The following is a 47,406-nucleotide window of genomic DNA, read 5'->3' as shown; positions in this document are numbered from 1 at the left end:
GTGTCTCCTTTTCTCTAAAGAATTTTGGCTACATTCTTATCCATAACTGACGTTAGTGATTATTCCTCGTCCCGCTGAAGCTCTTCTGGGAGATCGATAAAGACTTTTTCGTTGGGTTGCACGCCACTAATAATCTGGGTGCGATCGCCGACTGTTGCACCAAGAACGACAGGCTTAAATTCGGGTTTGCCTTCGTCATCCGGTACAAGAACTCCTGTATCACCGGATTCGGTGGCGATCGCCACGGTGGGAACCGTCATTACACTCGTTAAATCCTCACCGATAAACGTCACATCAGTATTCATCTTTGAGCGTAGAAAATCTCGCCCTGACAACAACGCAATTCTTACCTCGAAAGACGTGACATTATTTTCAATAATCGCTTCCGGTGCAACTAATAAAACCCGCCCTTGGAAGACCTTATCGGGAAAAGCATCAGCCACAATTTCAACATCTTGACCCGGCACAATCTGATCAATATCAACCTCTGGAACCCTCGCCACCACCTCTAATCCCTTGGCGATCGCCAAAATAGACGAAGAGGTCGCCGAAGCTGTCGCTGAAGCCGAAGTTGTGGGTGTAACGAAAGCACCTTCCGACGCAAATTTTTGAGTGATCACCCCATCAAACGGTGCACGAATAATCGTGTCATCATATTGCACCGCCACAATTTCCTTTTGAGCTTGAGCCTGTTCGATCAAAGCGTTTAGGCGAGTCAGTTCCGGTTCAGCAGTACGCTGTTGCCGATCAAAATTAATACGCGCCTCTACCGCCGCGGCACTTAAAACTTCAAGCTCAGGATTGGCGGTTTGCTTAAGCTGCTCTACCCGCCGTTGCAGTTCCACCACACGTGCCTCGGCACTGCGAAACTCACTCACCACATCATCCCGCCGATCTTCGTCAATAGCGCCACTTTCTAGGAGTCTATCAAAGCGTTGTGCTTTCTCCGTAGCATTTTCTAAAGTTGACTGAGCTGCCGCTAACTGGGCTTGGGCTTGGGCAATTTCTTGGGGGATACGTTCTTGGGCTTGTTCGAGGCGTGCAGTGGCCTGATTTAAGACGGCTTCTGCTCGGTTGATATCCGCCTGGAGATTACTCTGGGTGGCGCGAAATTCGGCGATGCGCTGTTTGATCAGAGATTCTGCCTGAATACCTTGGTTAAATAATTCTTCATTATCCATAATGGCCAGTTCTTGTCCTGCCGCCACCACTTGACCTTGTTCTACTAAAAGCTTGGCGAGAATGCCGGGGTTTTTGGGACTGATATTAACGCTCTCAATGGGTTCCACTGTGCCATTGGCTTCGATGCGTACTGCCAAATTGTTGAGGGTGACAGGCACTGTTAAATCTGCAAGGCGCTCTTCGAGGCTATCGGGGCGATTACTTAAAACTCTATGAACAGGTAAACCTACAAGAAAAATACCACCAGCCAATGCCGCGAGTAGAAGTAAGATTTTCTTGGGGTTAACGGCAGATTCAGTCATAGATATGTGTGCTGGCAGATTTATGGATCAACAGTTTTGTAGTCTACTGTAATTAACTCAATATTGACTTGGTTTGATCAGCCTATTTTTACTTGATCTTTTAGATCAGTCTCTTGGAAGAGGTTTTGAGTTCCCATTTTGATCTCTAAGTATTTTTTCGTTCTTGGATTGGATTATTTAATTGTGCGTTACGCTTCGCTAACACACGCTACAGGTTCTGTTTGTGACTCGAAGAGAATTAGAGAATATTACTATGAGGGGCTTGGAGGGAGAGTTTGATGGTTAGGGGTTCTGTTAAACATCTTCCGCAAACAACTGAAATTGCTTTGGATGGCGAAATACACGTTGTCACTCTCAAATGGAGCGATCGCCGCAAAACGATTCAGATTTCAATTAATCAAGAGCAGCAAATTATTGTTCATGCTCCCAGCCAAATTAAAATTGCTGAAATCGAAGATCTTTTAAAAAAGCGAACGGCTTGGCTCCTAAAAAATCTTCAGAAAGTTGCAGAATCTTCAGTTAAAAGATTTGTACCGCAATGGGTGGATGGGGAAAAGCACTTTTATCTTGGGGAGCAATATCCCCTCAAACTTGAGTACGGCGATCGCCTCTATTTCGACTTAGAAAATAGTGTTTTTCGAGTTTGTATTTTAGAGTTCGGCGATCGCCACCAAATCCAGTTTTTAATGCGTCGTTGGTATCAGCGGCAAGCGAAAACTTTATTTCGAGAGCGGTTAGATTACTGGACAGAAAAAACAAAACCGATTCTAGAGTTAGAGCAAAAAAACATTCCGCTCAGGATTCGGGCAATGAAAACTCGGTGGGGCAGTTGCAGTAGTCTTGGTCGCATTAATCTCAATTTGCAACTGATTCAAATGCCAATGAGTTGTCTGGACTATGTGATTGTCCATGAGCTGTGTCATTTCCGCGAGATGAATCACAGTAAGCGCTTTTGGAGCCTCGTGACGCAATGTATGTCTGACTGGCAAGAGCGCCGAGCATCACTCAAACAAACTGCTATGGCGACTTGGTTGCAATGAGATCTTCGAGGGTGGCGATCGCCCGTTGAAATTCCTGAGTGAGGGGATGGTCTGGGTCAAATATTTTACTGAGTTCGCGATAGTACCAAAGAGTGCCCTCTTTTTTTCCACGAAATCGCGACCATAATTCTTCCCCGACTAAACGATAATCCCGCACAATGGACTGGAGATTGTAGAGTTTGTCCGCCATGGACACGAGTCGAACAGATTTTGGCGCTGTTTTGAGGTGATTTAAATAAGCGACTTTACGCTCTCGCCACGGCAATTTTATTTCCCCTTCGACGCTATCGGAACAGCCCATCACAATCTCTGTGACGCGATCGCCAAATTTTTCTTGAATTAAATCCCTTGTTTGCAACCCGCCTTGATCTTCCACAGCATCATGCAATAGCGCGGCGATCGCCTCGTCCTCACTCCCACCCGCCTCTAAAACCGTACTCGCAACACCCAACAAATGGGCAACATAGGGAGTACCGGAACCTTTACGGGCTTGATTACGGTGTAACTTTTCCGCAAAAACGAGCGCTTCAGAAAATCGGTCGGATAATGCCATTATTTCAGCCGTAGTTCAATAGCCCAATCCTAGCGACTGAACTGAGTTCGCTAACAAAATTCGTTAACCAAGCTTATCGGATTCTGTTTGGAAAAATGTACCGATTTTTTTGATCACCCAGCTTAAAATTGCCCCCAACATCAAAATGCCGATCGCCGGAGTAAAGACCGGTTCCCAAAGCGAATACCAGATTTCCCAGCCGAGATTAACACCAGAAGATTTACCAATGAGGGCGATCGCAAACCAGAAAAACGCGAACAGCACCACAAACACATCTGCCACAAGGAAACGGTCTAACCAAGTCGTAAACTGCTCTTTCATTCACCTAATCTAAAAATGTCCATTTAGAAAATACCGCAGCTTGACCCCGATATTGGTCTGATGTGTCGAGTAAGTCCCAGACCTTAACATTTTCAATCCGGATGCGCCGACCACTTTTTGAATAGCGAACCCCCGAATAATCAGTGATGTAGCCCATTTCACGACTATTTTGCAAGAGTTGGTTCCGAGCGTTCTGGATTTCCGCCGTTGGCGCGGCTGACTGACTAGAAGGCATGACTAATAGCTCGTCCCAAGACCGCTCCCAGAGGGTCAATGCCGTGTTGTTGCCATAGTTATAAATCGGATCAGCCTGAGTATTGTGGGACAACACCACAAAAGGTGCATGAAACAAAATACGAGCTTGCTCCGCGGGGACAACATCCCGTGGGATCAAATCTTCTTTAAACCAATGACGGTAATTGTCTAGGATTAGCTGGACTTGGGCGATCGCCTCAGGTTGTAGCCAAGGTTCTTCCATTGCCGCTCTAAGCCGTCACTAAAGCATCAACAGGTTCACCGGTGAGACTAAAGGGTCGAACCTCAGTAATTTTCACCGCAACAATTTTCCCCTGAAGTTCGTTAATATCGCCCTCAAAGAATGTCAGACGGTTGCCACTAGTGCGCCCCATGACCTGACTGGGATCTTTAGGATTTTGACCCTCCACCAAAACTTGCTCAACCCTGCCCGCATAACGCTCAGAACGTTCCGCTGCTTTTTGATTGACTAGGCGATTGAGTCGTTGGAGGCGATCGCTCTTCACTTCCTCAGAAAGTTGATTATCCCAAAGTGCCGCAGGCGTACCGGGACGGGGGGAATAAGCCGCCGTATTGAGCTGATCAAAACCAATATCCTCAACAAGCTTGAGGGTATTTTCAAATTGCTCCTCTGTCTCGCCGGGGAATGCCACAATCGCATCGGCACTAATGGACGCATCCGGCATATATTTACGCACATTGTCGATAATGCGACGGTACTTTTCATGGGTATAACCGCGACGCATTGCCTTCAACACCTCATTATCACCAGACTGGAACGGAATATGAAAATGCTCACAAATCTTCGGTAGCTCATGACAAGCTTTGATCAAACGCTCCGTGAAATAGCGGGGGTGGCTAGTGGCAAAACGGATGCGCTCAATGCCCGGCACATCATGCACAAAATATAAAAGATCCGTCAAATTATATTTATTGCGCCCTTCCGCCGTTGTGCCCGGTAAATCGCGACCATAGGCATCAATATTTTGACCAAGGAGTGTCACTTCCTTAAAGCCCTGGCGGCCTAGCTCTTCCATTTCCGCGTAAATCGCTTCAGGATAACGGGATTGCTCTGTGCCCCGCACACCGGGAACTACACAATAAGTACAGTGCTCATTACAGCCATAAATCACATTCACCCAAGCAGTTACTGAGCTATCGCGGCGGGGTTTGGTAATGTCTTCAACAATATGAATCGGTTCTGTGGCAACAATTTGGCTACCATTATCTACTTGCTCTAAAAGTTCTTGGAGACGATTAGCATGCTGGGGCCCCATAATCAGATCCACTTCCGGCACGCGACGCAATAAACTTTCGCCCTCTTGCTGAGCCACACAGCCCGCAACAATTAACTTCAAATCAGGCTTGGAATGCTTGCGTTTTGCCTGACGACCAAGATAGGAATAAACTTTTTGTTCTGCATTATCGCGAATAGTGCAGGTGTTGTAGAGCACTAGATCTGCCTCGTTGGGATCCTCTGAGAACTGATATCCCATATCTTCTAAAATGCCTGCCATACGCTCGGAGTCGGCTTTGTTCATCTGGCAGCCGAAGGTGGTAATGTGATATTGACGAGGCTCAGTCATGGTTTTTTTTGGAGTATGTTCTGTAGCTATATGCAAAAGAGCAATTCCTGATTTTACCAAGTTGTGTTTCTTTACGATCGCTTTTTTTCGCTTCTAGACCATTATTTTAGGTTTGGCGATCGCCGCTCTCATCAGCTTTCTTCTTGAAAATATTTTCTTGGACTCATCACAGGCTCTATTTTCATTAAAATTTCCATTGAGCTTAGAAATAATCAAGACATTCACGAGTTTGGGTGAAGCTTTCCATTCCTAGCAGATCATCTATATACTATGTTGATGATGTTTGTGTATCTTCAGCTACTATTTACCTGATTCATCGGTATCAGCCATCTGCATCATGACCTTAAACCGTTATAGTTTGGGACAGTTATCGGTTACTAATATTTTTAGAACCCAAAAAACTTGAATGAATACAGAATCTTATTTTAATCACCCAACTTTTGGGATGCTTTTTTTAATTTGTGAGCTAGAAGATAACGAAGAATTGTTCACCACACTCTACGCTCAACGATTATTTTTCCTAGTGCAGCACGGCAAAACAAATATGACCTTTGAACCCATTACGCGCATGGATGCTCGCATGAAGGTAGAGCAGCGTTTACGTAAGGTTCGTCGTTTTGGATCCCCAGAGGAGATCCAATCACTCCAAGCGCTATACAAGCGAACTTTCCAGTAAATTATCCGTTTGTATGTCTGATTCTATTGCTCGCCAGATCGAAGCGCTCTCCCAGCAGCTCCCGCCATCAACGAAGCTAATCGCCGTTAGTAAGACCCATAGTATTGAAAAAATCCGTGCAGCCTACCATGCAGGTATTCGTGATTTTGCTGAAAATCGTCTGCAAGAGGCTTTAGCAAAACAGGAAGAACTCGCTGATCTCTCCGATATTCGCTGGCACTTCATCGGCCATCTGCAAAAAAATAAAGCGAAAAAGGCGATCGCCCACTTTGACTGGATCCATACCATCGATAGCTTAGCCCTCGCCCAAAAACTCAATAGCTATGCCGAAGCTTTAGGGCGATCGCCCAAATTTTGTTTGCAAGTAAAACCTTTGCCAGATCCCAATAAATTCGGTTGGGACATTAAGCAACTATCCAGAGAATTACCCGAACTCGCCAAATGTCAGAGCCTAAAAATTCAAGGTTTAATGACAATTTTACCTTTAGGTTTAACGCCCGATGGCGCGACAGCAGCCTTTAAAACCGTTTACAACCTACAAAAGCAACTGAATCAAAATCCAGCATTTCCCTTTGAACTTAAAGAACTATCCATGGGCATGTCCGGTGATTATTCCCAAGCGATTGAGGCGGGCAGCACAATGATTCGAGTGGGTAGTGCTATTTTCGGGCAACGGCAGTAATTCAATGAAATTCGTGATCCCCAAATTTTGGCGATCGCCCCTAGACATGGCCATGTCAAAAAAACAAGAAACCTTACCAGTATTCCCGGATTAGTTGATGAGTTTCATCAGCCGCAATTCATTAATAAAAATTTATAGAAGTAGCTGCGTCAAACAGAGAATTGTGGGGCAAAATGAAGCGTAATTTAGAGATTTAGGTTTAATTTAGCAAAAAAACCGAAAAAAACTGATTAAACTCTAGACAAAATAGAAACATAAGATATGCTGAAAAAGCATTAAGTCTAGGCGGGGTCTCTCCTATCCTTGAGTCTTTTCGCAATTAGACATTTATGGGAATTATAGAAAAAACTATTTCTCATGCCAGACCAAGCATATTAAACTGAAAATCAATATCAAGGATATTTCGCACTATGTTTACAAAGTTACGTGATTTTTTGGGCTTTAACGAGACCGAGGAATTCGAGGAGTATTACGAAGAAGAGGTTGATGGCACTGACTATGCAGCCCTTTATCCTGCTGACACTCCGGCTCCTCTAGTCGAAGAAGAAAAGTCCCGTCCTCGTCGTCTCCGTGAAAACCCCACTGTAGCTTCTGATTTTGGCATGAACTCTAATTCCGCTCCCCGCAGTAACGTTATCGGTATGCCCGGCGTTAACAACGGTTTGTCCGAAGTTGTTGTTTGTGAGCCCCACTCCTTTGAGGAGATGCCCCAGGTGATTCAGTCCTTGAGAGAGCGTCGTTCTGTGGTTCTCAACCTCAATATGATGGATCCAGACGAAGCGCAACGTGCCGTCGATTTTGTGGCTGGTGGCACCTATGCGATCGATGGTCACCAAGAGCGTATTGGCGATAGTATCTTCCTCTTCACCCCCAACTGTGTTCAGGTGACGAATCAGTCTGGCGTTGTTCATGAAGCTCCTGTTCAGCCTACTGCTCCCCGCACAGCGACTCCTGCTCCCGCTTGGAATGAAGAAATGGCTCCTGTTGCTCAGGCTCAGTAATTTGATGGCTTATTCCGATACGTTTTTCTATAGGTGCATTTAAGAAAAATAAGTTATACATTTTCCATTTAATTATTTTTAATCATTAGAAAGGACGGCCTAAGGTCGTCTCTTTTTTTTGTGAGTTGATTTCGTTTCGTCTGATCTGTGAAGATATCTTGGAATGAAAAACTCTGTAGTACAACAACTTGGACGAAATCTTCGGGAAATTATGGCTGTTAAATTTGGGATGATCGGTGGCGGGGTGATGGGGGAGGCTCTACTATCTCGATTGTTAAAGCAGGGTTTATATAGACCGTCTGATGTGGTGGTTAGTGAGCCTGTCGCCGCGCGGCGGGACTATTTACAGCAGGAGTATGGTGTTTCTGTTACGGCAAGTAATGGAGATGCAGCCTCTGCCACTGATGTGCTCATGTTGGCGATTAAACCGCAAATTTTTGACAAGGTAACGGCTGAATTGCAGTCAAAGGGGCTGATGGAGCGTCCTCTTGTTTTGTCGATTTTGGCGGGGGTTGCCTTGGATAAGTTAAGTGCTGGATTTGAGGGTTACCCGGTGGTGCGGGTGATGCCTAATACTCCGGCTATTGTGGGTCAAGGGATGACGGCGATCGCCCCCAGTGATTTAGTGTTGCCAGAGCAGGTGGAGTTGGCAAAGCAAATTTTTGCGGCGGTCGGTGAAGTGGTTGAAGTGCCAGAGTATCTCATGGATGCGGTCACGGGTTTATCGGGATCGGGTCCGGCATTTGTGGCGTTAATGATTGAAGCTTTAGCCGATGGTGGTGTTGCCTCTGGTTTGCCCCGCCCCATTGCCCAGCAGCTTGCCCTGCAAACTGTTAAGGGCACAGCAGAGCTGTTACAGGATTCTGGTTTACACCCCGCCCAACTGAAAGACCGTGTGACGAGTCCCGGCGGCACAACGATTGCTGGTGTTGCTACCCTAGAGGCAAATGGTTTTCGTTCGGCCGTGATTGAAGCGGTTAAAGCGGCCAAACAGCGTTCTGAAGAATTAGGTCAATGAAACTCTCTGGTGTTTTAGATAAGGCGATCGCCCTCCATGACCTCACGGTTGAAGAGGGGATTTTTCTGCTGGAGCAGGATCAATCCAGTGCCATTGAAGCAATTCGACAGGCTGCGGAGCAAATGCGGCGATCGCTTTGCGGTGAGACTGTAACCTATGTGGTGAATCGTAATCTTAATTTCACCAATATTTGTGAGCAACATTGTCATTTCTGCGCGTTTCGGCGGGATGCGGGCGATGATGGCGCATTTTGGCTGGATAATGCCCAATTATTAGAAAAAGCAACCGATGCGGTACACCGTGGGGCAACGGAGATTTGTATGCAAGGCGGTCTTAATCTTGAGGCGAAAATTAACGGGCGATCACTGGATTATTATCTCGATTTAGTGCGATCCCTGAAAAAAGCATTTCCCCAGTTACATATCCATGCCTTTTCCCCCCAAGAAATTGAATTTATTGCCCGCGAAGATCAGCTTAGTTTTGCAGATGTGATTCTTGCCCTAAAAAATGTCGGCGTTGGTTCTTTACCCGGTACTGCGGCGGAGGTTTTAGATGACCAAATTCGTCGTCAAATTTGCCCCGAAAAACTCAATACCAGTACATGGCTAAAAATTGTCGGGCTTGCCCATGCCCTCGGCATGATGACCACGAGTACGATGCTGTGCGGTCATATCGAAACCATCGAACAGCAAGTGAAGCATTTAGAAGAGGTGCGATCCCTTCAGAAAATTGCCGTTAAAAAAAATTACTCCGCAAAAATTAGCGAATTTATTTTGCTGCCCTTTGTGGGGCAAGATGCGCCTGTGGTATTGCGAAAAAAAGTTGGTCGCGATCAACCAGATTTAAACAAAACTCTGCATCTCACCGCTGTATCCCGTTTATTTCTCGGACGCTGGATCACGAATCACCAGCCCAGTTGGGTCAAACTGGGTTTGGCTGGGGCAACAGAAGCATTGCGGTGGGGTTGCAATGACCTTGGGGGAACACTAATGGAAGAGCACATTACAACCATGGCTGGAGCCCAGGGGGGCACTTGTTTAACTGTCGAGCAACTGCAAAAGGCGATCGCCAATCTTGGGAGACCCTATGCTGAGCGAACCACCCTATATAAAAAGCTTGATAAACCAGTTCAAGATTTACCGCTACTGATCAGTTAAAGTAACAATTGGCACAATTTTTATTGAAACTATAAAACTAATCAATAACAACTTTTTTTTTGCGTAATTTTTATTTTTCAGGAGAACCCAAAATGGATTTGGTTGCACTCCAAAGCCTTTTAGATAACACCTCATTTCTCGTCCTCTTTATTACCATGCTCGTTTATTGGGGTGGTGCTGCGTTTCCAAGCCTGACTGTGCTCCAAAAACTGGGCACTATCGGTGTGGCGATCGCCAACCTATGTATGGCGACTCTACTTGGCGCACGCTGGTTGGAAGCCGGATATTTCCCCCTCAGTAACCTCTACGAATCCCTCTTTTTTCTCGCGTGGGGCGTGACAACCATGCATCTCATTGCAGAAAATATGAGCCGTAGTCGTTGGGTTGGCACCGTGACCACCCCTGTCGCCATGGGCATTACCGCCTTTGCCGCCCTCTCCTTACCCGAAGAAATGCAAAATTCGGCTCCCCTCGTACCCGCCCTCAAATCTAATTGGTTGATGATGCACGTTAGCGTCATGATGATCAGCTATTCAGCTTTGTTAGTGGGATCTTTATTGGCGATCGCCTTTTTGATTGTGACAAGAGGCCAAAAAATCGAATTACGCGGCAGCTCCGTCGGCAACGGTTCCTATCGTCTCCGCAATAACCAACCAGAATCCGAAGACCCCTTAACAGCCATTGCTTTCACCAAAGAACAACCGAGTTTTGACGGGAATGCCGCGGTCCTAACCCAACCCTCCCTAGAAAATCTTGCCGCAGCACCCAGTCTTAGCCCACAAATGTTGAGTCTTGCCGACACTTTAGATAACATTAGTTACCGCATCATTGGTCTTGGATTTCCCCTGCTAACTATCGGCATTATTTCCGGGGGAGTCTGGGCAAATGAAGCATGGGGTTCTTACTGGAGCTGGGATCCCAAAGAAACTTGGGCATTGATTACATGGCTTGTTTTTGCCGCTTACCTCCATGCTCGTATTACCCGTGGCTGGCAAGGTAGACAACCCGCCCTCCTAGCCGCAGCCGGATTTGTCGTCGTGTGGATTTGCTATCTCGGCGTTAATATTCTTGGCAAAGGACTCCATTCCTACGGCTGGTTTTTCTAAAAAGACTTTAATTTTGGCAAAAAAAAGCCATTCCGACAGGAAAATCACGACTAGAATGGTGCACAGGGTACATCACGTATCATTTAAGAACGCTCTTTAATCTTTATTACCTAGTATTCGACATTGTGGGGAAACGACCGTGAGCAAAAACTTTCAACCACTGAGCAGCGGCGAGGTTCTGTCCGTCGGGAACGAATCCCAGATTGTGATTGGACACAGTACCTTCCGAGTGAGTGAATTTACAGCAGCTTTAAAACAGCTCATGCTCGAAAATGGTGTTGGCGGTGTAACCCCCGAAACCATCGATTGGCTTACTGCTGAGGGTATTGACTGTGATGTTTTACGCTTCGGCTCCGATGGCTGGGTGAAAGGGAAAGTTCGTTTACATCTAGAGTTTTCGGAAGATTCTGATGCGGAGGTAAGTCCTGACCCAAAAACTGAGGCAGCTATCGAGTCCTTCGCTCCGGTAGCTGCCGCAACATCCGTAATCGCTGAATCTGCGGCGTCTGAAATTGACGATCTGGATTTAGATTTTGCTGATGATGAGTTTGATTTTCCTGAAGATTCTGCAACTCCCATATCTAGTGCTGAAACGACGGTTGATGCGAAGGACACTTTTGTTCAGGAAGATGACGAAAGTTTTGATGATTTATTTGCGGCAGATGAACTAGAGGAGACCTCAGAAGAATCTGGTGATACGGGCTTAGATGATTTATTTGCAGAGGACGCTTTAGAGGAAACTGGAGCGACAGAGCTTGGCGCGGATGATAGTATCATCAGCTCTGACGAAGGGGATTTTGATGCTGCCGTGGGTGAGTTTGCTGACTTACTGGGTGATGCTGACTCGGAATCTGACTCGGAGGCGATCGCCGAGACAGAAGACCATACCGCATTAGATGCCGCCGTTGCACCACAGGCCGACGAAGACGAACTTAATGATCTATTTGGTGACGACAGTCTATTTGACGAAGACAGTAGCACTGAAACAACGATAGAAGATCAAGAAGGAGTTCTAGCGGGTTTAGACACAGAACTAGAATCCATTGGCGAGGACACTGCCGACGATTCCCTTGATTTTGACTTTGGTGATGGTGATCTCGAAGCAGATTCTAGCGCTGAACTGGAGTCTGTCACTGACGATAGTGACGATGATTTGTTTGGTGATGCAGAGGATGATTTATTTGCGGATGCCGAAGATAGTTCTCCAGCCGAGACAGACACCGCAGCAGAAACTTTAGCAGCAGAAACTTTAGATGAACTAGGGCTTGATGCGGACGAAGATAGCGATGACCTATTCGCTGATGCTGAAGATCTCTTTGGAGAGGATGAATCTAGTGAAAGTGCCAACGATGCTGATGCGAGCCTTGAGGAGTTAAGCTTCGATGACGATGACTCAGACTCAATACTCCCAGAGGATGACAGTAGTGACGATGGAGCTTTTGCTGATTTTGGCGAGTTTTTGACCGAGGAATCCTCTGAACCTGATACCGATGATGGGGCAGAGCTTGGTTTAGATAATCTTTTTGACGAAGATGACTCAGACGCGGAAGAATCTCTGTTTGATGATCCCTTTGAGGAGGCGATCGCCCCAGAGGATACAGCAGCCGCTAGTGACGATGACTTCCTCACTGATTTTGAAGCGGCTGGAGATACCGAAATTTCCCAGGGTGATAGTGCTAACCCCGAAAATGCCTTGGAATCAACCTTTAACTCAACCTTTAACGAAGAAGAAAATGATTTTTCCTTCGAACAAAGTGACCTTGATTTCGATGGCTCTATGGATGATGAGGTCGCCAATTTATTGCTAGACAACGAAGACGAGATCAGTGACGAAGACGACTTAACAGCAGAAGAGTTGCCCCCTGAAATTGATTTCGGCTCAACGGAGGATCTCGGAGAGTTTATTGATGTTTCAATTATGAAGAAGAAAATGGCTTCGCCTGCTTCTGCCATTGAAACAGAGTCTCCCGCCGATACAGCTCCTCAAATGGAGTCCCCCTTTGATCTCGGCGATAATAGTGGTGTCATGGACAGTGGCGAGGAAGACATTAGTCTCGGTGAATTATTTGAAAGTAATGACGACGAGGATTTCGACTTTGATGCTTTAGATGATGGAGATGACCCTCTAGATGCCGTCACTGGCGACGAAGAAGAGGTGTCCGCCGATATTTGGGAGCTTGAATAGTTATCGGTGAACTGGTCGTTACTCCATGCTCGTGTTCATCGGCATTTAAAGGACACCCAGTTACTCGCTCCTGGACAGAAAATCTTGGTCGCTGTTTCCGGTGGCCAAGATTCTCTTTGTCTGGGGCAACTACTCGTCGATCTCTCCTCACGTTGGCAGTGGCAGTTGGCGATCGCCCACTGTAATCACGGCTGGTCTGGAGACGCGGCGATCGCCGACCATGTTCGTAAAATCGCACAGCAATGGCACAGGCCTTTTTTTTCGCGCGAAGCCACAACCCCCATTAAAGAAACAGAAGCAGCAGCCCGGCAATGGCGTTATCAGCAATTAACAGCTATGGCGCTAGCAAAAAAATTCAACTCAATTGCCACAGGACATACCCTTACCGACCGTGCCGAAACCTTACTGTTTAATCTCGTGCGCGGCTCCGGTTTACAAGGCTTAGGCGCTTTAACAGAACAGCGATGTCTCGCAGATCACGTCACCCTTACCCGTCCTTTACTCACCGTGAGTCGCACCGAAACAGCCGCTTTTTGTCAGGAATTTAACCTACCTATTTACGAGGATATTTATAATCAAAATCTTCATTTTTCCCGTAATCGGCTACGTCACAATGTCTTTCCAGAATTAAAACAAATTAACAAAAAAACAGAACAACACCTCGCCCAAACAGCAGCAATTTGCCAAGAAGAAAATGAATATTTAGAGGCGATCGCCTCAGATAAACTAAGCCAATACTTAAACAAAGATCAATCATTACAAAGGCTTCCACTAAGGCAACTTCATCCGGCATTACAACGACGTATTCTTTGGCAATATCTGGCCTTAATACTGTCAAAAACACCCACATTTCAACAAGTTGAAGAATCACGACAACTCATTCAAGCCCCTAACCACAGCCAAACTTCAAGTTTTTTTCGAGCTATTAGATTAGCAGTACAAAATGAACTTATTATCCCTATCGCCTCTAATTTACAATAGTTAAAGAGACCTTGAATCTTGAATTCTTTATTATTTTCGAGCCTATGCATTCAAACACAGGCTATTATCTTCTGAGAGGCTCTTAAGTCTAAAACTCTAGTTATATAGATTTAGTAAAGATACCGTTTACTTGCTTACGTATTTATACTGAACTTTATTAAATGTACGTATTTTATTACTGATTATCTAGAGATTTCACGAAAGATGTGCCAAGATATTTGTTGAAATAATCTTACCCAACTGATTTCGAAAATTATTGCTTGGCTCAAAATTTACACTATTTATTTAGCAAGTCAAGCTCAAATATATTGAAATTGCATCTTAATTTTAATTTTTTATCAGGGCAGCTTGAAGGTCGCATCTACAGCCTCAATTTAGAAGCCAAGGTACTAATATGACGACCGTAATGGGTGACACAATTAAGCAGCAAACACTTCAGCTATTGCAGCAATATCAACAAAGTGGAGATGTCAACCTACGCAATAAAATAGTCAACTTAAACATTGGTCTTGTGCGTAAAGAGGCGCATCATTGGACAAAACAATGTAATGAAAGCTTTGACGATTTGTTGCAGGTCGGTAGTATTGGCCTATTGCGAGCCATTGAGCGATTTACCCTTGATAAAGGTAATGCCTTTAGCTCCTTTGCCAGTCCCTATATTCGTGGTGAAATTCAGCATTATTTACGGGATAAAAGCACAACGGTGCGCATTCCCCGCCGTGTCCTACAGCTACGTCGCCAGTCAGCCAAGTTTATTCGAGCCTTTCGTGCCGAACATCACCGTCAACCGTCGCCTGCAGAGGTTGCTGAAGGCCTAGAGATTTCTCTTGCGGAGTGGCAGGAAGTCAATTTGGCTTATCAAAATCGTGATCCTTTGAGTCTTGATCTCACGATTTCGCCGGATGATAATGAGTCTGTTTGTCTTGGGGATCTGGTGCCGGATCCTGAATATAAGAGTTTCCAGTTAGCGATGGAAGACCGAATTCGTTTGCAGCAGGGCTTGGCTCAGCTGGAGGAGCGTACGCGTAAGGTGCTTGAGTTTGTATTCTTGCAGGATTTGACGCAAAAGGAGGCGGCGGAAATTATGGGGGTGAGTGTGATTACGGTGTCTCGCCGCATGAAGAAGGGTTTGTCTTCTCTGAAGCAAATTTTAGGGGGTTAGCGATCGCCGACTTTTGGAATTAGTTAGTGGTGAGTTGATCTTTTTTTGTTAGCAGATTTTAGGGGCTGGGGCGGTTGTGCTGTTTTAAAGTGCGGCTTACAACTAAAATTAGTCTGGTTTTTGGTATGGACGTATTTTTGTGATGACTTCTGTTGCCTCCCCTCCGACTGACTCAATTCTTGAGGTGAAGCGGCTAACACGGCGCTTTGGTGGTTTGGTTGCGGTTAATGATGTTTCGTTTCAGGTCAATCAAGGGGAAATTTTTGGGTTGATTGGTCCTAATGGTGCGGGGAAAACAACTTTTTTTAATATGTTGACGGGGATGATTCCGCCATCGGCCGGTAAGGTTGTTTATCGTGGTCAGGAAATTCAGGGTTTTGCGCCCCATCGTATTGCGAGTTGTGGGATTGCTCGGACGTTTCAAAATTTGCGTTTGTTTGGTAATTTGTCGGCGCTGGAAAATGTGGCGATCGCCCGCCATCGTCACCAAAAGACAAATTTAATTGAGGGAATTTTAGGTTTGCCCAATGCCCGTAGAGCGGAGCAGGAAACCTATGACCGAGCGAAGATGCTTTTAGATTTAGTGGGTCTTACGGGAAAATATCGGCAGCAAGCCTGTAATTTTTCCTATGGTGATCAGCGCCGTCTGGAAATTGCGCGGGCGATCGCCCTAGAGCCAGATTTATTGTTACTGGATGAACCAGCGGCAGGCATGAACCCCAACGAAAAAGGGGCATTAAGTGATTTGATTCGGCAAATTCGGGTGCAATTTGATTTAACAGTCCTGTTGATTGAGCATCATATTCCGTTGGTCATGGGGCTATGCGATCGCATCGCTGTGCTGGATTTTGGTGAATTAATTGCCCTCGGTACACCGGAAAGTGTCAAAGATGATCCGGCAGTAATCGAAGCCTATCTGGGAGACGAATAATGTTGGAACTGATTGATTTATCGGTGAATTACGGTGGCATTGAAGCGCTTAAGGATATTCATCTCACGGTAAATGCAGGGGAAATTGTCACCCTTATCGGGGCGAACGGGGCGGGCAAAACCACCACTCTTAAAGCGATTTCCCGCTTGGTGAATCCGATAAAGGGGAAAATCTTGTATGACGGCAAAGACTTAACGAAAATGGCGGCTCATGAGGTTGTTCGTGTGGGAATTGCCCATAGCCCGGAAGGTCGCCGCATTCTTGCTCAGCAAACGGTACTGACAAATTTAGAGTTGGGTGCTTATATTCGCGATGATAAAGCCGGAATTCAAGCCGATATCGAAAAGCAATTTGTGATCTTTCCGCGGCTCGCTGAGCGCAAAAATCAGGTGGCAGGGACATTGAGCGGCGGTGAACAACAGATGTTGGCGATCGCCAGAGCGGTGATGAGTCGTCCAAAATTATTACTGCTAGACGAACCAAGTTTGGGGTTAGCACCGCAAATTGTGAAAGATATTTTTAATGTCATTCGACAACTGCACGCTGACGGCACAACGATTTTGCTAGTTGAACAAAATGCCAATCTTGCCCTCGAATGCAGCGATCGCGGTTATGTCCTAGAAGCGGGTTATCTCAAAATTACAGGCGATGCCAAAACATTACTCAATGATGATCAAGTGAAAGCAGCCTATCTCGGCTAATCGACACCTATTGCACTGTAACGCTCAGGGCATAGCTCGTATTATTTTCCTGTGCCTTGACCGTCACGATGTAGTCGCCACTAAAGGGCAAGGTAAAGTCGAGAAATTCCGGCAAATCTTCTTGGATCACTTCGCCATTGTCGACTTCAACGTCAAATACAGCCGCGCCACTACCGTTGGTAATATCGAGATACATGTCCTGACCTTCTTGGGCATTAATGAGATATACCTGTGTTTGATTAGCCGCTAAACTTCCTTTCACAACTGTTTGGGATGCGCCATCGTTAAACTGAATACGCACTGGCGATGTCGCTGTGGATACGGCTTTAGGCTGTGGACTGGCGGGCTGTGGGTTAGGTGGCTGTGGATTAGTCGGTTGGGATTGGGTGGGAGCGGTAACTGGGGCCGGTTTTGGTGGTGCTGGAGTGCTGGTCGGGGCGGCGGCAACGGGTTTTTCGGGGTTTTTATCGGCGGATTTGAGGGCAATAATTTCTTCGCAGTCAACGCGTTTGAGTAAGACGGCGCTGTCGCTACTAAATTGATTTTTGTTTAATGTCCAAGTTTCGGTACTTTCCTGTGTGTCGTCTTCGATTTTGGTGGTTACTGAAGCTGTTAATTCGTCGCCTTCGAGCGCGCCGGCAAAGTTTTGGTTGTAGGAGGTGTAGTAGGCGTTTTCATCGTCGGTTACGGTGGCTTCGAGGCTGCCGGTGACACTTTGGTCTGGCTCAACTAAAAATTCGGCGATCGCCTGTATCGTTTCTTCTTCAGTGCGGTAGCAATAGGAACCAGCTTCTAGGGTGATTTTGTCTTCACTGTCGAGGGGTTCGCCCTGTACCGTCGGGACGGAGGAATCGGGTTCGATCGATGTCTCTTCCGGTTCCGAACCGCCGCAACTAGCGAGGGCGATCGCCGTGACGAGAGTCACAAAAACGACGTTAAATCGAGAAGAAAAATTGAGCCTCACAAACATTACCTCTACAGGTTTTTTAAATATTTTTTTAGTATCCTTTTTATCTTATCGACGGGGAATTTTTTTTGCGGCTAAAGCTCACAAAAGATTAACCCTTTTAACTAACATATTTAACTAACATATCGATAAGGCATCGCGGCGAATTTGATCGGCTATTTCTAGGGCATAGAGACTTTGCTCAGGTTGAATATAAAGGGGCTTACCCTCCGCAAGGTAGTCCAACACCGCCGTCGTATCTTGCTTAAATACACCGCGACGGCTTCCGAGCTCGATGGGCGTTACCGTTTCGCCTTGGGTTAATGTTCCTTGACTACCGTTAAAGTCTAATGTTCCTTGGTCTCCACAAATCGTAAACCGGCGATCGCCTGCCATCACTTGGGAGCCCTTACCATAGGTGAGGTGAGCAATAACATCACTTTGAAATTTAAACTGTGCAGAACAAAGACAACCCTGATAATAGCCCGCCTGTGCCGCAGGCAAAAAATCCGCTGCCCCTCGAACCGTTTGCACCTCCCCAAATAAATCAATCAGCCGATTCACCCGCGACAGCGCCGCCACCAACGGAAAACCATAATCTTCATAGTGAAATGTCCAATGGGGCAGAGGATGCCGCTTCGGAGCAAGAGTGATATATCGCGCGTAAAACACTTGACCCAACTTCGGCAAATAACTACGAATTGTTTGGTGCAAAGATCCCAAAATTTCAATGTGCTCAACGTGCAATAGCTTTTGTTTGGTCTTCGCTAGGTCAATTAAAGCTGCGGCTTCGACTGGATCAAGAGCTAATGGATACTCCACCACCACATGCTTATCCGCTTCTAGGGCCGCCTTGGCGATCGCCCCATGCTCACGATTAATATTACAAATCACCACCACATCAAGATCCGAGCGCTGCACTAACTCCTGCCAAGTGGCGATCGGCTCTAATTGGTACTTCGCCGCAAAATTCTCACGAGAAGACCGACGATACCCAGTCACCACCCTCAGAGACCCGCGCGAATCCTGCCTAAAAGCATCCGCCCGACATTTTGCAGCATAGCCTGTCCCGACAATACCCACCTGAAATTGCGACATGTCTTTCCCCAACCTTGACAAAGATCAGTCCCCATTTTCCCCCAAAAACACAACCTTACTTGATGGCATATGACCCAACATCCAAACACAAGACACCCATAGAAAATCACCGATGCAACCCATCAACAAAAACCATTAATTAAACTTTCCGCCCAATCGAGCCATAAATTTTTATAATATTTTGACGGCTCATCTATCTCAATGATTAAGCCTCAAAGACTGTTCCCTTTGCCCACAGTCACCCAATCAAGAATAATTTGTAAGCGGATTGCATAGAGCCTAAGCCATACACTTAGACTCATCGAAGTGCTAACGCCATCAACTTTTTCAGTTACATTTCACCTAATTATTTCATGGCAACCTATCAAGTCACCCTTATCACTCCCGAAGGTAAACACCTTCTCGACGTACCAGAAGACACTTACATCCTTGACGAAGCAGAAAATCAAGGTATCGACATTCCCTATTCTTGCCGTGCAGGCGCTTGTTCTAGTTGCACAGGCAAGCTAATTTCTGGCAGTGTCGATCAAGGAGATCAAAATTTTCTTACACCAGATCAAGTTGCCGCTGGCTATGTCCTAACTTGCGTTGCGTACCCCACCGCCAATTGCGAAATTGAAACCCACAAAGAAGACGAACTGTACTAAATCCCACCTCAACTTTTTTTTCAGAGAAAGGATAGTGCCGTCGAGGATGTTTTCTGTAGACTTATCCTTAAACAGTAATTCAAGGAAACATAATTTTAGTTAATGTAATTCTTGAGGGCTATTTGTTTTAGGTTTATCAAAAAAAAGAGTACATAACCTTGAGACTATGGGCTTCCTAGGGAAAGCTCATTTTTTATGGTGTTTCTTCCATTCTTGAAAAATACATAATTTTTTCTTATGTTAATTGCGAGGAATAACTTCATTCTTAATGCAATAGGGAAGTCGTTTTCTTTTCCCCTATCATCTAAAAATAACTTAACAATTTCGTAAAACATTCTTGGATGCATCTATGTGTTCTTGGAATGGAGCGAAAAAGATTTAGTAAACACTTCTGTTCACTTGAGGAGATCTCCATGGCTACATATAAGGTTACTCTCGTTACTCCTGACGGCGAAATTTCGTACGATGCTCCTGATGACGAGTACATTCTAGATTCTGCTGACGCTGCAGGTCATGACCTTCCTGCTTCTTGCCGTGCTGGTGCTTGTTCTACTTGTGCAGGCAAAATTGTTTCTGGCACAGTGGATCAATCTGACCAGTCTTTCCTTGATGATGACCAGATCGAAGAGGGCTTCGTTCTAACTTGCGTTGCTTATCCTAAGTCTGATGTCAAAATCACGACTCACCAAGAGGAAGAGCTTTACTAAATTGTTGCTGGCTCAAACCAACATTTTTTAGTTAAAGAGAAATCTTTTGTGGAGATACTTTATTTATTAAGGTGTCTCTATTTTTTTGTGGAATTTTTTGGGTTAAACAACGTCAGTGATGGATAAGAATGTAGCTAAAATTCTTTAGAGAAAAGGAGACATGGGGAAGCAATGAAAATTTGCATTTTTTGAAAGCTAGGGTTGTTTGGATAGAAACGTCTCTTTATCTCTCGCTCTCTTAGTCACCGCGTCGTACTTCCGAGCATTCTTAAGCAAAACTCACGTTAAATATTTGTCGCGTGGGAGGCGAGATGATCTGCGATGCGGGTGGTTTCGGGTAAGCGATATTTTGGGGTGCAGGCTAAAACGTAGGCGATCGCCGTTTTAAGACTAATGCGGTGTCCACAAGAAATGTAGAGGGGACGGACATTTTTTCGAGTGCGTAAAACTGCACCGATACGTTCGTCTTTATCGATGAGATCAACCCATTCACCTTTTTCTGGCGAGAGTTCATCGTGTTTGCCGATATAGCGGGATTTGGCGACACCAATGGTGGGGCAATCAAGTAAAACACCGAGGTGACAAGCTAGACCAAAACGGCGGGGATGAGCATAACCTTGACCGTCACAGAGAATTAGGTCGGGAAAATTTTTGATTTCACCGAGGGCATCGACAATGGCGGGTAATTCTCGAAAGGATAAAAATCCAGGTACGTAGGGAAAAGTTGTCGGACGACGAATGACTTTTGTTTCCACGACTTCTAGTTCGGGAAAAGATAAAACTGCAACCGCGACACGAATAGTCTCAAATTTATTTTCAAAGCCTGCATCAACCCCTGCAACCAGATTGATTTCTGCGGGTAATTGATCTTGGCAAATTACGTACTGACTGAGTTTTTCTTGAACGACTTTTGCCTCGGTAGTAGATAAATCCCAAGGATGTTGGTGATGGAGTTGCAGCATATAGTTTCTTCAATTAGGGATTCAAGATATTCTTCTTGAGAAGGTTAATTGTTTGGTTATCCGTAGTTTGCGTAACCTACTGAAACCCCTTCCGCCTTCGGCACCTTCCCCAAGGAAGGACAATAAAATACTCTAAAAATCATTTGAAATTACGATATCTATCTAAGTCGAGAAATAGGCGAGCGTTACGCCGGAACCGCCTTCTTTTTGTTCGGCAATATTGTATTTTTTGATCTGGGGATGGTGCTTGAGAAAGTCATGGACTCCTTCGCGTAGCTTGCCTGTGCCTTTACCATGGATAATCCAAAGAACCTGTGAGCCTTGGGCTGTGGCTCTGGCGATCGCCCCCTCTAAAGAGCTTTCGGCTTGGTGAATACGCTGCCCACGAATATCAATCGTATTTGATGAGGTACGGACGGTGACGACTTCTTGGGATTGTTTGGCTGGCTGCTTCTTTTGAAATTTTTGTTTAGCTTTGGGCTTGGGTTCTGCCTCAACTTTTTGCCCTTGCAGCGATTCGATTTCTGTCCATTCCAACGACATTTTCATAATGCCGAAACGCGCCACTAGGGTTTTATTCTCTTCGTTGAGTTCAATCACTTCGGCTGTTTGACCGAGTTTAGAAATACGAATTTTTTCGCCTAGTTTTGGTTGGTAAGTTGCTTTTTTCTTCTTCGGTTTGGCGAGTTTTTCTTCGGCAATATTACCCAGAGCATCGGTTGCCTGTTGAGCTTTTTGGGCGGTTTGTTTGCCTTTTTGGAGGGTGCGAATCACCTGCGCGATTTCTGATTTTGCTTCGGCGATCGCCTGTTGTACTTCTTGATCTTGGGCTTGTTTGAGTTCTGCTTCACGTCGTTGGAGATCGGCTGCCTTTGATGAAACTTCGGTGTAAAAACGCTCGGTTTGTTTGAGGAGAGCTTCTGCTTCTTGGGATTTTTGTTCCTGTTCGCGCCGTTGGGCTTCGAGGGCGGCAATCACTTCATTCACATCAGTATTAGAATTGCCGAGTAAACTTTGAGCCGATGCCACCACACTTTCATCCAGTCCTAACCGTTTGGCGATCGCCAATGCATTAGACCGACCGGGAATACCCCAGAGCAATTTATAGGTGGGACGGAGAGAATATTCGTCAAACTCAACCGAGGCATTTTCAAAGCGGGAATCTTCATACTTTAAAGCTTTCAGTTCGCCATAGTGGGTTGTGGCAACGGTTAAAGCCGCATGGTCTGCAAGGTACTTGAGAAGGGCGATCGCCAAGGCACTGCCTTCGGTGGGATCGGTTCCTGCACCCACTTCATCGAGCAAGACTAAATTATTTTCATTCTCGTTTTGTAGCGCATCAATAATGCGACCGACACGGCGGATATGTCCCGAAAAGGTCGAAAGGCTCTGTTGCAAAGATTGCTCATCGCCAATATCGGCGAGGACATGGTTAAACCAAGGCACTTCGACGGGAGCTTCAGCGGGAATAAACAAACCCACTTTTGCCATTAACGTTGCCATGCCCAGAGTTTTTAAAGTGACGGTTTTGCCGCCAGTGTTTGGGCCAGTGATTGCGACCACTTTAATATCAGGGCGAATTTGCACATTAATTGGTACAACGTCATCGCCTTCTTCATTTTTTTGCTGCCACACCAACAATGGATGGTGCAATTTGCGCAACAGAGTCGGCTGGTCGGGCTGGATAAATTTTGGTGGATTCGCTTCTAACCAATGGCTATAGCGGGAACGGGCTGTCGCTAGATCTAAGGTGGTGGCGATCGCCAATAATTTTTCTAAATCCTCAACAACTTCTCCCACTTTTTCGGTCAGTTGCCGCAGAACAATTTCGATTTCGCGCTGCTCTTGTTTTGTCGCTTGGCGCAGACGATTGCCGAGGTCAATAATCGCTTTCGGCTCCACATAAAAGGTCGAGCCAGTACTAGAAATATCGTGAACAATGCCGGGAATTTGTTCTTTTTGTCCCGCTTTCACGGGCAGCACAAAGCGATCGCCCCGCTGCGTAATCACCGCTTCCTGAAGGGAGCCACCACAGCGCTGCATAATGCGATTGAGAGTTTGGTAAATACCGTCCCGTGCCCCTTTAATTTTCTCGCGAATGCCTGCCAATTTTGGGCTAGCTCGGTCGGTCACATCACCGCGATCATCAATGCAATGGTGAATTTCTTTTTCCAGTTCTGGATAGGTGCGTAGCTGTTCAACCAATCGCAACAGTTGTGGTAATTCCAACTCAGAATTTTCCACTAACCGCCGTAGCTTCCGCATTCCCGCTAAGGTAGTGGCGATCGCCAGTAAATCTTGCCCAGAAATCACGCCGCCAATAGTCGCCCGTTCCAGTGACTCATTAATATTGCCGATGCCATCAAAGGAAATGCCGTTCTCTGTATCCGCATCTAACCGGCTAATCTCCACCGTCTGCGCCAATAAAATTTCGCTCTCCGCCTGACTCTCCGGAAACACCAAATTCCGCGCGGCGATCGCCCCAAGTTTTGTAGCGGCAAAGGTCGAGAGATGTTGGCAAAGTCGTTGCCATTCAAGGAGATTGAGCGTTTCGGTTTGGATCTGAGTCAACTGCAACCATTGGAAAAACTGCAAGGGTTACATTATAGACATTTCACGGGATCAAGCTGGTTCAGCCATCGCTTGAGTCTTCAAACAAATTAGTTAAATTCTGATATCCACTCACGACTCTTAAAACATCAATGCCTTCGGAGGTTGGCAGATAAAGAATCAAATAATTACTGAGAGGTAGACTACGAATATTTGGCAGAATTTCGTCTCGCTGACGCCCTAAGTGAGGAAACTTAGCGATGTTGTTTAATTTTCGGTTGAGTTTATCTAAGAAATTTTCTGCTTGAGTAAGGTTAATATTACGAGCCAAGTAATCTGCTATTTCTTCAATATCCTGAAGAGCAGGTTTTGTCAGACGGAAGCGTTGGCTCATGATTCTGGACTATGTTTAATCCGTAGACGATCACGAATTGAAGTTAGACCTTCCTCTCCGTCAACTACTTCACCTTTTTGGAGCGCATCCCAACCGATGAGAGCTTCTTGCTGCAGATCAAGTAAACGTCCTTGATAAATGTCTTCTTGCTTTTGTAATAGTTCTAGAGCCGCAAAAATCAAAGCCGGAGTGTCAGCATATTTACCATTTTTGACCTGACGCTGCATAAAAGCCTGAATTTCTGGTGGAAAGGTAATTTCCATGTCGTTACCGAAGAGAATTTATTTGATTATAGAAAATATTTGAAAGCCATTATTGAGGCGATCGCCGCATGTTATTACTGAGCTATTAAAAAGCAGCTAAGATCCTGTTGTATCGCGACCGGAGCTAAACGATGTTGTACGAGCAAGATATTGTTGCATGGTCAGAGCAGCAGGCTAGTTATTTGAGAAGGCAAGAGTGGACAAAGCTAGATCTCGAAAATTTGGTTGAGGAAATTGAGGCTTTGGGGCGGAGTGAACAACGGGCTTTAGGCAGTTACTTGCAAGTTTTGATGATGCACCTACTCAAGTGCAAATATCAACCAGAAAAAAGAACAAAAAGTTGGGACATTACCATTTCAAATTGCCGTGACAAAATTCAAGATGCCCTTGAAGATATGCCAAGTCTCAAAAGATTTTTGGAAGATCCTGAGTGGGTGGAAAAGTATTATCGTCGTGCTCGTCGTGATGCTGCAAAAGAAACAGGAAAATTGATCAACACCTTTCCTCAAGAAATGCCATTTTCTCTTACCGAAGTTCTAAAAGAGGCTGCATAAAAGAAGGCGATCGCCTTATGAGTCTGCCGGATTTGGAGCCACTAAAAAATTGACCGCGCAGTAAAAGTAACCTTTATTGTGGGTAAAGTAGGAAGGAGTTCGTCTCCGCGAAAAATTTGCGGTTCTTGTTGAGGACGAAATACAAGAATTGAACGATCGCCGGGATCTATTAACCAGCCTAGCTGTGTACCGTGACGCAAACAATAGAGCAGATTATCTACTACCCGACTCATATTCTGAGATGGCGATAAAATCTCAATTGCCCAATCCGGAGCAAGTAAAAAATTCTCTTCTGGTTCCCCAAACTCATCAAACTGAATTTTCTCAAAAGCAATAACTGAAATGTCAGGAACAACCGAGCGATCGCCAAACGTACAACGCAATTCCGGTAACGCAAGATAATCAGGTTCCGCCGCCACTAGAGCTGCCAATAAACGTTTTTGCGAAATAGAGTGACGAAACTTGGGTATTGGCTTTTGTACCGCACCATTATTGAGATATTCCCACGCCGGAGACTCCTCAATATAATCAGCCGCTAAAAATTCTTTGAGAGATAACTTAATCGGTGTTGCGACCATAATTTTCTCGCCATTTAGTTAGTCTAATTTTAGCTGTTAAACATTTGAGAGAAATCTTCCAAAGCTTGACTGACTCCCTTCGATAAACTTTGTTGAATAAAATTCGATATCCAGTCTGTCACAGGAAACTCAGAGAAAATATTACTGTGGTTACTTGGAGAATATTTGCCATTTTCCAAGAGATAAATTCTCAGCTGATGCTTCTCGTAAATCCAAAGTTCCGGCACACCCAATTGTTCATAGGCAGAAACAGTTGTCTTTGAAGTGAGATCAGTTTCTAAAGCTAAATCTGGCGGCGGATCAATGTCTAGGTCAATTCTACTTTTGCCAATAACCGCTTCATAATTATCGATATAAAAACAATCATCCGGCTCTACACCCGCAGCCATCCTAGATTTTCTGAGCGTCGTTGACCCGAAAGGCTCCCATGCTTTCCCCTGTTCCTTAAGCATAATTTTCACTAAATCTGCTAAAAGAACTTTTGTCCGTGCGTGTTCTGGGAAAGGAGCGACAATCTCTAAAATTCCGTCAGCAAAAGCAATGCGGGTTGAGCGAGAGTCACCTAATTGTTCAAGGATCAGCTCAAAGCGCGACCAAGATACTGGATTGAGACTAATTCTTTGTCCAGCTTCCAACTCCAATGGGATTGTGGCAACGGTCATGGCTATTTCCCTAGCGTCTCTTGTCTATGTTAATTCATGGCATAAAATCACTCAGAAGATTCATAGCCTAGCCGTTTCTCGCCACGGCGATCGCCCTGTTATCTTTAGGAAATTAAATAGTTCCAATGAAAAGAGCTGCATTAAAATCAGTCATGAAGTCGCTTTTCGAATCACTTCAACCGAATTCCCCCCAGAACCTTTATGACTTTACCGTTTAACGCTGCGCCGACCGAGGCAAGGATTGAAAAATTTTGGCAACTTGGGGCAAGCTTTGGCATGGAGCGGAATGCCTACCATAACTACCTCAATGAGCTGGTCAGCGATCGCTATGCCCTGATTAATGGCCTACAACTGCTACGGGATGAACTGCAATTTGCGGCTTCAAGTATGACTGATATGAAGGCTTGTGGTGCGGATTTGAGCCTACCGAGTGTTGTCACCACTTTGGCCTATACCAACTGCGGCGATCGCATTCACCAAGGAGAAGCCACGAAACGTTATCGAGATGTCGTTGCCTCCAGATTTGCGACCCTCTCGGAGATTGGCGAATTAAAACTAGAAGCTTTTTTCCCAGCGGGCGGCGGCACCGATGACGGTGAAACCTTAGCCCATGTGACCGTTGCCCATGAACTCGATGAAAACTTAAAACGGCGCGTTTATGAAGGTAATGCCGAATCCATTTCCCTTGTGGGGATTGATCTAAAAACCCATGTGGGGCGTTTGCGGCAAGATGAAAAACAGGTCTATGGCAAAACCCGTGAATCCCCCTGGCGAGAACCCCGTAACGCCTGTGGTGCCATTGTGGGGGCATTACGCCAATATTCTCCTCACAATCCCATTCACCGCCGGGTTCGCAACGATCTTGGTGAGGAAAATTTTCACTTTCTCGCTAATAATGCCATCCTCACTGATACAAAAAAAGTGGATATCACGATGGCTGTGGCTGCCCATATTGTGGCGATTCGAGGGATCCGGAATACGGCTATGGCGATCGCCCAAGAATTAGACGAACGGGGCGTAGCTCACCTGACTGCCAGTACAACGGTTAATCGTCCGTCGCGGGATGATCTAGTCATTTACCTTGCCCGTGCCACTGTGTTTAACGGCAAAATTAAAATTCAAAGTTTAGGGACAGATGCACGTTTGTATGGTGGCAAATTAGTGGAATACGCTGGAGAAAAGCGTTTACAGCTGCGTTATGCTGACTGGGATTTAGATAATATTTCGGTCGAGGAAATTCCCTACCAAGTGCGATTATCTGGTCTTTAAAGGTATTTAAAAAAATACGAGAAAGTCCATGGTGATGGTGAGGGCGATCGCCGTCAAAGCTGTAGTTAGCGATTCTTTTCCTGAAGAAGAAGGAAAGGAATAGAAACCCTTAATGTCTTAAGAAGGAACTCGATTCGGTAAAATTCTCGTCACTTTGCCTAACGAGTCGCTAGACTAAAAATCCCAGTCGTTTTTTGTGAAGAGTTGAATTGTGCCTAGACATCATTGGTTAATTGCCCTTGGGGCTTGTGCGAGTGTTTTAATGACCGAGACTCCTGTGAGATCACAGGCGACGTTACCACTGACGCAAGATCTTAACCAAGAACAACTAGAAGAACAGGGTCTCAGGCTCATTGAAGATGCCATTCAGCTGTCTCGCTTTCAACAGTTCGAGTGGGCAATTCCCCGGGCAAAACTCGCCACCCAGCTGGTGCCCAATCGCTTTGAAGCTTGGTATATCCTCGGAACGTTATTGGTGCAAGAAGGGGAGTTTGCAGAAGGGATTCGCATTCTCAAACGGGCAGAAAGTATAGAGTCTAGTGAAAGCGGCATTTACAGTATTCTTGGTGCGGCCTATTTCCAAAGTGGTCAATATGAGCTTGCAGTTCCGGAACTAGAAACGGCTTTAGCCCTTGGTGATGAATCGATCGAAGTACTTTTTGACCTCGGTAATGCACAACTAAAACTGAAAGATTACGCGGCGGCGATCGCCACCTATGAGCGTTCCCTGGACCTACAAGATGATTTTTGGCCAGCACTCAATAATATTGGCTTAATCTATTACGAGCAAGGAAAAATCGATGCCGCCATAGACAAATGGCAACAGGCCATTGAAATCGACCCATCCATGGCAGAGCCGCAACTAGCCGTGGCGGTGGCCACCTACATGCAGGGCAATCAAGAAGAAGGTTTAACGCTAGCCCGCGAAGCTTTAGAATTAGACGGGCGCTACGGTGAAATCGAATTTCTAGACGAAAATCTCTGGGGTGAAAATCTGCTCCAAGCAACGGAAATAGTTTTTGCGACACCGTCACTCAAAGCCGTCTTTGAAGAGTTGACCGAAAGAGCCTTCCAACCCGAAGAAATGGAGCCCTAGGGACAATGGTGCGATACCATAAGCATCGTTTCTGACGCAGGAAAAATCACCGTGGCACAGGTTGCGCTCAATCATATCCAGAAATCTTTTGCGGATCGCTCCACTCGTAAAATCACTCAGGTTTTGCGCGGGATTAATCTTAATATTCAAGATGGTGAATTTGTGGTGCTTGTGGGAGCCTCTGGTTGTGGCAAAAGCACTTTGCTACGGTTAATTGCGGGTTTAGAAACGATAACGGCTGGTGACATTCGTATCGGCGATCGCCCAGTCAATGATTTACCGTCTAAGGCGCGGGATATTGCCATGGTGTTTCAAAATTACGCCCTGTATCCCCACCTCAATGTCTATGACAATATTGCCTTTGGGTTACGACGGATGCCGACGGCAGAGACGAATACCAACGTTTGGCAAAATGTTTGGCGGGGCGTAACGGGTATTTTCCCAAAACCCTTACGTTACCAGCCTCCCCAAGAAAAAGTAATTCGCGAGAAAGTTATACAGGTTGCCCGTCTTCTACAAATCGATCATTTACTTAGCCGCTTGCCGAAACAACTATCAGGCGGTCAAAAACAACGGGTTGCCCTCGGTCGGGCGATCGCGCGGAATCCCCAAGTTTTTTTGATGGATGAGCCATTATCAAACCTCGATGCCGCATTGCGCAGCGAAACTCGCACCCAGATCGTCCAGCTACAAGAACAACTGGGCATTACAACCATCTATGTCACCCACGACCAAACCGAAGCCATGACCATGGGCGATCGCATTGCCGTGATGGAGAAGGGCACGATTCTCCAAGTTGCGCCGCCTCTAGAGGTTTACAACCGTCCCGTGAATCGGTTTGTGGCGGAGTTTATCGGCTCGCCACCCATGAACTTTTTAGAAGTTTCAGTATTACCGAATGGTGTCATTGAACATCCCCAATTTCGCTGCACTGTGTCTGAATTTTGGCGGGAACCTCTACAAGCCTATGAAGGGCGATCGCTACTCCTCGGCATTCGTCCAGAACATTTACGGGTCAGTCCCGCCGCCACCAAAAATATTGAAGTGATTGTGGATGTGGTCGAAGCACTAGGGAACGATACATTTTTGACCACCCACCTCAAAGAAATCTCCACAACCACTTTTCGCATCCGCACCGAGCCTCAGGACATTTACCAGCCCCAACAATCACTGTGGCTATCTTTGGATTTAGACAATCTGCATTTCTTCGATCCAGACACAGAGCTATCCCTTTTGGCGATGTAGTTTTTAGCTTACTTTTTCAATTATTCGACTTTTAACCTTCAAAAATAATGTCTCTTTTCGAGCAAATCCAACAAACGACGACTCGCGCCAAAGAACTGGGTGCATTGCTTTCCCTAACCACTGCCCAAGAAATTGTTGTCGATCAAGATATTCCGTTTGTCGTCAGAATCCTTGCAAAACTCGAAAAAAAAGAAACCTATCAAAAAAAGCAAGTCAAAAAAAAAGTAAATCCCTTTTTGCCCTACGAAAAGGATTTATTCGTGGCGGATCTATCGGCGCACCATGTCTGCCTACTCAATAAATTTAATGTGGTTGACCATCATATTTTGATTATTACCCGTGATTTTCAATCCCAAGAACATTGGATCACGCAGCCAGACTTTGAAGCCCTCGCAACCTGTATGGGGGAACTCGATGGCTTAGCTTTTTATAATGCGGGAAAAGCAGCGGGAGCAAGTCAACCCCACAAACATCTACAGCTCATTCCGTTTTCAGGTGCGCTGAATCAATTTTCTGTGCCCATCGAAACGGCGATCGCCGCCCTTGATTTTCCAGAATCCCAACCCACAAGCCTCAATATTTTTCCCTTCCATCATGGCATCGCCCCAATCCCGACAAATTACGACGGACAAACATTATTTGAAATATACAAAAGCCTGCTGGAATATCTAAATTTTATCGATCAGCCCCTAGCCCCCGGCCAACAAACCCAACCCTATAACCTATTGGCCACCCGGCGCTGGATGATGCTCATTCACCGTACCCAAGATTGTTACCAACAGATCTCCATAAACTCCCTCGGATTTGCCGGAGCCTTACTCGTGCGCGATCGCCATCAACTCGAATTCCTGAAAAAAATCACCCCAATTCAACTACTCGCCCAAGTTACCCAGCCTCAATAAAGCACGAATTTTAGCAAGCGATCTTCCTTTCTGAAAATGAATAGCGGTAAACTATCAATCATTGAGAATTGTTAACTAGCTCGGACATTAACCTAAAAATGACTGCCACCGCTGAAATTTCCTCTCCAGAATACGATGTGATTGTGATTGGCTCCGGCATTGGAGGATTAGTGACAGCGACACAACTCGCAGCCAAAGGCATCAAGGTTCTTGTCCTCGAAAAATATCTAATTCCCGGAGGCAGCGCCGGCTATTTCGAGCGGGAAGGCTATCGCTTTGATGTCGGTGCCTCCATGATTTTTGGATTTGGCGAACAGGGCACAACTAACCTTTTAACCCGTGCCCTCGACGCAGTAGACATGAAAATCAAGACCATTCCCGACCCTGTGCAAATTAATTACCATTTGCCCAACGATCTCAACATCCGTGTCCACCGTGACTACGGAGCATTTCTCCAAGAATTAATCACCCGTTTCCCCCACGAAGAACAAGGCATCCGCAAATTTTATGGCGAATGTTGGAATGTATTTAATTGCCTGAACAGCATGGAACTCCTCTCCCTTGAGGAAATTAAATACTTACTGCGAGTCTTTACCCAAGAGCCTTTATCCTGCCTTGGTCTCCTCAAATATTTACCCCAAAATGCTGGCGATGTCGCCCGTCGCCATATCAAAGACGAAGAGCTATTAAAGTTTATCGACATGGAATGCTATTGCTGGTCAGTCGTTCCCGCAGAACTCACACCAATGATCAATGCCGGTATGGTCTTCAGCGATCGCCACTACGGCGGCATTAATTACCCAGAAGGCGGGGTCGGTCAAATTGCCCTAAAACTCGTTGAAGGATTAGAAAATCACGGCGGTAAAATCGAATACTCCACCAATGTTTACAAAATCCTGATGGAAGACAATAAAGTCGTAGGCGTTGAAACCGTTAATGGCAAAACATTCCGAGCAAAAAAAATCATTTCCAATGCCACCCGCTGGGACACCTTTGAAAAACTACTGCCCAGTGACAACAAACCAAAATTCGAGAAAAAATGGGAGCAAAACTACAAAAAATCCCCCAGCTTTATTAGTCTCCACCTCGGTGTCAAAGCGGATTTACTCCCCAAAGATACCGATTGTCACCACATCCTCCTAGAGGACTGGCAAAACCTAGAAGACGAGCAAGGCACAATTTTTGTCTCCATTCCCACCCTCCTTGACCCCAGCCTTGCCCCGAAAGATCACCACATTATCCATACCTTTACCCCTAGTTTTATTGACGAGTGGAAAGGCTTATCACCCCAAGAATACAAAGCAAAAAAAGACGAAGCCGCCAGTAAATTAATCTATCGTTTAGAAGCTATTTTTCCCGGTATTACCGAAAAACTTGACTATCAAGAAATCGGTACGCCCCGCACTCACCGTAAATTTCTTGGACGTGTTGACGGTTCCTATGGCCCGATCCCCCAGAAAAAACTATTGGGTCTGCTCGGCATGTTTAACCTCAATAATCTATGGCCAAAGATCAACAAAACAGAAATAGATGGCCTGTATTGCGTTGGTGACAGTACCTTCCCCGGCCAAGGCCTCAATGCCGTCGCTTTCTCTGGCTTTGCCTGCGCCCACAAAGTCGCTACTGAGCTAGATCATTAATTCTCGACCATTAAATTACAGCTCTACAGTCAAAGCGAGTAAGCTTAAAACCAGAAAGTCGGGGATTTATACAATTGTGGCGAAGTAAACGAAGCCTTTTGACAAACCCCGACCCTTAACACCCAAGGCATTTGTAGTCATCTTGCCGGCCTTGATGATCGGATTACCCTTGAATTAATGACACTCAATTAATGACACATGGCGCAAGTTGTTATCTTATTTAGATAAGCGGGATATGCTGGCATCCTGATAGTAATGTTGAAGAATACTTTGGTAGTTCATACCTTTTTGAGCTAAACCATTTGCTCCCCATTGGCTTAGGCCAACGCCGTGTCCAAAACCTTTGCCGTAAATGTAAACGTTACCGCCTTGAATTGTTGCGCTGATCAGTGTGCTACGAAGGTCTAGTAGTTTACGGAGTTGGTCACCGCTAATGTTTTTTGAGCCGCGATCGCCGACAATTTTGACAGAGACCGTCCGGCCTTGAGGGGTTTTACGCTGGGGAATAATTTGTCGAACTGTACCAACACCACCAACAAGCTGACCTAAACGGCTAGCGGAAATATTTTTACCCCATTGATAAACAGGAGCAGATTGGTCGTAGTCCACAACACCACGTAAATAAGGTAGAGGACGACTCCAAACATCTTCAACATTTTCTGTATGGCCACCAGAAGAGGCATGGAAAACTGCCAAAATCACGTCGCCATTGTAGGTCATGACCTGATTTGTTGTTGCTTTTACGGCTTCATGGGTTGTGCTGTACTCCGTATTTAGACCCTTATAAACTTGTGTCGCCGTGGTTGTGTCGAGATCATACAGATTACGAGCATTTTCCGTACGTTTTTTCAGGGCATAGGTGCGAGCTGCAACGGCTTGGGCTTTTAAGGCTTCCTGTGGCCAACTGGGAATAGCTTCTGCGCCGACTACGCTATATAAATATTCTTCTAGATCAACGTGGTTAATGGCTAAAACACCGCCGTCTTTGATGCTGATTTGTGATTTACCGCGATACCAGCGATCGCCGATCCAGACGTAGCCACCATTTTTCGGTTCAATCCACAGTTCACCAGCTTGCCAACGCTCAAAAGCAAGTTGATTTCCTTGCTTACCAACATTGAAAGCACTCATCGCAGAAATTTCACCAAGAACTTGGCCACGCCCATCTTTAACTAAAGCGTTCGTTGAGCTACCGACTTGCACTCTTGAAGCAGCTTTCGTCACAGCAATACGCATATCCACCGCCGCTTGAGCCGGAGCTAGCATTGCCAGCCATAATAAACCCGATACCAACCAAGGATATCCGCCCAACCTTTGCAAGGGTCTAAACATAAACACAATAGAAATCAACAGGGAATGTAGCAATCAAGTTTTATGCACCTAATGTGTACTTTTGAGATTCAATTCTCTCTCTATTTGTTCCACAATTTTTTTATGTATCGGACAAACTTAGCATGAAATTTGAGGGGTCTTTATGGATTAAGGCAACATTTCCGGCGTAAACCCCACTTTTTTTGCTGGCATTTCAATCCAAAAAATCAATTTTGCAAAGCTTACAACGCTGATGATGACCCAATTTCACCCATGTTTTTTTGATTTCGAATTATCTTGGCCTGTTGCAAAAGCTTTCCTAGAAATATCTACGCATCATAATTTCAAATATTTTGAATGGATTTTAAAAATAATTTATCCCTCTAACAGGCAAGGGATTCCCATAGACTCTATCCTGCGCCGAGAAGCCATCTTTAACCCTTCCTATCTGTTGTGATTCAGGGATTTTAGAACAGCCTTGCTTCCGGAAGGGGCATATGTAATTGCCATTTTAGATAGCTATCCGTTGGGGCGATCGCCTCAATGGATAGCTAAAAAATCAAGCAACGACTCAAACTCTCAAACTACTGAGATGTTTCAGTACGTGCCAGCAACACTGGGCAAGGCGAATTTACCCGCACATAGTCCGACAGAGAAGTCCCGAGTAGACGATCCAAGTCCGGCAACGTTTTGGCAATCGAAGGACGGCGATCGGGAGAACCAAGCACGAGAAGATCCACATCCTGTTCTCCAGCAACAGTACAAATTGTGGCCCCAGGGCGGCCACCAACAACAAGGGTGCGATACTTTGCACCCATTTGCTTCGCGAGCTTAATCGCCGGTTCAAGGGTGGGGTTAGCATCCATATCTGCTTGGGAAAGCGCTAAATTAGGAGGCAAATCCGGGTTCACCCGCAACAAAACAACTTCACAGCCCGGATAATCTCGCACCATTTGTAGAGCAAGGTTTAGACCATACATCGCTGCATCAGACTTATCGATCGCCACCATCACTTTTTTTAGAGTGCGGACATAAATATCATCCTTCACGAGAAGCATCGGACGATTTGTAAGCTGGAAAACATACTGACTAACAGAGTTCGACAAAATTGATTGGAGGCGCTTGAGACCGCGTGACCCCATCAAAATTAAGTCTGCGTCAATTTCTTCAGCCACAGCACGCACAACATCCTTTGGATCACCTTGCCTCAAAATGGTGTTGACATTTTCAGGGTTGAGCTTGAGATCTTGGATAGCTTGGGCCAGTAGTTTGCCCCCTTCTTCATAGCCGCTCTGTTCAGAGTCTGGCGTGAGACTTTTCTTGACAACGTGCAAAATGTTGACACTAGTGTCACGAAACGCTGGCAACTTGAGGAGGTTTTTGAGCATGTCTTGGACTTGCCCCGTACCAGAATCTGCAAAAAGAATTTTTCTAATCATGGAACGATGTTTATATTTCTTAATGGCTTTTATATGCTTTAGATCCAGCATACTCCGTTCTGTCGGTTGGAAATTTTAAAGGATATTACATAATAGAAACGGTCTTTTTAAGGGATTTTATTTGCGATGGATTTAATGCGGTCGCTACCGATTGGGTTGTATTTGGAGCAGCCTCGCACTTGGCTTCATCGTCTCGACCCCCGTACCAAGTTGGTTTGGTTGATGACATTTCTCATTGCCCCAATTTTGGCGAACAACCCTTGGCGTTTAGGACTGGTTGGATTATTGATCTTCATTACGCTCACGGCACGGATTCCACTGCGAGTCTGGAAACAGCAAATGGGATTACTCTTACTTTTTTGCGTCGTTCTTTTTGTAATGACGTTGGTTGCGCCGGATGGATTAGTGTTAGATCATCAGCCTCGTTTGCCTGCTGAAGATGTGGCGATCGCCCAGCCCTACGAATATGTCATGTGGCAATTCAACTTTATTAAAGTCACCCGTCTCAAATTAGATCTAGGGATTCGTCTCAGTAGCCAAATTTTCACCTTACTCTACAGCACAAATCTATATCTACTCACTACCGCTTCAGAAGAGATTACAGCAGGCTTAGAATATATTTTTGCGCCGCTGAAACGATTTAAATTACCCGTTACCGAGACGCTTTTAACCCTGACCCTTTCACTGCGATTCATTCCTTTAGTTTTAGAAGAAATCCAAAACCTGATTCGCTCTGTGCGAACCCGTGCAATTAACTGGAAAAAACTAGGTTTAAAACAAGGCTTTCAATTATGGTTAATGGTTTCCGAAAAACTTCTCGAAAATTTGCTCATGCGTGCCGAACAAATCTCGACAGCAATGGACATTCGTGGCTTCACAACGCCTAGTCGACATCAAGTGCAATGGCATCAACTGCGTCTTCACATATGGGATTGGATCTTTTTGTTTTGTCTCGTTCCTTTTTGGTACTGTCGTATTTTGTTCGGGATGCGTTTACTTTAATATTTTCCGCTGAACATTCCGGTTGTGTCCGATGCTAAAAATCAATAGCAAAGTGTTGATATTTTCGGTGAAAAAATAAGGCGATCGCCGTTGATAAGACATATTGATGGAGTGACAAAGATCTTCATTTTATCCATTACACGTACATAAACTTTCCCTATCCAGATCAATAATAAACTAGTCTTTACGAGTTGGGAAACCTAAAACATTAATAAGCATGCATTAGTGATTTTAAAGCATTACTCATACTTATTAAGTAAATCAAGATCTTGAGGGATTAATACATAAAAAATAATTGGCTTTTGATTTCCATAAAGCCTGTATTTTTGGCGATATTTTTTTGAGAAGAATTGATATTTATCTTTCCTTGTACCGTAGAGATGGGCGTAGTGAATTTCACCATGTATTCCCCTGACTATTACATATATAAATTTGCGGTATTTTCACGATCTTGATGCCATTTTTGAGGATTATCAGCGATATATTGGCGAATGCGATGTAATGCAATTTCGTCGCGAATAATGTGGTCATAAAACCGCGATTGCCATCGAAAATCAGAATATCCTAATTGCCAAATTTGTTTAGTACATACAGATTTAAATTGTCCGATAATTGCGCCCAATGATTTGGATTTTAATCCCGTTGCGTTATGGGTATGTTGTTGGGTCGTCTGTACAGAGGGAGATGCAGGTTTGAAAATTTTGGGGGGCGATCGCCGGATATATGGCGATATAGAGGGATGGGGATTAATAAATTTTTTGGAATGGGATGGCGATCGGCTACGGATAAGGGGCGGATGAATAGAGACGTTCCGACGGGTTGGATGAATAGAGACGTTCCGGCGGGTTGGATGAGTAGAGACGTTCCGGCAGGTCGGATGAATAGAGACGTTCCGGCGGGTTGGATGAGTAGAGACGTTCCGCCGGAACGTCTGTACATCAGCAGAGAATCCGTTATTAATGGCGACGATCCCATGAAAATGATTAGGCATCACCACCCATTCATCTGGTATTACATATGGTCGAATTTGTGGGGTTTTGATCCATTCCTGAGCAACAATTTCACCGATCGCCGATAATTGCATTTCGCCATTAACCACCTCCCCGAAAAAATGTTGACGGTCATAGGTGCAAATAGTGATGAAATAAAATCCATTAGATCGATAATCCCAGCCCTTTAAACGTGCTGATGCAATGCGATATGTATTCTTATATAGCATCATCAGCTGCACCACCTTTTAACATAAAATAAAGACCCATCCCCTGCAGAATATCAAATACATTAGTTGGCGATGTGCCAACCTACTTCTGCTCTGCCGATGAGTAAAGATACAAGCACCAATCTGGAGCCAGCGCAATCAATCGCCTAAATGTTTTGTAATAAGTAAAATGGACGTAACTGGATTCGAACCAGTGACCCCATCGATGTCAACGATGTACTCTAACCAACTGAGCTATACGTCCGGGTCGCAAACAAGATTTAAATATAGCAGTGACTAAGATAAATTGGCAAGATATTTAAGCAAATAAAAAATTAAGGATTGCTTTATGATGAATGTTTGATTAGAATGACATCGGTTATTCAGGCTACCAAGTCCCCTACGATCTTTGAGTCAATCCCTAGATATTCCGACCCTTGATACCTTGGCGCAAGAGCTTGCTGCGATTCAGCAAACGGGCTCCAAACGTATTGCTCTTCTCGGTACGCGCCATGTCCCCATCACCCATCAACATCTGATTGAGATGATGAGCTATGCCCTTGCCCTTGGGGGAAATCGGATTATTACATCGGGTGCAACAGGCACCAATTCGGCAGCAATTAAAGGCGTGATGCGGGCGGACTCTAGTCTTTTAACTGTTATTTTGCCCCAGAGCTTGGCTCGTCAACCCCGCGAATCGCGGGTACAGCTGGAAAAGGTTGTTCATCTCGTTGAGCATTCTGAGAATGATAGTTTGAGCCTTGGGGAAGCGAGCGCCCTTTGCAATAGTGAAATTGTTTCCCGCTGCCAACAGCTTATTTGTTTTGCGTTTCACGATAGCGATACGTTGCTGCAAACTTGTAAGGAAGCGGAAGAACAACGGAAACTTGTCACCCTCTTCTATTTTGATTAGGTTAAGCTTTTAACCGAAGAATTTTTGTGAGGTTTTGCTTGTGGGTTTATCGGTTACCACGGTATTGATTTATTCGTTAATTGGGGCAGTGGTTTTAGCTTATGCCCCCTATGTCGTCACGGCGATCGCCCGTGTCAAAATGGCGAAAGAAATGGAAAATAGCATGGAAATGTTTAAGAAACCCCGTGCTTATACAGAGTCTTTACCGGACTATGCGAAACGAGCTAATTGGGCTCACCAAAATGGTTTTGAAGCGTTAATTGTTTACTGTGCTTCTTCCCTCGCTGCAGTGGCTACAGGGGTTGATTCTCCCTTAGCAATCTATGCGGCGATCGCCTTTTGTGTTGCGCGTGCTTTATTTTCAGTGTTTTATATTGCAAATATTGCCCCGCTGCGTTCGATGATGTTTGGTGTCGCGAATCTCTGTAACATCGTTTTATTTTCCCTCAGCGTCGCAGCTGTCCAAAACCTGTAAAATCAAAATCCAACGTAAATCTATTTAACCTCGTTATTCGTCTATGGCTTCTACAAATTCCTTTGATGTTGTGAGTGACTTTGACCGCCAAGAGTTAGTCAATACTATCGATCAGGCCCTGCGTGATGTGAAAACTCGCTACGATCTGAAGGATACAAAAACAACCATTGAGCTAGGCGAAGACACGATCACCATTAACACGGCGAGTGATTTTACGTTGGATGCGGTGCAAACAATTTTGGTGACAAAGGCTGTTAAGCGCAGTCTATCGCCGAAGCTATTCGATTATGGCGATCCGGAATCGGCGAGCGGTGGCAGAATTCGTCAGGTGATTACCCTGCGCCGTGGTATTTCTAAGGATGACGCAAAAAAAATCACCAAAATGGTGAAAACTGATTTTAAAAAGGTACAGGCTTCCATTCAAGGGGATTCGGTACGGGTTTCGAGTAAATCCAAAGATGATTTGCAGGCAGTGATGCAGGCCATCCGCGACCTCGATTTTCCGATGCCCATTCAATTTAATAATTACCGATGAATCAGTTATCAGTTATCAGTTATCAGATATCGGTTTCGAAATTTGATTTTACGGATTACTGGTCACTGTTAATAGGTTAAGCCGGTCACGCTGAGAAAGCTGAGATCGTAGTAGGACAAAATGTAGGCGATCGCCAAGAGTATGCCGCTGGTGAAGTGAAATTTTACGGCGAAGAATTTGGCGTTTTTTACTTTTTCCGGGTCAGCGTGATTGGTACGGACATGGTTGATCAGTTGCAGGGCAAAGGGCGCGCTACCGAAGCTAATGAGCATCCAAGGCGACCAAATGCCGAGGGCGATTAGACCACAAGTAAACAGGAGAACCATAACAAGACTGTAGGTTAAAACTTCTGCACCACGAGCCGTACCAAGGCGCACAATGGGAGATCTTTTGCCCGCTGCGAGATCATCTTCTGCTTGGTGAAAGTGGGAGCAAAATAAAATAATGCTCGTGGTGAGGGCAACCCAAATCGAGGCAAGACAAGCATTGGGCGTAAGGGTTTCAGCTTGGCTATAAAACACGCCTAAACCGGTGATCACATAGGCAATAAAACAGACTAATTCGCCGATGCCTAAATAGCCCAGTCGAAAGGGTGGCCCTTGATAGGTGTAGGCGATCGCCGACGCAAGACCAAGCAAACCTAGCGTTGTCCAATCCTGCTGGAGATAACTAATGAGCGCAACATTGCCTAACCCCAGTGCGAGGAAACCATTGGCTAGCCAAAAAATCAGTTGGCGATCGCCAGTGATATTTACAAAAGAAGACGCTTTATTAATGTCGATACCCGTATCAGAATCAAAGACATCATTACTCAAATTCATCCAAGCAATTAGACAAACCGCAGCAAACAGAAATAGCCCAAAGCGCAACCCATTAAAAACTCCCAGTTCACCATAGGCAGCAGCCGTCGCCACAATAATCGGTGTAATAGCCACCGTATAGATCGGCGGTTTTATTGCCGCTAGCCATAACCTTTGAGCAGGTACTGCTGGGGAAGCTGTTTTATCAGTGAGCATTCTTTCCTACATGAGCCAAATTTCTCAAAGCAGTGTATCTCAACTTCCTCTCCAACAGCACAATATGCTTCACACTCCTGTCATAAAAAATCTGGCATGGCAGCCCATCAACCCCATAAATAAGCAAAACGAAATCCGATAATAAGGAAAGAGAAACCCTCGCCTTGACAACAAAACTTTTGAAAAAAAAACACAGCGAGCAGCTACCCCTAAAGCACGAAAACCCTAGTAGCCATCAAAAAATCGCTGATTTCTGTACAGCGGACTACCGCATATTTCAGGGAAATACCTAAAAATGTAGAGAGAACTGTAGTAAGGACAATTGTTATAATTACGAAAGCTTCATGAATTTTCTGTAAAGATTTTCTGATTTAGGTCATTTTTTTTTAGTAAAGTGACACATGGGCTTTACAAATACTTCAAAAAAACCTCGGATAACTGGATTAATCGGATAACTGGATTAAGACGAAGTTTTAAGTTTAGAAAATTCCCCGCAAGGCTCAAAGGCGATCGCCTCCCCATCGTAGCGACGAGCTCTAGCCCCCAAACCGTTTTTTTCTCCAACAACTTTCTCAAACAGGTAGATGCACACCATGACCAACAACAACCCAGCTCCCATCGGCGAACTTCTCACCTCAGCAGGACTCATTTCTGAAGGTCAACTGCAAACAGCACTCTACGACCAGCAGGTTTACCAAGATATGCGCTTTGGCGACATTTTAGCGACGCGCGGGTGGCTCTCGAAGCAAACAGTTGATTTTTTCTGCAATGTTTTTCAGAACGGTGCACCGATGCACAATAAACGCCCCCTCCTTGGAGAATGCTTAGCAGAAGCGGCACTTATTGACGAAGAACAGATCCAGCAGATTCTCGAAGAGCAGCGGGTCAATCATTTGCGTTTTGGCTCTTTAGCCGTTTTGAAAGGCTATATTTCCCAGCGCACCCTTGACTTTTTTCTCAAACATACTGGGTCTGGCTCGACGAGCAGTGATCATTATTTCCAAGGGAGTTCGCAACTTGATGCAGCGAAAAAGACCCTTGCCCAAAACTATCGCCAAACAACGCCTCAAGAACAAACCTTGACAGCAAAAGACACCCTAGGCAGCAGCACTCAGCCACAATATCAAACGGCACCATCGCAACAGCCAAAGCAGGAAGTTGAAATTAACTGGATTTAGTGAACTAGCTTGAAGCGAGCTTTATTCCTTGAACGGCGATCGCCCATCGAGTATTTTGAGGACTTCGCGGGCAGCCAATTTTTGTTTAAACCAAATAAGGTGATTGGGTAGTTCTTTGAAATTGACACCTGCTTTTTGGAGATTGAGGCGTTCTGATATAGCGACAATCAAGTTTGGGTAGTCGGCACGGCGAATTTTAGAGAATTTTTTCTGGAGATATTCTGGTCGCCAGTAGCCCACAATTTCGAGCAGAAACTCCTGCCCATCGGGATGCACCAAGCGAAAATCTGGAATCATCACACTACCGGGCAACGGAATCAAGTCGACTTCTCGCTCTAGTCGCCACTCGGTTTGGAGTTTTTGCCAGCTTTTCACAAAGGACGCTTCGAGCATACTATCGTAGGGTTTGCCCGGTGGATAATGACTGACCAAGCCACAGTCGTCGTCGAGGGTGAATTTACTGTTGCGAATGGTATTGGCGTAATTATCTTTGTATTGCAGTTGGGCTTCGAGCTGCCATTTACTCACGTGCAGCAAGGCTGGCAGCATTTTGGCGATCGCCAAACCGTAGCGAGTACTGGGCTTAAACAAACTGGTGGGACCATCAATGGTGATCGTAAAACCTGTCTCTGCCTCGCCTTCGATATAGGTCATTAGTTGAAAGAGTTTGAGATAGCGAAAGAGCAGTTTATATTCACCCGGATCGTTGCGGTGGGCATGGATTATCAAATAATTTGCTTTATAAAAAATGCCTTGGGTTTGGGAAAGGTTGTAGCGATGAATTAGTGCCTTAGGTTCCGGTGCATCGAATTCAGTGAGAATGTGATTTTCCGGTAAGTCTGCGTACAATCCTTCTGCGACATCATGGGGAAAAATTTCCCGTTCGTGAGCTTTACTTAATTCGGTGGCGATCGCCTCTAATACCTGCATTTTTCGATCTGGGATAGGCAAGCCCCCACAGGATGCCGTAAAAACTTTCTCTCGCAATAAACTTGGTTCGAGGGGACTAACAATTTCAAACGTTGAAAAATGATTTTTGAGGAGATGGGCTAAACCCCGTTTCACTTTAAAATCCGTACTTTCCCCCTCAATCTCCAATAATCGCTCCTGTAGGATTTTTTTTGGCTCCCCGCGACAATCTTCAAAACATTGAATGAGTTCCGCTGCAAGGGCGATCGCCGACTTTGAGAGGGATAAATGTTTTGGGACGAGAGACTCCCCTTGGCGACGATGTAATAGCAGATCAGAAGGTAGCATAATTTGTAACTTTTGTTACCAAAATAGAGACCCAGTATTTTGAGAGGTTAATGTTAAATTTCGCTGATTTATTTCCGACGAAGCTAAGATTTTGAGCTTCTATCCCAAGATGTAAATCCGTTAACATAAACATTATTAATATAAATTAGAGCGCTGGCTAAAAAGATCTTCGATGGATAACTTATTGACGGCGAAACGCACCACCTACCGACCCCTTGAGTGCCGTCCTGATAGCTATCAAGGCTGGTATCAACAGGGTAATATTCGTTGGCAATCAGGGCATATTGATGAAGCTCTATTGTGTTTTAGCCGTGCCATTGAATATCATCCCGGCGACTATTGGGCTTGGTACAAGCAGGCAATGGCCTATGAAAAATTAGGCTTGCCCCACGAGGCGATTGACAGTTATGCGCGCGCCTGTGACATTTCCCCTGAAAATTATTGGTCTTGGTACGATCAGGGTTGCCTCTACATGGAAAAACTTGCAAATTATGATCAGGCGATCGCCTGTTTTGAGGAAGCAATTAAAGCCCATCCAGAGGACTATTGGTGCAACTACCGTCTGGGTGAATGTTGGCGGTTATTAGGTCGTTATTCCCGGGCGATCGCCCATTATGACCAAGCTCTAGAGCTACGTCCTCACGACTATTGGTGTTGGTATCGCCGCGGAGATGCCTTGCGGGAATGGGGACAACCGGAAGTTGCCCTGACAAGCTATGACCGAGCCCTCGAAGCGAAATCCAGTGACTTTTGGGCTTGGTATCAACGGGGTCGCATCTTAGAAGAATTAGAACAGTACAACGACGCAATTGAATGTTTTGAACAAGCCCTTGTTGATATTCCCGCAGATGCAGATACTTGGTACGAACAGGCCTATTGCTTCGCGAAAATCGGTGATTTCCATGAGGCTTTTAATAGCCTAGAAGCGGCGATTCAGCTTGACCCAGAAGTTTTTTTCCCCCAAGCAGAAGACGAAATCTGCTTTGCGCCCCTCTGGAAAATGTCTCGTTGGGACGATTTAAACGATCTATACGATGCGTTGCATATTGATTAATGCCATTAATTGCAGGTGTCGATGAAGTGGGACGGGGCTGTTTATTCGGCTCCGTTTTTGCTGCGGTTGTCGTGATTTCGCCAGAGCAAGAACGACAATTGTGGGATGTTGGCGTTAAGGACAGTAAAAAGCTCTCTGAAAAAAAACGAGAATTACTGGTTCCGCACATTAAAGACATCGTGACTGATTGGGCGATCGCCTCAGCTTCTGTAGCAGAAATTGACGAGATTAATATCCTGCAAGCCACATTTTTAGCAATGGGTCGAGCCGTAGAAAATTTAAAAATCAAACCCGACCACTGTCTGATTGACGGCAATAAACTGATTCCCAATTTTGCCTATTCCCAAGAAGCGTTGGTGAAGGGTGATGCTAAATCCGGGGCGATCGCCGCCGCAAGTATTTTGGCAAAAGTAGCCCGAGACCAAGAAATTATCGCGTTAGCTGAGACCTATCCTCAATACGATTTAGCCAGCAATAAAGGCTACGGGACAAAGAAACATCGCCAAGCAATTTTGCAGTATGGTTTAACGTCGGAACATCGCCAATCTTTCAAAATCAAAGAACTCAAACAGCTTTCTCTAAAACTGGATTAGCTAGCGTAATTGGGCGATCGCCACCATATCTTTTTTTCGTGTTGAGTGAGTGGTGATAACCTGAGAAAAAATAGGGTTAAACATTAATCTATGGCTACAGTCCTTACTACCGAAGAGATTGCTGAATTGCGTGGATCTTTCGATCAAGTTCCTGAGAGTTTATCAACATTAGACGTAATTGAACTGTGTGATGGCAATATCGAGCAGGCGATCAGCGCTCTTGCTCCGCAGTTCGGCATAAATATTACGCGGGCTGACGAGAGACCAATAGATAAATATATTCAGGGTTTTAGTCACATCATTTGCGACGAGGATTTTATGGATGACCTCATGGGAGGTTTACTGACTGCGGCAGTGGCGGGTCTAGCTACGGCTGGTCAAATTCCGACGGCGATCGCCACACCGATTGTGCTGTATGTCGCAAAAAAAGGTGTAAAAAAATGGTGCTCGACTCGGACTTAGATTCCCACGACGGTAAAGGCTGCCCAGTAATAAGGATGTCGATAATCAGACTCTGGTTTGAGAAGTACGCCCTTGAGTGAAATTAGGAAAAGTTGGACTTTTTTCTCTGGCAATCTTCGCTGCACAATGGGTGTGATGCTATCGATAAATGCTTGTCCTTTTTCTGGGGTCAGGGTACGCATCCACTGTTGAGCTTGGTTAAGGGCGACGGCGACATGAAGGGAATCTTGTTTGAGGTTTTGGTAGGTTTTAATAAGCAAAATTGCTGTGGCTAGGTCGTTTACTGGCCAAAGACTACTGATGACAGCGGAGGCTCCGGCATAGATAAAGCCACTGGGTAAACCAATATATTCATCACCGAGAGAGCTTAAGTCAGTAATTCCGGTTTCGCAGGCGGAGAGAGTTACAAGACGACAGTTGGGCAAATTTAGCTCAAAAATTTCTGCAAGGGTCAGGCGGTTATCTTCTTCATTCGCGGTTTTGTTGAGGAGAAGGGCAGAGTTGAGGGGTGACTGAAAATTAAATGTGCCGTGGCAGGAGAAATGGAGATGGCTTATTTTTTCTAAGTTGGTATGGGTGCGGAAGTTCGTTTCTGAGGCGTTATCGCGGTCAAGGATATCGACTTCTTGGAAATAGTCACTGACAGCTTCTACTTCCAACTCTGAGAAGAGTAGATCTTCGGTGGGATTTTTAATCGCAAAAAAGTGATCTTTGTTGGTGGGTTTTTCTTGGCGTTCAAGAACTTGCAGGAGCTGACAACTGGGAGCGTAGCTAACCCCAGCAGGAAATTTATCCAGTAAGCAACTATCATCGACTAGGGGCAACGCATGGAGCGGCAGAAAATGCAGGGAGCGATGGGGAATGAGGATTAGTTTGGTGAGATTAAATTGTTGGAGTTGTTCAAGGATTTGGTCGAGTTGAAGGGCTTCACGGAGGTTGATCCAGACTGCTTCTAATTCTTCCTTTGCGGACGAATCGGTAAAACGTTTTGTTTGGTCATACAGCTCTAAATATTGTTGAACAGCACCTGCTATAGTTTCAGTTTTAACGGTGTGGAGAATGGGTTGAGTTTGATTTTTTGTGATGAGGAAAGCGAAGGTTTTTTCTGAAGTGATGTACCACTCCACAATGGCAGTCTGGTCATCCAGTAAATCCTGAATATCACCAAAGGTGATGGGTTGAACGGTCTGGGTAAGTGTAAAAGTCGGGTCGATAGGCTTGATTTTTTCGAGTACTTTGTCGAGTTCGATTCGGGCTTGTTTGAGTTCAGCAGAAATCTGTTCACGGGCTTGCTGAGTCAAAGGATTAGTATCGTTGCGATTGGATTGTTCGAGGACTTGTAACTGACGATCTAGGGTTGGAATTCGGCGACGAAGTTCTTTTAGCTTTTCGATATCTTCTGGATCAACATCACCTTTTGGATAAAGCTCACGACTAGCGAGCAGTTCAGTTACATTACGGGCTTTACTGCGCTCAGCATAGATTAAAGCTTGATCAATTTGATTTAGTTCAATATGACTCTGAGTAATATTTGCAAATACTTGAATAGACTCAGCAATAATTTCTTGGCGGCGGCGATCGCTAATTACAACATTACGAGAATTTTCAATTACATCTATTGCAAGCCGATATGAACTAATAGTCTTGAACCATTGTTTTGTGAAGAAATAAAGATTTCCAAGATTACTTGCAGATTTCAAGCAGTCTAATGGGAAATTATCTTTAGTGTAAATTTCTAAAGCCTTTTGATAACAGCTGATTGCTTGTTCGACATTGTTATATTTCGTGTAAGTAGTCGCCAAATTATGCTGGGTCATTGCCCAATGTTCAGGTAATGCCTCACGAGTGTAAGTTTCAAGGACACGAAGATAGCCTGATATAGTAAATTCCTTAAATGCAGGATTATCTGCATAGAACTCGGAGCACACATTAACTAGATGAAACTGGGAACTTGCCCATTGCTGAGGAAATTCTTCACTGGTATAAACTTCAAGAGCTTGAAAATAATTAGTCGCTGCCAGTCTTAAGTTATCAGTGCGATTGCCTTGAATACGAAAATGGTAAGCAATGCCTAGATTATGTCGTGTCATCGCCCACCTCTCTGGAAATGTTTTATAGGTAAATACTTTAAGAGCTTTTTTATAAGTCACTATTGCCTGTTCAATATTCTTCTCACGATCACCATCAATTCGGTTATTGTAGGCAGCAGCTAAATTATTCTGAGTCGCAGCCCACTTTTCTGGAAATGTTTTATAGGTAAATACTTTAAGAGCTTTTTTATAAGTCACTATTGCCTGTTCAATGTTTTCTGAATAATCACCCTTAAGACGAATTCTGTAAGCATTTGCTAAATTCATCTGCCCAATTGCCCAATCTTCTGGAGATGTTTTATGAGTAAAAATACTGAGAGACTTTTTATGAGCAGAAATAGCTATTTCAATATTTTCTATATGATCGCCAACGATACGGTCAAAATAAGCGTTACCCAAATAATTTTGGATTCTTGCCCAATCTTCTGAAAGTGTGTCATGGATCTGCATAGATAAAATCATTGAGTATCCTTGAACTCAGTACAGGACAAAACTGGAAAAAAGTAGGAGGAGAGGGTTTGATAGAAATTA

At 45.1% G+C, this 47,406-nt stretch carries 48 protein-coding genes and 1 tRNA gene; 28 read left to right on the top strand and 21 right to left on the bottom strand.

The window, feature by feature from the left end; translation table 11 throughout:
* Positions 1–59: 59 nt before the first annotated feature.
* Positions 60–1,490: an efflux RND transporter periplasmic adaptor subunit gene (locus tag NIES208_RS12320; protein ID WP_075893179.1), complete on the bottom strand. Its 1,431-nt coding sequence runs from the start codon at positions 1,488–1,490 to the stop codon at positions 60–62.
* 272 nt (positions 1,491–1,762) lie between these two features.
* Between NIES208_RS12320 and NIES208_RS12315 the strand changes: the two genes are divergently transcribed.
* Positions 1,763–2,524 carry a M48 family metallopeptidase gene (locus tag NIES208_RS12315; RefSeq protein WP_075893177.1) on the top strand — a complete coding sequence of 254 codons (762 nt, stop codon included), beginning with the start codon at positions 1,763–1,765 and terminating at the stop codon, positions 2,522–2,524.
* On the opposite strand, the gene NIES208_RS12310 is transcribed toward NIES208_RS12315, so the two are convergent.
* The 4 genes from NIES208_RS12310 to miaB form a co-directional block, all read right to left on the bottom strand.
* Complete coding sequence (locus tag NIES208_RS12310) at positions 2,502–3,077, bottom strand: HD domain-containing protein (protein ID WP_075893175.1); 576 nt, start codon at positions 3,075–3,077, stop codon at positions 2,502–2,504. The two genes, NIES208_RS12315 and NIES208_RS12310, sit on opposite strands and share 23 nt — an antisense overlap.
* Before the next feature lie 63 nt (positions 3,078–3,140).
* Positions 3,141–3,398 carry a hypothetical protein gene (locus NIES208_RS12305; protein ID WP_075893173.1) on the bottom strand — a complete coding sequence of 86 codons (258 nt, stop codon included), beginning with the start codon at positions 3,396–3,398 and terminating at the stop codon, positions 3,141–3,143.
* Positions 3,399–3,402: 4 nt separating this feature from the next.
* The gene (locus NIES208_RS12300) at positions 3,403–3,876 is read right to left on the bottom strand and encodes an MEKHLA domain-containing protein (protein WP_075893171.1); all 474 of its coding nucleotides are present in this window, start codon (positions 3,874–3,876) and stop codon (positions 3,403–3,405) included.
* Between the two features lie 7 nt (positions 3,877–3,883).
* The gene (gene miaB, locus NIES208_RS12295; protein WP_075893169.1) at positions 3,884–5,239 is read right to left on the bottom strand and encodes a tRNA (N6-isopentenyl adenosine(37)-C2)-methylthiotransferase MiaB; all 1,356 of its coding nucleotides are present in this window, start codon (positions 5,237–5,239) and stop codon (positions 3,884–3,886) included.
* A 406-nt stretch (positions 5,240–5,645) separates the two neighbouring features.
* Between miaB and pipX the strand changes: the two genes are divergently transcribed.
* The 11 genes from pipX (at position 5,646) to NIES208_RS12240 (ending at position 16,839) form a co-directional block, all read left to right on the top strand.
* Complete coding sequence (gene pipX, locus NIES208_RS12290) at positions 5,646–5,915, top strand: transcriptional coactivator PipX (protein WP_075893167.1); 270 nt, start codon at positions 5,646–5,648, stop codon at positions 5,913–5,915.
* A 13-nt stretch (positions 5,916–5,928) separates the two neighbouring features.
* Positions 5,929–6,597, top strand: a complete 669-nt coding sequence (locus tag NIES208_RS12285; RefSeq protein ID WP_075893165.1) for a YggS family pyridoxal phosphate-dependent enzyme — start codon at positions 5,929–5,931, stop codon at positions 6,595–6,597.
* A gap of 410 nt (positions 6,598–7,007) precedes the next feature.
* Positions 7,008–7,598: a cell division protein SepF gene (locus NIES208_RS12280; protein WP_075893163.1), complete on the top strand. Its 591-nt coding sequence runs from the start codon at positions 7,008–7,010 to the stop codon at positions 7,596–7,598.
* Positions 7,599–7,809: 211 nt separating this feature from the next.
* On the top strand, positions 7,810–8,616 hold the full coding sequence (proC, locus tag NIES208_RS12275; protein ID WP_075893187.1) for a pyrroline-5-carboxylate reductase: 807 nt from the start codon (positions 7,810–7,812) through the stop codon (positions 8,614–8,616).
* Entirely contained in the window at positions 8,613–9,773 is a 1,161-nt protein-coding gene (gene cofH, locus NIES208_RS12270) for a 7,8-didemethyl-8-hydroxy-5-deazariboflavin synthase subunit CofH (RefSeq protein WP_075893161.1), read from the top strand. Before proC ends, cofH begins: the two co-directional genes overlap by 4 nt.
* 92 nt (positions 9,774–9,865) lie before the next feature.
* Positions 9,866–10,879 carry a c-type cytochrome biogenesis protein CcsB gene (gene ccsB / locus NIES208_RS12265; protein ID WP_075893159.1) on the top strand — a complete coding sequence of 338 codons (1,014 nt, stop codon included), beginning with the start codon at positions 9,866–9,868 and terminating at the stop codon, positions 10,877–10,879.
* A 139-nt stretch (positions 10,880–11,018) separates the two neighbouring features.
* Positions 11,019–13,064: a KGK domain-containing protein gene (locus NIES208_RS12260; RefSeq protein WP_075893157.1), complete on the top strand. Its 2,046-nt coding sequence runs from the start codon at positions 11,019–11,021 to the stop codon at positions 13,062–13,064.
* Positions 13,065–13,148: 84 nt separating this feature from the next.
* Positions 13,149–14,045: a tRNA lysidine(34) synthetase TilS gene (gene tilS, locus NIES208_RS12255; protein WP_235641385.1), complete on the top strand. Its 897-nt coding sequence runs from the start codon at positions 13,149–13,151 to the stop codon at positions 14,043–14,045.
* Positions 14,046–14,439: 394 nt separating this feature from the next.
* Entirely contained in the window at positions 14,440–15,207 is a 768-nt protein-coding gene (locus NIES208_RS12250) for an RNA polymerase sigma factor SigF (protein ID WP_075893153.1), read from the top strand.
* Between the two features lie 142 nt (positions 15,208–15,349).
* Positions 15,350–16,138, top strand: a complete 789-nt coding sequence (locus NIES208_RS12245) for an ABC transporter ATP-binding protein (RefSeq protein ID WP_075893151.1) — start codon at positions 15,350–15,352, stop codon at positions 16,136–16,138.
* Positions 16,138–16,839 carry an ABC transporter ATP-binding protein gene (locus NIES208_RS12240; RefSeq protein ID WP_075893149.1) on the top strand — a complete coding sequence of 234 codons (702 nt, stop codon included), beginning with the start codon at positions 16,138–16,140 and terminating at the stop codon, positions 16,837–16,839. Before NIES208_RS12245 ends, NIES208_RS12240 begins: the two co-directional genes overlap by 1 nt.
* A 7-nt stretch (positions 16,840–16,846) precedes the next feature.
* Here NIES208_RS12240 and NIES208_RS12235 read toward each other — a convergent pair whose 3' ends face one another.
* On the bottom strand, positions 16,847–17,764 hold the full coding sequence (locus tag NIES208_RS12235; RefSeq protein WP_139325048.1) for a hypothetical protein: 918 nt from the start codon (positions 17,762–17,764) through the stop codon (positions 16,847–16,849).
* 159 nt (positions 17,765–17,923) lie between these two features.
* Entirely contained in the window at positions 17,924–18,883 is a 960-nt protein-coding gene (locus tag NIES208_RS12230) for a Gfo/Idh/MocA family protein (RefSeq protein WP_075893145.1), read from the bottom strand.
* A 353-nt stretch (positions 18,884–19,236) separates the two neighbouring features.
* Between NIES208_RS12230 and NIES208_RS12225 the strand changes: the two genes are divergently transcribed.
* On the top strand, positions 19,237–19,530 hold the full coding sequence (locus NIES208_RS12225) for a ferredoxin (RefSeq protein ID WP_075893143.1): 294 nt from the start codon (positions 19,237–19,239) through the stop codon (positions 19,528–19,530).
* Positions 19,531–19,943: 413 nt separating this feature from the next.
* Positions 19,944–20,237: a 2Fe-2S iron-sulfur cluster-binding protein gene (locus NIES208_RS12215; RefSeq protein ID WP_075893185.1), complete on the top strand. Its 294-nt coding sequence runs from the start codon at positions 19,944–19,946 to the stop codon at positions 20,235–20,237.
* A 284-nt stretch (positions 20,238–20,521) separates the two neighbouring features.
* Here NIES208_RS12215 and nfi read toward each other — a convergent pair whose 3' ends face one another.
* The 4 genes from nfi to NIES208_RS12195 all read right to left on the bottom strand — a co-directional run bounded on the left by nfi (position 20,522) and on the right by NIES208_RS12195 (position 24,406).
* On the bottom strand, positions 20,522–21,199 hold the full coding sequence (gene nfi, locus NIES208_RS12210; RefSeq protein WP_216349402.1) for a deoxyribonuclease V: 678 nt from the start codon (positions 21,197–21,199) through the stop codon (positions 20,522–20,524).
* Between the two features lie 162 nt (positions 21,200–21,361).
* Entirely contained in the window at positions 21,362–23,770 is a 2,409-nt protein-coding gene (locus NIES208_RS12205) for an endonuclease MutS2 (protein ID WP_075893181.1), read from the bottom strand.
* Positions 23,771–23,831: 61 nt separating this feature from the next.
* The gene (locus tag NIES208_RS12200; RefSeq protein WP_075893139.1) at positions 23,832–24,143 is read right to left on the bottom strand and encodes a type II toxin-antitoxin system RelE/ParE family toxin; all 312 of its coding nucleotides are present in this window, start codon (positions 24,141–24,143) and stop codon (positions 23,832–23,834) included.
* The gene (locus tag NIES208_RS12195) at positions 24,140–24,406 is read right to left on the bottom strand and encodes a ribbon-helix-helix domain-containing protein (protein ID WP_075893137.1); all 267 of its coding nucleotides are present in this window, start codon (positions 24,404–24,406) and stop codon (positions 24,140–24,142) included. Before NIES208_RS12195 ends, NIES208_RS12200 begins: the two co-directional genes overlap by 4 nt.
* 131 nt (positions 24,407–24,537) lie before the next feature.
* Here NIES208_RS12195 and NIES208_RS12190 point away from each other — a divergent pair, with 131 nt between their 5' ends.
* Complete coding sequence (locus NIES208_RS12190; protein ID WP_075893135.1) at positions 24,538–24,960, top strand: DUF29 domain-containing protein; 423 nt, start codon at positions 24,538–24,540, stop codon at positions 24,958–24,960.
* A 41-nt stretch (positions 24,961–25,001) separates the two neighbouring features.
* On the opposite strand, the gene NIES208_RS12185 is transcribed toward NIES208_RS12190, so the two are convergent.
* Together NIES208_RS12185 and NIES208_RS12180 are read right to left on the bottom strand one after the other, a co-directional pair.
* A complete protein-coding gene (locus NIES208_RS12185; RefSeq protein ID WP_075893133.1) occupies positions 25,002–25,538 on the bottom strand; it encodes a Uma2 family endonuclease in 537 nt (178 codons plus the stop codon).
* A 29-nt stretch (positions 25,539–25,567) separates the two neighbouring features.
* The gene (locus NIES208_RS12180) at positions 25,568–26,200 is read right to left on the bottom strand and encodes a Uma2 family endonuclease (protein ID WP_075893131.1); all 633 of its coding nucleotides are present in this window, start codon (positions 26,198–26,200) and stop codon (positions 25,568–25,570) included.
* A gap of 201 nt (positions 26,201–26,401) precedes the next feature.
* Here NIES208_RS12180 and NIES208_RS12175 point away from each other — a divergent pair, with 201 nt between their 5' ends.
* The 5 genes from NIES208_RS12175 (at position 26,402) to crtH (ending at position 32,352) form a co-directional block, all read left to right on the top strand.
* Positions 26,402–27,469 (top strand): hypothetical protein, encoded by a 1,068-nt coding sequence (locus NIES208_RS12175; RefSeq protein WP_075893129.1) that lies wholly within the window; start codon positions 26,402–26,404, stop codon positions 27,467–27,469.
* A gap of 211 nt (positions 27,470–27,680) precedes the next feature.
* Positions 27,681–28,565, top strand: a complete 885-nt coding sequence (locus NIES208_RS12170; protein ID WP_075893127.1) for a tetratricopeptide repeat protein — start codon at positions 27,681–27,683, stop codon at positions 28,563–28,565.
* A gap of 51 nt (positions 28,566–28,616) precedes the next feature.
* Positions 28,617–29,810 carry an ABC transporter ATP-binding protein gene (locus NIES208_RS12165; protein ID WP_075893125.1) on the top strand — a complete coding sequence of 398 codons (1,194 nt, stop codon included), beginning with the start codon at positions 28,617–28,619 and terminating at the stop codon, positions 29,808–29,810.
* Between the two features lie 47 nt (positions 29,811–29,857).
* Complete coding sequence (locus NIES208_RS12160; RefSeq protein WP_075893123.1) at positions 29,858–30,712, top strand: ATP adenylyltransferase family protein; 855 nt, start codon at positions 29,858–29,860, stop codon at positions 30,710–30,712.
* A gap of 98 nt (positions 30,713–30,810) precedes the next feature.
* Complete coding sequence (gene crtH, locus NIES208_RS12155; RefSeq protein WP_075893121.1) at positions 30,811–32,352, top strand: carotenoid isomerase; 1,542 nt, start codon at positions 30,811–30,813, stop codon at positions 32,350–32,352.
* Between the two features lie 216 nt (positions 32,353–32,568).
* On the opposite strand, the gene NIES208_RS12150 is transcribed toward crtH, so the two are convergent.
* Positions 32,569–33,684, bottom strand: a complete 1,116-nt coding sequence (locus NIES208_RS12150; protein WP_075893119.1) for a SpoIID/LytB domain-containing protein — start codon at positions 33,682–33,684, stop codon at positions 32,569–32,571.
* A gap of 563 nt (positions 33,685–34,247) precedes the next feature.
* Positions 34,248–35,102 (bottom strand): universal stress protein, encoded by an 855-nt coding sequence (locus NIES208_RS12145; RefSeq protein ID WP_075893117.1) that lies wholly within the window; start codon positions 35,100–35,102, stop codon positions 34,248–34,250.
* Between the two features lie 126 nt (positions 35,103–35,228).
* On the opposite strand from NIES208_RS12145, the gene NIES208_RS12140 reads away from it, so the two are divergent.
* The gene (locus tag NIES208_RS12140) at positions 35,229–36,104 is read left to right on the top strand and encodes an energy-coupling factor transporter transmembrane component T family protein (protein WP_075893115.1); all 876 of its coding nucleotides are present in this window, start codon (positions 35,229–35,231) and stop codon (positions 36,102–36,104) included.
* Between the two features lie 418 nt (positions 36,105–36,522).
* Here NIES208_RS12140 and NIES208_RS18620 read toward each other — a convergent pair whose 3' ends face one another.
* On the bottom strand, positions 36,523–37,326 hold the full coding sequence (locus tag NIES208_RS18620; protein ID WP_139325047.1) for a transposase: 804 nt from the start codon (positions 37,324–37,326) through the stop codon (positions 36,523–36,525).
* Between the two features lie 167 nt (positions 37,327–37,493).
* Positions 37,494–37,567, bottom strand: a tRNA-Val gene (locus tag NIES208_RS12125).
* A gap of 144 nt (positions 37,568–37,711) precedes the next feature.
* On the opposite strand from NIES208_RS12125, the gene NIES208_RS12120 reads away from it, so the two are divergent.
* Genes NIES208_RS12120 through NIES208_RS12110 form a run of 3 tightly spaced genes read left to right on the top strand, consistent with a single transcriptional unit; the run spans position 37,712 to position 39,225 of the window.
* On the top strand, positions 37,712–38,215 hold the full coding sequence (locus NIES208_RS12120; protein ID WP_075893109.1) for a DNA recombination-mediator protein A: 504 nt from the start codon (positions 37,712–37,714) through the stop codon (positions 38,213–38,215).
* Positions 38,216–38,255: 40 nt separating this feature from the next.
* Positions 38,256–38,690, top strand: coding sequence for an MAPEG family protein (locus NIES208_RS12115; protein WP_075893107.1), 435 nt, complete (start codon positions 38,256–38,258; stop codon positions 38,688–38,690).
* A 43-nt stretch (positions 38,691–38,733) separates the two neighbouring features.
* On the top strand, positions 38,734–39,225 hold the full coding sequence (locus NIES208_RS12110; protein WP_075893105.1) for a YajQ family cyclic di-GMP-binding protein: 492 nt from the start codon (positions 38,734–38,736) through the stop codon (positions 39,223–39,225).
* A 68-nt stretch (positions 39,226–39,293) separates the two neighbouring features.
* Here the strand turns inward: NIES208_RS12110 and menA are convergent, their stop codons facing one another.
* Positions 39,294–40,241 (bottom strand): 2-carboxy-1,4-naphthoquinone phytyltransferase, encoded by a 948-nt coding sequence (menA, locus tag NIES208_RS12105; RefSeq protein WP_075893103.1) that lies wholly within the window; start codon positions 40,239–40,241, stop codon positions 39,294–39,296.
* Positions 40,242–40,701: 460 nt separating this feature from the next.
* Positions 40,702–40,836, bottom strand: a complete 135-nt coding sequence (locus tag NIES208_RS19690) for a hypothetical protein (RefSeq protein WP_282956456.1) — start codon at positions 40,834–40,836, stop codon at positions 40,702–40,704.
* Between NIES208_RS19690 and NIES208_RS12100 the strand changes: the two genes are divergently transcribed.
* Complete coding sequence (locus tag NIES208_RS12100; RefSeq protein WP_075893101.1) at positions 40,835–41,419, top strand: cyclic di-GMP-binding domain-containing protein, MshE-related; 585 nt, start codon at positions 40,835–40,837, stop codon at positions 41,417–41,419. The two genes, NIES208_RS19690 and NIES208_RS12100, sit on opposite strands and share 2 nt — an antisense overlap.
* 21 nt (positions 41,420–41,440) lie before the next feature.
* On the opposite strand, the gene NIES208_RS12095 is transcribed toward NIES208_RS12100, so the two are convergent.
* Positions 41,441–42,676, bottom strand: coding sequence for a DUF790 family protein (locus NIES208_RS12095; RefSeq protein ID WP_075893099.1), 1,236 nt, complete (start codon positions 42,674–42,676; stop codon positions 41,441–41,443).
* A gap of 172 nt (positions 42,677–42,848) precedes the next feature.
* Here NIES208_RS12095 and NIES208_RS12090 point away from each other — a divergent pair, with 172 nt between their 5' ends.
* The 3 genes from NIES208_RS12090 to NIES208_RS12080 all read left to right on the top strand — a co-directional run bounded on the left by NIES208_RS12090 (position 42,849) and on the right by NIES208_RS12080 (position 44,785).
* Positions 42,849–43,730 carry a tetratricopeptide repeat protein gene (locus NIES208_RS12090; RefSeq protein ID WP_075893097.1) on the top strand — a complete coding sequence of 294 codons (882 nt, stop codon included), beginning with the start codon at positions 42,849–42,851 and terminating at the stop codon, positions 43,728–43,730.
* Positions 43,730–44,323 (top strand): ribonuclease HII, encoded by a 594-nt coding sequence (locus NIES208_RS12085; RefSeq protein ID WP_075893095.1) that lies wholly within the window; start codon positions 43,730–43,732, stop codon positions 44,321–44,323. Before NIES208_RS12090 ends, NIES208_RS12085 begins: the two co-directional genes overlap by 1 nt.
* Positions 44,324–44,413: 90 nt before the next feature.
* Positions 44,414–44,785 (top strand): hypothetical protein, encoded by a 372-nt coding sequence (locus NIES208_RS12080; RefSeq protein WP_075893093.1) that lies wholly within the window; start codon positions 44,414–44,416, stop codon positions 44,783–44,785.
* Here the strand turns inward: NIES208_RS12080 and NIES208_RS12075 are convergent.
* Complete coding sequence (locus NIES208_RS12075) at positions 44,782–47,337, bottom strand: CHAT domain-containing protein (RefSeq protein WP_075893091.1); 2,556 nt, start codon at positions 47,335–47,337, stop codon at positions 44,782–44,784. The two genes, NIES208_RS12080 and NIES208_RS12075, sit on opposite strands and share 4 nt — an antisense overlap.
* Positions 47,338–47,406 lie beyond the last annotated feature (69 nt).

Source organism: [Limnothrix rosea] IAM M-220 (assembly GCF_001904615.1).
Taxonomy (GTDB): Bacteria; Cyanobacteriota; Cyanobacteriia; order Cyanobacteriales; family MRBY01; genus MRBY01.
This window is presented reverse-complemented; position numbering and strand designations above follow the sequence as displayed.

Coding starts and splice junctions, on each gene's coding strand:
- NIES208_RS12315 (WP_075893177.1), top strand. CDS start 1,763: ATGGTTAGGGGTTCTGTTAAACATCTTCCGCAAACAACTGAAATTGCT.
- NIES208_RS12310 (WP_075893175.1), bottom strand. CDS start 3,077: ATGGCATTATCCGACCGATTTTCTGAAGCGCTCGTTTTTGCGGAAAAG.
- NIES208_RS12305 (WP_075893173.1), bottom strand. CDS start 3,398: ATGAAAGAGCAGTTTACGACTTGGTTAGACCGTTTCCTTGTGGCAGAT.
- NIES208_RS12300 (WP_075893171.1), bottom strand. CDS start 3,876: ATGGAAGAACCTTGGCTACAACCTGAGGCGATCGCCCAAGTCCAGCTA.
- miaB (WP_075893169.1), bottom strand. CDS start 5,239: ATGACTGAGCCTCGTCAATATCACATTACCACCTTCGGCTGCCAGATG.
- pipX (WP_075893167.1), top strand. CDS start 5,646: ATGAATACAGAATCTTATTTTAATCACCCAACTTTTGGGATGCTTTTT.
- NIES208_RS12285 (WP_075893165.1), top strand. CDS start 5,929: ATGTCTGATTCTATTGCTCGCCAGATCGAAGCGCTCTCCCAGCAGCTC.
- NIES208_RS12280 (WP_075893163.1), top strand. CDS start 7,008: ATGTTTACAAAGTTACGTGATTTTTTGGGCTTTAACGAGACCGAGGAA.
- proC (WP_075893187.1), top strand. CDS start 7,810: ATGGCTGTTAAATTTGGGATGATCGGTGGCGGGGTGATGGGGGAGGCT.
- cofH (WP_075893161.1), top strand. CDS start 8,613: ATGAAACTCTCTGGTGTTTTAGATAAGGCGATCGCCCTCCATGACCTC.
- ccsB (WP_075893159.1), top strand. CDS start 9,866: ATGGATTTGGTTGCACTCCAAAGCCTTTTAGATAACACCTCATTTCTC.
- NIES208_RS12250 (WP_075893153.1), top strand. CDS start 14,440: ATGACGACCGTAATGGGTGACACAATTAAGCAGCAAACACTTCAGCTA.
- NIES208_RS12245 (WP_075893151.1), top strand. CDS start 15,350: ATGACTTCTGTTGCCTCCCCTCCGACTGACTCAATTCTTGAGGTGAAG.
- NIES208_RS12240 (WP_075893149.1), top strand. CDS start 16,138: ATGTTGGAACTGATTGATTTATCGGTGAATTACGGTGGCATTGAAGCG.
- NIES208_RS12230 (WP_075893145.1), bottom strand. CDS start 18,883: ATGTCGCAATTTCAGGTGGGTATTGTCGGGACAGGCTATGCTGCAAAA.
- NIES208_RS12225 (WP_075893143.1), top strand. CDS start 19,237: ATGGCAACCTATCAAGTCACCCTTATCACTCCCGAAGGTAAACACCTT.
- NIES208_RS12215 (WP_075893185.1), top strand. CDS start 19,944: ATGGCTACATATAAGGTTACTCTCGTTACTCCTGACGGCGAAATTTCG.
- nfi (WP_216349402.1), bottom strand. CDS start 21,199: ATGCTGCAACTCCATCACCAACATCCTTGGGATTTATCTACTACCGAG.
- NIES208_RS12200 (WP_075893139.1), bottom strand. CDS start 24,143: ATGAGCCAACGCTTCCGTCTGACAAAACCTGCTCTTCAGGATATTGAA.
- NIES208_RS12195 (WP_075893137.1), bottom strand. CDS start 24,406: ATGGAAATTACCTTTCCACCAGAAATTCAGGCTTTTATGCAGCGTCAG.
- NIES208_RS12190 (WP_075893135.1), top strand. CDS start 24,538: ATGTTGTACGAGCAAGATATTGTTGCATGGTCAGAGCAGCAGGCTAGT.
- NIES208_RS12185 (WP_075893133.1), bottom strand. CDS start 25,538: ATGGTCGCAACACCGATTAAGTTATCTCTCAAAGAATTTTTAGCGGCT.
- NIES208_RS12180 (WP_075893131.1), bottom strand. CDS start 26,200: ATGACCGTTGCCACAATCCCATTGGAGTTGGAAGCTGGACAAAGAATT.
- NIES208_RS12175 (WP_075893129.1), top strand. CDS start 26,402: ATGACTTTACCGTTTAACGCTGCGCCGACCGAGGCAAGGATTGAAAAA.
- NIES208_RS12160 (WP_075893123.1), top strand. CDS start 29,858: ATGTCTCTTTTCGAGCAAATCCAACAAACGACGACTCGCGCCAAAGAA.
- crtH (WP_075893121.1), top strand. CDS start 30,811: ATGACTGCCACCGCTGAAATTTCCTCTCCAGAATACGATGTGATTGTG.
- NIES208_RS12150 (WP_075893119.1), bottom strand. CDS start 33,684: ATGTTTAGACCCTTGCAAAGGTTGGGCGGATATCCTTGGTTGGTATCG.
- NIES208_RS12145 (WP_075893117.1), bottom strand. CDS start 35,102: ATGATTAGAAAAATTCTTTTTGCAGATTCTGGTACGGGGCAAGTCCAA.
- NIES208_RS12140 (WP_075893115.1), top strand. CDS start 35,229: ATGGATTTAATGCGGTCGCTACCGATTGGGTTGTATTTGGAGCAGCCT.
- NIES208_RS18620 (WP_139325047.1), bottom strand. CDS start 37,326: ATGATGCTATATAAGAATACATATCGCATTGCATCAGCACGTTTAAAG.
- NIES208_RS12110 (WP_075893105.1), top strand. CDS start 38,734: ATGGCTTCTACAAATTCCTTTGATGTTGTGAGTGACTTTGACCGCCAA.
- menA (WP_075893103.1), bottom strand. CDS start 40,241: ATGCTCACTGATAAAACAGCTTCCCCAGCAGTACCTGCTCAAAGGTTA.
- NIES208_RS12100 (WP_075893101.1), top strand. CDS start 40,835: ATGACCAACAACAACCCAGCTCCCATCGGCGAACTTCTCACCTCAGCA.
- NIES208_RS19690 (WP_282956456.1), bottom strand. CDS start 40,836: ATGGTGTGCATCTACCTGTTTGAGAAAGTTGTTGGAGAAAAAAACGGT.
- NIES208_RS12095 (WP_075893099.1), bottom strand. CDS start 42,676: ATGCTACCTTCTGATCTGCTATTACATCGTCGCCAAGGGGAGTCTCTC.
- NIES208_RS12090 (WP_075893097.1), top strand. CDS start 42,849: ATGGATAACTTATTGACGGCGAAACGCACCACCTACCGACCCCTTGAG.
- NIES208_RS12085 (WP_075893095.1), top strand. CDS start 43,730: ATGCCATTAATTGCAGGTGTCGATGAAGTGGGACGGGGCTGTTTATTC.
- NIES208_RS12080 (WP_075893093.1), top strand. CDS start 44,414: ATGGCTACAGTCCTTACTACCGAAGAGATTGCTGAATTGCGTGGATCT.
- NIES208_RS12075 (WP_075893091.1), bottom strand. CDS start 47,337: ATGATTTTATCTATGCAGATCCATGACACACTTTCAGAAGATTGGGCA.